At 71.5% G+C, this 53763-nt stretch carries 57 protein-coding genes and 2 pseudogenes (1 of these 59 only partly in view); 31 read left to right on the top strand and 28 right to left on the bottom strand.

What is annotated here, in order from left to right; translation table 11 throughout:
* On the top strand, positions 1-743 hold the 3' portion of the coding sequence (locus tag AB0P24_RS32525; protein WP_365800293.1) for a lysozyme. 73 nt of this gene lie to the left of the window's left edge; only the last 743 of its 816 coding nucleotides appear in the window; its start codon lies beyond the left edge, outside the window; its stop codon occupies positions 741-743.
* Positions 744-941: 198 nt separating this feature from the next.
* Here the strand turns inward: AB0P24_RS32525 and lon are convergent, their stop codons facing one another.
* Positions 942-3362 (bottom strand): endopeptidase La, encoded by a 2421-nt coding sequence (gene lon, locus AB0P24_RS32520; protein ID WP_365800291.1) that lies wholly within the window; start codon positions 3360-3362, stop codon positions 942-944.
* Positions 3363-3597: 235 nt separating this feature from the next.
* Between lon and AB0P24_RS32515 the strand changes: the two genes are divergently transcribed.
* Both AB0P24_RS32515 and AB0P24_RS32510 read left to right on the top strand, forming a co-directional pair.
* On the top strand, positions 3598-4350 hold the full coding sequence (locus tag AB0P24_RS32515; protein WP_365800352.1) for a GNAT family N-acetyltransferase: 753 nt from the start codon (positions 3598-3600) through the stop codon (positions 4348-4350).
* 65 nt (positions 4351-4415) lie between these two features.
* Positions 4416-4712 carry a hypothetical protein gene (locus AB0P24_RS32510; RefSeq protein WP_365800289.1) on the top strand — a complete coding sequence of 99 codons (297 nt, stop codon included), beginning with the start codon at positions 4416-4418 and terminating at the stop codon, positions 4710-4712.
* Positions 4713-4716: 4 nt separating this feature from the next.
* Here AB0P24_RS32510 and AB0P24_RS32505 read toward each other — a convergent pair whose 3' ends face one another.
* Positions 4717-5523 (bottom strand): rhomboid-like protein, encoded by an 807-nt coding sequence (locus AB0P24_RS32505; protein ID WP_365800287.1) that lies wholly within the window; start codon positions 5521-5523, stop codon positions 4717-4719.
* 269 nt (positions 5524-5792) lie between these two features.
* Here AB0P24_RS32505 and AB0P24_RS32500 point away from each other — a divergent pair, with 269 nt between their 5' ends.
* From AB0P24_RS32500 to AB0P24_RS32485, 4 genes are all read left to right on the top strand, one after another.
* A complete protein-coding gene (locus tag AB0P24_RS32500) occupies positions 5793-6518 on the top strand; it encodes a spermidine synthase (RefSeq protein ID WP_365800285.1) in 726 nt (241 codons plus the stop codon).
* Between the two features lie 110 nt (positions 6519-6628).
* On the top strand, positions 6629-7369 hold the full coding sequence (locus tag AB0P24_RS32495) for a response regulator transcription factor (protein WP_181808117.1): 741 nt from the start codon (positions 6629-6631) through the stop codon (positions 7367-7369).
* Complete coding sequence (locus AB0P24_RS32490; protein WP_365800283.1) at positions 7366-8478, top strand: HAMP domain-containing sensor histidine kinase; 1113 nt, start codon at positions 7366-7368, stop codon at positions 8476-8478. Before AB0P24_RS32495 ends, AB0P24_RS32490 begins: the two co-directional genes overlap by 4 nt.
* Before the next feature lie 325 nt (positions 8479-8803).
* On the top strand, positions 8804-12628 hold the full coding sequence (locus AB0P24_RS32485) for a multifunctional oxoglutarate decarboxylase/oxoglutarate dehydrogenase thiamine pyrophosphate-binding subunit/dihydrolipoyllysine-residue succinyltransferase subunit (protein WP_365800281.1): 3825 nt from the start codon (positions 8804-8806) through the stop codon (positions 12626-12628).
* Between the two features lie 299 nt (positions 12629-12927).
* On the opposite strand, the gene AB0P24_RS32480 is transcribed toward AB0P24_RS32485, so the two are convergent.
* The 3 genes from AB0P24_RS32480 to fxsA all read right to left on the bottom strand — a co-directional run bounded on the left by AB0P24_RS32480 (position 12928) and on the right by fxsA (position 15898).
* The gene (locus tag AB0P24_RS32480; protein WP_365800279.1) at positions 12928-14394 is read right to left on the bottom strand and encodes an HEXXH motif-containing putative peptide modification protein; all 1467 of its coding nucleotides are present in this window, start codon (positions 14392-14394) and stop codon (positions 12928-12930) included.
* Positions 14395-14480: 86 nt separating this feature from the next.
* A complete protein-coding gene (locus AB0P24_RS32475) occupies positions 14481-15578 on the bottom strand; it encodes an FxsB family cyclophane-forming radical SAM/SPASM peptide maturase (RefSeq protein WP_365800350.1) in 1098 nt (365 codons plus the stop codon).
* A 125-nt stretch (positions 15579-15703) separates the two neighbouring features.
* The gene (gene fxsA, locus AB0P24_RS32470; RefSeq protein WP_365800277.1) at positions 15704-15898 is read right to left on the bottom strand and encodes an FxSxx-COOH cyclophane-containing RiPP peptide; all 195 of its coding nucleotides are present in this window, start codon (positions 15896-15898) and stop codon (positions 15704-15706) included.
* A 541-nt stretch (positions 15899-16439) separates the two neighbouring features.
* Here fxsA and AB0P24_RS32465 point away from each other — a divergent pair.
* Positions 16440-16619 carry a DUF6104 family protein gene (locus AB0P24_RS32465; protein WP_023586593.1) on the top strand — a complete coding sequence of 60 codons (180 nt, stop codon included), beginning with the start codon at positions 16440-16442 and terminating at the stop codon, positions 16617-16619.
* 46 nt (positions 16620-16665) lie between these two features.
* Here AB0P24_RS32465 and AB0P24_RS32460 read toward each other — a convergent pair whose 3' ends face one another.
* On the bottom strand, positions 16666-16905 hold the full coding sequence (locus AB0P24_RS32460; protein WP_365800275.1) for a hypothetical protein: 240 nt from the start codon (positions 16903-16905) through the stop codon (positions 16666-16668).
* Between the two features lie 226 nt (positions 16906-17131).
* Here AB0P24_RS32460 and AB0P24_RS32455 point away from each other — a divergent pair, with 226 nt between their 5' ends.
* Entirely contained in the window at positions 17132-18103 is a 972-nt protein-coding gene (locus tag AB0P24_RS32455) for a DUF4097 family beta strand repeat-containing protein (protein WP_365800273.1), read from the top strand.
* A gap of 1 nt (position 18104) precedes the next feature.
* Complete coding sequence (locus AB0P24_RS32450; protein ID WP_365800271.1) at positions 18105-19193, top strand: PadR family transcriptional regulator; 1089 nt, start codon at positions 18105-18107, stop codon at positions 19191-19193.
* Between the two features lie 54 nt (positions 19194-19247).
* On the opposite strand, the gene AB0P24_RS32445 is transcribed toward AB0P24_RS32450, so the two are convergent.
* Together AB0P24_RS32445 and AB0P24_RS32440 are read right to left on the bottom strand one after the other, a co-directional pair.
* Positions 19248-20213: a zinc-binding dehydrogenase gene (locus tag AB0P24_RS32445; RefSeq protein WP_365800269.1), complete on the bottom strand. Its 966-nt coding sequence runs from the start codon at positions 20211-20213 to the stop codon at positions 19248-19250.
* A 319-nt stretch (positions 20214-20532) separates the two neighbouring features.
* Positions 20533-21765 carry an NADP-dependent malic enzyme gene (locus AB0P24_RS32440; RefSeq protein WP_365800267.1) on the bottom strand — a complete coding sequence of 411 codons (1233 nt, stop codon included), beginning with the start codon at positions 21763-21765 and terminating at the stop codon, positions 20533-20535.
* A 583-nt stretch (positions 21766-22348) separates the two neighbouring features.
* Between AB0P24_RS32440 and AB0P24_RS32435 the strand changes: the two genes are divergently transcribed.
* The 3 genes from AB0P24_RS32435 to AB0P24_RS32425 are packed head-to-tail and all read left to right on the top strand — an operon-like array spanning position 22349 to position 25065.
* Positions 22349-23308, top strand: a complete 960-nt coding sequence (locus AB0P24_RS32435; protein ID WP_365800265.1) for an ABC transporter substrate-binding protein — start codon at positions 22349-22351, stop codon at positions 23306-23308.
* Positions 23309-23338: 30 nt separating this feature from the next.
* A complete protein-coding gene (locus AB0P24_RS32430; RefSeq protein ID WP_365800263.1) occupies positions 23339-24268 on the top strand; it encodes an amino acid ABC transporter permease in 930 nt (309 codons plus the stop codon).
* A complete protein-coding gene (locus tag AB0P24_RS32425; RefSeq protein ID WP_365800261.1) occupies positions 24265-25065 on the top strand; it encodes an amino acid ABC transporter ATP-binding protein in 801 nt (266 codons plus the stop codon). The genes AB0P24_RS32430 and AB0P24_RS32425 overlap by 4 nt, the downstream gene beginning before the upstream one ends.
* Before the next feature lie 74 nt (positions 25066-25139).
* Here the strand turns inward: AB0P24_RS32425 and AB0P24_RS32420 are convergent, their stop codons facing one another.
* On the bottom strand, positions 25140-25919 hold the full coding sequence (locus AB0P24_RS32420; RefSeq protein ID WP_365800259.1) for a class I SAM-dependent methyltransferase: 780 nt from the start codon (positions 25917-25919) through the stop codon (positions 25140-25142).
* Between the two features lie 100 nt (positions 25920-26019).
* Here AB0P24_RS32420 and AB0P24_RS32415 point away from each other — a divergent pair, with 100 nt between their 5' ends.
* Positions 26020-26667, top strand: a complete 648-nt coding sequence (locus tag AB0P24_RS32415; protein WP_365800257.1) for a CGNR zinc finger domain-containing protein — start codon at positions 26020-26022, stop codon at positions 26665-26667.
* Here the strand turns inward: AB0P24_RS32415 and sodX are convergent.
* Positions 26553-27005 (bottom strand): nickel-type superoxide dismutase maturation protease, encoded by a 453-nt coding sequence (gene sodX, locus AB0P24_RS32410; RefSeq protein WP_365800348.1) that lies wholly within the window; start codon positions 27003-27005, stop codon positions 26553-26555. The two genes, AB0P24_RS32415 and sodX, sit on opposite strands and share 115 nt — an antisense overlap.
* Before the next feature lie 145 nt (positions 27006-27150).
* Here sodX and sodN point away from each other — a divergent pair, with 145 nt between their 5' ends.
* Positions 27151-27546, top strand: coding sequence for a superoxide dismutase, Ni (gene sodN, locus AB0P24_RS32405; RefSeq protein WP_020130742.1), 396 nt, complete (start codon positions 27151-27153; stop codon positions 27544-27546).
* A gap of 143 nt (positions 27547-27689) precedes the next feature.
* Here the strand turns inward: sodN and AB0P24_RS32400 are convergent.
* The 4 genes and pseudogenes from AB0P24_RS32400 to AB0P24_RS32385 form a co-directional block, all read right to left on the bottom strand.
* Positions 27690-27833, bottom strand: a pseudogene (locus AB0P24_RS32400) (site-specific integrase); the annotation flags it as partial.
* A 129-nt stretch (positions 27834-27962) separates the two neighbouring features.
* A complete protein-coding gene (locus AB0P24_RS32395; protein ID WP_365800255.1) occupies positions 27963-28340 on the bottom strand; it encodes a hypothetical protein in 378 nt (125 codons plus the stop codon).
* Positions 28337-29011 carry a hypothetical protein gene (locus AB0P24_RS32390; RefSeq protein WP_365800253.1) on the bottom strand — a complete coding sequence of 225 codons (675 nt, stop codon included), beginning with the start codon at positions 29009-29011 and terminating at the stop codon, positions 28337-28339. Before AB0P24_RS32390 ends, AB0P24_RS32395 begins: the two co-directional genes overlap by 4 nt.
* Positions 29002-29592 carry an RNA polymerase sigma factor gene (locus AB0P24_RS32385; RefSeq protein WP_365800251.1) on the bottom strand — a complete coding sequence of 197 codons (591 nt, stop codon included), beginning with the start codon at positions 29590-29592 and terminating at the stop codon, positions 29002-29004. Before AB0P24_RS32385 ends, AB0P24_RS32390 begins: the two co-directional genes overlap by 10 nt.
* 155 nt (positions 29593-29747) lie before the next feature.
* On the opposite strand from AB0P24_RS32385, the gene AB0P24_RS32380 reads away from it, so the two are divergent.
* From AB0P24_RS32380 to AB0P24_RS32360, 5 genes are all read left to right on the top strand, one after another.
* Entirely contained in the window at positions 29748-30236 is a 489-nt protein-coding gene (locus AB0P24_RS32380) for an Asp23/Gls24 family envelope stress response protein (RefSeq protein WP_365800346.1), read from the top strand.
* Between the two features lie 76 nt (positions 30237-30312).
* Positions 30313-30480 carry a hypothetical protein gene (locus tag AB0P24_RS32375; protein WP_365800249.1) on the top strand — a complete coding sequence of 56 codons (168 nt, stop codon included), beginning with the start codon at positions 30313-30315 and terminating at the stop codon, positions 30478-30480.
* A complete protein-coding gene (locus AB0P24_RS32370) occupies positions 30477-30884 on the top strand; it encodes an Asp23/Gls24 family envelope stress response protein (RefSeq protein ID WP_365800247.1) in 408 nt (135 codons plus the stop codon). Before AB0P24_RS32375 ends, AB0P24_RS32370 begins: the two co-directional genes overlap by 4 nt.
* Before the next feature lie 112 nt (positions 30885-30996).
* Positions 30997-31623, top strand: a complete 627-nt coding sequence (locus tag AB0P24_RS32365; RefSeq protein WP_365800245.1) for a DUF6286 domain-containing protein — start codon at positions 30997-30999, stop codon at positions 31621-31623.
* 30 nt (positions 31624-31653) lie between these two features.
* Positions 31654-32259 (top strand): alkaline shock response membrane anchor protein AmaP, encoded by a 606-nt coding sequence (locus AB0P24_RS32360; RefSeq protein ID WP_365800243.1) that lies wholly within the window; start codon positions 31654-31656, stop codon positions 32257-32259.
* Between the two features lie 119 nt (positions 32260-32378).
* Here the strand turns inward: AB0P24_RS32360 and AB0P24_RS32355 are convergent, their stop codons facing one another.
* From AB0P24_RS32355 to AB0P24_RS32325, 7 genes are all read right to left on the bottom strand, one after another.
* Positions 32379-32651, bottom strand: coding sequence for a hypothetical protein (locus AB0P24_RS32355; RefSeq protein ID WP_365800344.1), 273 nt, complete (start codon positions 32649-32651; stop codon positions 32379-32381).
* 262 nt (positions 32652-32913) lie between these two features.
* A complete protein-coding gene (locus AB0P24_RS32350) occupies positions 32914-33453 on the bottom strand; it encodes a DUF5994 family protein (RefSeq protein ID WP_365800242.1) in 540 nt (179 codons plus the stop codon).
* Positions 33454-33647: 194 nt separating this feature from the next.
* A complete protein-coding gene (locus AB0P24_RS32345) occupies positions 33648-34625 on the bottom strand; it encodes a magnesium transporter CorA family protein (protein ID WP_365800240.1) in 978 nt (325 codons plus the stop codon).
* A gap of 156 nt (positions 34626-34781) precedes the next feature.
* A complete protein-coding gene (locus tag AB0P24_RS32340; protein ID WP_365800238.1) occupies positions 34782-35261 on the bottom strand; it encodes a GNAT family N-acetyltransferase in 480 nt (159 codons plus the stop codon).
* A 15-nt stretch (positions 35262-35276) separates the two neighbouring features.
* On the bottom strand, positions 35277-36647 hold the full coding sequence (locus AB0P24_RS32335; RefSeq protein WP_365800236.1) for an MATE family efflux transporter: 1371 nt from the start codon (positions 36645-36647) through the stop codon (positions 35277-35279).
* A gap of 313 nt (positions 36648-36960) precedes the next feature.
* Entirely contained in the window at positions 36961-37191 is a 231-nt protein-coding gene (locus AB0P24_RS32330; protein WP_365800234.1) for a hypothetical protein, read from the bottom strand.
* 14 nt (positions 37192-37205) lie between these two features.
* Entirely contained in the window at positions 37206-38360 is a 1155-nt protein-coding gene (locus AB0P24_RS32325) for an inorganic phosphate transporter (RefSeq protein ID WP_365800232.1), read from the bottom strand.
* A 153-nt stretch (positions 38361-38513) separates the two neighbouring features.
* Between AB0P24_RS32325 and AB0P24_RS32320 the strand changes: the two genes are divergently transcribed.
* The 3 genes from AB0P24_RS32320 to AB0P24_RS32310 all read left to right on the top strand — a co-directional run bounded on the left by AB0P24_RS32320 (position 38514) and on the right by AB0P24_RS32310 (position 40112).
* Positions 38514-38867, top strand: coding sequence for a helix-turn-helix transcriptional regulator (locus AB0P24_RS32320; RefSeq protein WP_181808045.1), 354 nt, complete (start codon positions 38514-38516; stop codon positions 38865-38867).
* Positions 38868-38930: 63 nt separating this feature from the next.
* Positions 38931-39350: a VOC family protein gene (locus AB0P24_RS32315; RefSeq protein ID WP_234543496.1), complete on the top strand. Its 420-nt coding sequence runs from the start codon at positions 38931-38933 to the stop codon at positions 39348-39350.
* A gap of 18 nt (positions 39351-39368) precedes the next feature.
* Positions 39369-40112: a VOC family protein gene (locus AB0P24_RS32310; RefSeq protein WP_365800230.1), complete on the top strand. Its 744-nt coding sequence runs from the start codon at positions 39369-39371 to the stop codon at positions 40110-40112.
* 26 nt (positions 40113-40138) lie between these two features.
* Here AB0P24_RS32310 and AB0P24_RS32305 read toward each other — a convergent pair whose 3' ends face one another.
* The 4 genes from AB0P24_RS32305 to AB0P24_RS32290 all read right to left on the bottom strand — a co-directional run bounded on the left by AB0P24_RS32305 (position 40139) and on the right by AB0P24_RS32290 (position 43511).
* Positions 40139-40486 carry a DUF952 domain-containing protein gene (locus AB0P24_RS32305; protein ID WP_365800228.1) on the bottom strand — a complete coding sequence of 116 codons (348 nt, stop codon included), beginning with the start codon at positions 40484-40486 and terminating at the stop codon, positions 40139-40141.
* Between the two features lie 9 nt (positions 40487-40495).
* Positions 40496-40711, bottom strand: coding sequence for a hypothetical protein (locus AB0P24_RS32300; protein WP_365800226.1), 216 nt, complete (start codon positions 40709-40711; stop codon positions 40496-40498).
* A gap of 179 nt (positions 40712-40890) precedes the next feature.
* Entirely contained in the window at positions 40891-41991 is a 1101-nt protein-coding gene (locus AB0P24_RS32295) for a family 2 encapsulin nanocompartment cargo protein polyprenyl transferase (protein WP_365800224.1), read from the bottom strand.
* Positions 41992-42104: 113 nt separating this feature from the next.
* Entirely contained in the window at positions 42105-43511 is a 1407-nt protein-coding gene (locus tag AB0P24_RS32290; protein ID WP_365800222.1) for a family 2B encapsulin nanocompartment shell protein, read from the bottom strand.
* Positions 43512-43845: 334 nt separating this feature from the next.
* On the opposite strand from AB0P24_RS32290, the gene AB0P24_RS32285 reads away from it, so the two are divergent.
* Both AB0P24_RS32285 and AB0P24_RS32280 read left to right on the top strand, forming a co-directional pair.
* Complete coding sequence (locus AB0P24_RS32285; RefSeq protein WP_365800220.1) at positions 43846-44436, top strand: peptidoglycan recognition family protein; 591 nt, start codon at positions 43846-43848, stop codon at positions 44434-44436.
* Positions 44437-44467: 31 nt separating this feature from the next.
* A complete protein-coding gene (locus AB0P24_RS32280; protein ID WP_365800218.1) occupies positions 44468-45349 on the top strand; it encodes a pyridoxal-phosphate dependent enzyme in 882 nt (293 codons plus the stop codon).
* A gap of 123 nt (positions 45350-45472) precedes the next feature.
* Here the strand turns inward: AB0P24_RS32280 and AB0P24_RS32275 are convergent, their stop codons facing one another.
* A complete protein-coding gene (locus AB0P24_RS32275; protein WP_365800216.1) occupies positions 45473-47065 on the bottom strand; it encodes a Na+/H+ antiporter in 1593 nt (530 codons plus the stop codon).
* 61 nt (positions 47066-47126) lie between these two features.
* Between AB0P24_RS32275 and AB0P24_RS32270 the strand changes: the two genes are divergently transcribed.
* From AB0P24_RS32270 to AB0P24_RS32260, 3 genes are all read left to right on the top strand, one after another.
* Positions 47127-47387, top strand: a complete 261-nt coding sequence (locus AB0P24_RS32270) for a UBP-type zinc finger domain-containing protein (RefSeq protein WP_181805639.1) — start codon at positions 47127-47129, stop codon at positions 47385-47387.
* Positions 47388-47660: 273 nt separating this feature from the next.
* The gene (locus AB0P24_RS32265; protein ID WP_004925829.1) at positions 47661-48074 is read left to right on the top strand and encodes an anti-sigma regulatory factor; all 414 of its coding nucleotides are present in this window, start codon (positions 47661-47663) and stop codon (positions 48072-48074) included.
* Entirely contained in the window at positions 48071-49165 is a 1095-nt protein-coding gene (locus AB0P24_RS32260) for an RNA polymerase sigma factor SigF (protein ID WP_365800214.1), read from the top strand. Before AB0P24_RS32265 ends, AB0P24_RS32260 begins: the two co-directional genes overlap by 4 nt.
* Positions 49166-49199: 34 nt before the next feature.
* Here the strand turns inward: AB0P24_RS32260 and AB0P24_RS32255 are convergent, their stop codons facing one another.
* On the bottom strand, positions 49200-49640 hold the full coding sequence (locus AB0P24_RS32255; protein ID WP_365800212.1) for a hypothetical protein: 441 nt from the start codon (positions 49638-49640) through the stop codon (positions 49200-49202).
* A 116-nt stretch (positions 49641-49756) separates the two neighbouring features.
* Between AB0P24_RS32255 and AB0P24_RS32250 the strand changes: the two genes are divergently transcribed.
* Together AB0P24_RS32250 and AB0P24_RS32245 are read left to right on the top strand one after the other, a co-directional pair.
* Positions 49757-50725 carry a diacylglycerol kinase family protein gene (locus AB0P24_RS32250; RefSeq protein WP_365800210.1) on the top strand — a complete coding sequence of 323 codons (969 nt, stop codon included), beginning with the start codon at positions 49757-49759 and terminating at the stop codon, positions 50723-50725.
* A 320-nt stretch (positions 50726-51045) separates the two neighbouring features.
* Positions 51046-51303 (top strand): WhiB family transcriptional regulator, encoded by a 258-nt coding sequence (locus tag AB0P24_RS32245; RefSeq protein ID WP_010353616.1) that lies wholly within the window; start codon positions 51046-51048, stop codon positions 51301-51303.
* A 177-nt stretch (positions 51304-51480) separates the two neighbouring features.
* On the opposite strand, the gene AB0P24_RS32240 is transcribed toward AB0P24_RS32245, so the two are convergent.
* Positions 51481-52947, bottom strand: coding sequence for a PAS domain-containing sensor histidine kinase (locus AB0P24_RS32240; RefSeq protein WP_365800341.1), 1467 nt, complete (start codon positions 52945-52947; stop codon positions 51481-51483).
* A gap of 654 nt (positions 52948-53601) precedes the next feature.
* On the opposite strand from AB0P24_RS32240, the pseudogene AB0P24_RS32235 reads away from it, so the two are divergent.
* Positions 53602-53763 (top strand): annotated as a pseudogene (locus tag AB0P24_RS32235) (glucosamine-6-phosphate deaminase); the annotation flags it as partial.

The following is a 53763-nucleotide window of genomic DNA, read 5'->3' as shown; positions in this document are numbered from 1 at the left end:
TCCCGGCCCACGCCGACCCGGTCGGCCCCACCGTCCCGGCCCGCGGCTCGGCCTACATGGGCATGGGCGTACCGGCCCACGACGGCCAGAGCGGCACACCCAGAACCGGCCTCGCCACCCAGACGGAGGGCGTCGACGTCGCCAGCTACCAGGGCGACGTCCCCTGGTCGACCCTGCTGGGCAGCGGGGTCAGATGGGCGTATGCCAAGGCGACGGAAGGCACGTACTACACGAACCCCTACTTCGCCCAGCAGTACAACGGCTCCTACGACGTCGGCATGATCCGCGGCGCCTACCATTTCGCGACCCCGGACACCACCGGCGGCGCCGCCCAGGCCGACTACTTCGTCGACCACGGCGGCGGCTGGTCCCAGGACGGCCGGACCCTCCCCGGCGTCCTCGACATCGAATGGAACCCGTACGGCGCAGCGTGCTACGGCAAATCCGCGAGCGGGATGGTCACCTGGATCACCGACTTCCTGAACAGGTACAAGGCCCGGACCGGCCGCGCCGCCGTCATCTACACGGCGACCAGCTGGTGGACCGACTGCACCGGCGACTACGGCGGCTTCGCCGCCACCAACCCGCTGTGGATCGCCCGCTACGCCTCGGACGTGGGCACCCTGCCGGCCGGCTGGCCGACCTACACGATGTGGCAGTACACGTCGACCGGCCCGACGGTCGGCGACCACGACAAGTTCAACGGCGCACTGGACCGCGTCGTCGCACTCGCCAACGGCTAGCACGACACCCTCACGGCCGGGGGCCCGGGGGTCGCCCCCGGACAGACACAGCAACAGGGCCCTGGACCGGGTCGCCGCACTCGCGGTCGGCTGACCGCTCCGCGGGTTGTGCGGTTCGTCCGCCGCGGGCCGGCCGGCACAGGGCGAAGGCCCGGGCTCCTCGCGGGACCCGGGCCTTCTGGCATCCGGCAGCGTCCGTCACGCCGCTACCGGAACCTCCGGCGCCGCGCTGCTCGTGGCGGGCGCGAGCGCCAGCTCCAGGACCTGGCGGACGTCGGTCACGGCGTGGACGTCGAGCTTGTCCAGCACCTCGGCCGGGACGTCGTCCAGGTCGGCCTCGTTGCGCTTGGGGATGATGACGGTCGTCACCCCGGCGCGCTGGGCGGCGAGCAGCTTCTGCTTCACGCCGCCGATCGGCAGCACCCGGCCGGTCAGCGAGACCTCGCCGGTCATCGCCACGTCCGTGCGGACCAGTCGCCCGGAGAGCAGCGACGCGAGGGCCGTCGTCATCGTGACGCCGGCGCTCGGGCCGTCCTTCGGGACCGCGCCCGCCGGGAAGTGGATGTGCACACCCCGGTCCTTCAGGTCGCCGACCGGGAGCTCCAGTTCGGCGCCGTGGGAGCGCAGGAAGGACAGGGCGATCTGCGCCGACTCCTTCATCACGTCACCCAGCTGACCGGTGAGGGTCAGCCCCGCCGCGCCCGTCTCCGGGTCGGCCAGGGACGCCTCGACGAACAGCACGTCGCCGCCCGCGCCGGTGACCGCGAGGCCCGTCGCCACACCCGGGACGGCCGTGCGGCGCTCCGCCGGGTCCTGGGCGGACTCGGGCACGTGGTGCGGCCGGCCGATCAGGGCGCGCAGGTCCTCGTCCCTGATGGTGAACGGCAGCTCGCGTTCGCCGAGTTCGTGCTGCGCGGCCACCTTGCGGAGCAGCCGTGCGATCGAGCGCTCCAGGGTGCGGACGCCCGCCTCGCGGGTGTACTCGCCGGCGAGCTTGCGCAGCGCGCTCTCGTCGAGGGTCACCTCGTCCTTGCCCAGGCCCGCCCGGTCCAGCTGGCGCGGGAGCAGGTGGTCACGGGCGATGACGACCTTCTCGTCCTCGGTGTAGCCGTCCAGGCGGACCAGCTCCATCCGGTCGAGCAGGGCCTCCGGGATCGCCTCCAGGACGTTGGCGGTGGCGAGGAAGACCACGTCGGACAGGTCGAGTTCGACTTCCAGGTAGTGGTCGCGGAAGGTGTGGTTCTGCGCCGGGTCCAGGACCTCCAGGAGGGCGGCCGCGGGGTCGCCGCGGAAGTCGGAGCCCACCTTGTCGATCTCGTCGAGCAGGACGACCGGGTTCATCGAACCGGCCTCCTTGATCGCGCGCACGATCCGGCCGGGCAGCGCGCCGACGTAGGTGCGGCGGTGACCGCGGATCTCGGCCTCGTCGCGGACGCCGCCGAGGGCGACCCGGACGAACTTGCGGCCCATGGCGTGCGCGACGGACTCACCGAGCGAGGTCTTGCCGACACCGGGCGGCCCGACGAGGGCGAGGACGGCACCGCCACGGCGGCCGCCGATGACCCCGAGCCCCCGGTCGTTGCGGCGCTTGCGCACCGCCAGGTACTCGGTGATCCGCTCCTTCACGTCCGCCAGGCCGGCGTGCTCGGCGTCCAGGATCGCCTTGGCGCCCTGGATGTCGTACACGTCCTCGGTCCGCTCGTTCCACGGCAGTTCCAGCACCGTGTCCAGCCAGGTGCGGATCCACGAGCCCTCGGGCGACTGGTCGCTGGACCGCTCCAGCTTGTCGACCTCCTTGAGGGCGGCCTCACGGACCTTCTCCGGCAGGTCGGCGGCCTCCACGCGGGCGCGGTAGTCGTCGGACTCCTCGCCGTCCTTCGCGGCGTCGCCGTTCAGCTCGCGCAGCTCCTTGCGGACCGCCTCCAGCTGACGGCGGAGCAGGAACTCGCGCTGCTGCTTGTCGACGCCCTCCTGGACGTCCTTGGCGATGGTCTCCGCCACGTCCTGCTCGGCGAGGTGGTCGCGCAGCTGCTGGGTGGCCAGCTTCAGCCGGGCGACCGCGTCGACGGTCTCCAGGAGTTCAATCTTCTGCTCGGTGGTCAGGAAGGGCGAGTAACCGGAGTTGTCGGCGAGCTGGGAGACGTCGTCGATGGCCTGCACCCGGTCCACGACCTGCCAGGCGCCGCGCTTGCGCAGCCAGGCGGTGGCGAGGGCCTTGTACTCCTTGACCAGTTCGGTGACATGACCGGGCACCGGGTCCGGGACGTTCTCGTCGATGCGGGTGCCCTCCACCCACAGGGCGGCACCCGGGCCGGTGGTACCGGCGCCGATGCGCACCCGGTAGCGGCCGCGGATCAGCGCGCCCGGGTCGCCGTCGGCCAGGCGGCCGACCTGCTCCACCGTGCCGAGCACACCCGTGCTCGGGTAGCTCCCGTCGACCCGCGGCACCAGCAGCACCTTGGGCTTGCCGGGCTCGGTTCGGGCGGCGGCCTGCGCAGCCTCCACGGCGGCGCGTACATCAGGGTCCTTCAAGTCCAGCGGGACCACCATCCCGGGCAGCACGACCTCGCCGTCGAGAGGCAGCACAGGGAGGGTGAGTGATGCGGACGTCGAAGCCATGATCTCCCCTTCGGCAGTCAACTTGAGTTATGCCGACTCAATGCATGTGAGCCGCCGAATGTTCCCAGGGCCGCGTTCGCTGTCAGCGATCAGCTGCTGACCTGGAGGTACCGGGCGTACGGCCGATGCCTCTGCCCGCAAAAACAGTTGATCGGTCCGGGCTCATTCCCCGTACGGTCGGCCGGTGACCGACACCGACCGCACCGCGGCCCTGCTGGCCGCCTACGACGCCCAGATGCGCGCCGTCCAGCCCGTCCCCGCGCCCGGGGTCACCTACGAGCGCGACGGTCCCGTCCTCAGGGTCGTGGGCCAGCACCGCGGTTTCGTGACCGGGCCGCGCGACTGGGGCGGTGTGCGCGGCCCCGAACTGGACGCGCTGATCGCCCGGCAGCGGGACTTCTTCGCGGCGCGCGGGGAGGCCGTGGAGTGGAAGACGCGCGGGCACGACACCCCGGCGGACCTCCCCGACCGGCTGCGGGCGGCGGGCTTCGTGCCCGAGGACCGGGAGACGGTGGTGATCGCCGAGGTCGGCGACCTGGCCGCGGCTCCACCCGGCCTCCCGCCCGGCGTGACCCTCCGCCGGGTCACCGCCGACGCGGACCTGGACCGCGTCGCCGCGCTGGAGACGGCGGTGTGGGGCACGGACATGGCGTGGATCGCCGGCTACCTGAGGGGCCGGCTCGCGGTCGCCCCCGACGACAACGAGGTCTATGTGGCCGAGGCCGGCGGACAGGTCGTCTCGGCGGCCTGGGTGGCCTTCCGGGCCGGCACGGACTTCGCCATGCTGCTGGGCGGCTCCACGCTGGCCGAGTGGCGCGGCAAGGGCGTCTACCGCGCCCTGGTGGCCCTGCGGGCGAGACGAGCGGCGGCCCGGAACGCGCCCTACCTCCTCGTGGAGGCCTCGGACGACAGCGCCCCGATCCTGAAGCGACTGGGCTTCACAGCGGTCACGACGACCACGCCGTATGTCTGGACCCCGGCCCACTGACGCGGCACACGGGGTACTCCCCCGCGTCGTTCCTGCGGGAGTCGGCCGGCGTCGGCCGGCTTCCTGTGCACCGGGCCGGTTCCACGCCCGCGCAACGCCCGGACAAGCAGCCCCTGTTCACCCCGTCGAGCGACGCCCCGGCCCACCACCGCCGACCACCGGATCAGCGGGCGGCGACCCGCCCCGACGGGCAGGGCCGGACCGCGCAGGGCGACGGCGCGGTCCTCTTCCGGGAGTGCCACGGCCTGGCCGCCGGCCCGTGCCGGTCGGCCGCCCGCCCGCACGGCGCGACGGCCGAGCGGGAAGCGGTCCCCGGCGTGCCGGAGTTGGCGAAGGGGGCGGCGGTGGCGCGGGGCGCCTGAGTGCTCAGGAGGCGAGCGCGCAGGCGTCGGCCGGGGCCTGGGCCCGCTCCCGGTACCAGCGCCGCACCACCGGCCACAGGCCGGTGCCGATGGCCAGCGAGATCAGGTGGCCCCAGTTGGTCATCGGGTCCTGGAAGGCGACGAGGTCGGTGACGAGGCTGTAGCCGGCCAGGGCGAGCAGCGGCCAGCGCAGCCAGGGCGCGAGGAGGCCGGAGAGCGCGCCGACGCTGGCGGCCACGCCGAAGCTGATGCCGTAGTCGAGGCGGTGCAGCGAGGTCTCGGGGAGGCGGCCGGCCAGCACCGCGAGGCCGACCGGGACCTCGGTCGCGAGGGTGGCGAGGACGTGGCCCGCCAGGAAGACGAGGATCGCGCGGGCACCGCCTATCCGCCGCTCCAGCGCGGTCACGACGAGCACGAAGGCCAGGGCGTACGGCGAGAGCAGCCCGCCCGCGACCCACAGCGCGCTGGCCAGCAGGACGAAGACCGGGGTGCGCAGCAGGTGGGCGACGTCGGTACTGGAGTCCTGGTAGACGGTGCGCAGCAGGCCGGGGCTGGCGTGGCTCGCGAAGAGCGAGGTGAGGGCCAGGAGCGCCGTGTAGGCGAAGGTGACCGGGGTACCGGTGGGGCTGGGCAGCAGACGCCAGGGGCGCGGACGCCACAGGTACGGGCGGAGGGCCGCGCGCGGTGTCCGCGAGACGGGCGCCGCGACCTGGCCGCGCTGGCGGGGCACGCCGTCGAGCAGCGCGGCGACGTCCCCGGCGGGAAGGGGCTCGGGCGTGGGCGTCGATGTGGCCCTCGCGGTCCGTTCCACGGTGAGGCGCTCCTTCCGTTTCACCCCACCCTTCGCCGTCCGACGAGACGCTGTCTGTGACCGAGGCCACCCGGCGGACGATTCACAGGATTTTCCGAAGAACCGAGGAACCGAGAGGGGAGAGGGGACAGGAGGAACCATAGGAGCCACATCCGGTCCCCCCTGGGCGCGAAGCGCCGGACGGCCCCTCGAACGGGTGACACCCGTGCGGCTGCCCGGCACCCGTAATTCGCGTGGCGGCAAAGCGCTGTTGGGGAAGGATGGCGGTCATGACGAACCCGGCCCCCGTGCCCCCTCCGGCCGCCACCGCCGACAGCGCCGGCAGCGCCGGCAGCGCCCCCGTGGTCCTGGACCGGCGCGACGGACCGTACGGCGAGGTGGTGCTGCGCAGGCACGGTGAGCTTCTGCAGATCATCGCCAACGGCTGCTTCCTGATGGACACCTCCGACGGGCGTTCGGAACGGCTGCTCGTGGACGCCGCGTTCGAGGCGCTGGACGGGCGGAGCGAGCCCGCGGTGCTGATCGGCGGGCTGGGCGTGGGGTTCTCACTCGCCCATGCCGCGCGGGACCCCCGCTGGGGGCGGATCACGGTCGTGGAGCGGGAGCCGGCGGTCATCGACTGGCACCGGGGCGGCCCGCTCTCCACGCTTTCCGCACACGCCTTCACCGATCCGCGCACGACGATCGTCGAGAGCGATCTCGTCGTATACGTCAATGAGACATCCGACACGTTCGACGCGCTGTGCCTGGATATCGACAACGGCCCTGGCTGGACCGTCGACAAGGGCAACGAGGGGCTCTACTCACAGGCCGGACTCGCGGGCTGCGCAAGGGTGTTGAGGCCGGGCGGGGTACTGGCCGTCTGGTCGGCACAGCCCTCTGCGGAATTCGAGGGATCCTTGTGGAATGCCGGGTTCCAGCGGGTGCGTACCGAAGAGATCCCGGTTGCCCGGGGCGTTCCGGACGTTGTCCACCTTGCCGTCCGCCCTGGATAGCGAGTGCGCCTCCTGTCCCCGTAATGTGCATCCCTGACGCGGGTCATTCAAGCGTCAATCGCAGTCATGGGATCACCCCACTGGTTCCGGAAAGCACACAGGGGCGGGCGATGGAGCAGACACACACCTCCCACAACGGCACGGCGACGGCCACTCCGGGCGCCCAGCGCCGGGTTCTGGTCGTCGAGGACGATCCCACGATCGTCGACGCCATCGCGGTCCGCCTGCGCGCCGAGGGGTTCCTCGTGCAAACAGCGGGCGACGGCCCGGCCGCCGTCGACACCGCCGAGGCCTGGCAGCCCGACCTGCTGATCCTCGACATCATGCTGCCCGGCTTCGACGGTCTGGAGGTCTGCCGGCGCGTGCAGGCTGCCCGGCCGGTGCCGGTGCTGATGCTCACCGCGCGGGACGACGAGACCGACATGCTGGTCGGCCTCGGGGTCGGCGCCGACGACTACATGACCAAGCCGTTCTCCATGCGGGAGCTGGCGGCGCGCGTGCACGTGCTGCTGCGGCGGGTGGAGCGGGCGGCCGTCGCGGCCTCCACGCCCCGCTCCGGCATCCTGCGCCTGGGCGAACTGGAGATCGACCACGCGCAGCGCCGGGTCCGGGTGCGCAGCGAGGACGTCCACCTCACCCCCACCGAGTTCGACCTCCTGGTGTGCCTGGCGAACACCCCGCGCGCGGTGCTCTCCCGTGAGCAGCTGCTCGCCGAGGTGTGGGACTGGGCGGACGCCTCCGGCACCCGCACGGTCGACAGCCACATCAAGGCACTGCGCCGGAAGATCGGCGCCGAGCGGATCCGCACGGTGCACGGTGTGGGCTACGCGCTGGAGACCCCGACGCCATGAGCGGCGGGCCGGCCGGACCGACAGGATCTCCCGGGGAGGACCCCTGGGGCGCCGTACGCCCGTTCTCGATCAAGACCAAGCTCGGCGCGCTGGTCGTCGTCTCGGTCCTGATCACCACCGGTCTGTCGATCGTGGCGGTGCACACCAAGACGGAGCTGCGCTTCATCACGGTCTTCTCGATGATCGCCACCCTGCTCATCACGCAGTTCGTGGCGCATTCGCTCACCGCGCCGCTGGACGACATGAACGCGGTGGCCCGGTCGATATCGCAGGGCGACTACACGCGCCGGGTGCGCGAGAACCGCCGGGACGAGCTGGGCGACCTGGCCGAGACGATCAATGTCATGGCCGACGAGCTGGAGGCCCAGGACCGCCAGCGCAAGGAGCTGGTGGCGAACGTCTCGCACGAGCTGCGCACGCCCATCGCGGGGCTGCGGGCCGTCCTGGAGAACGTCGTCGACGGGTTCGCCGAGCCGGACACCGAGACGATGCGCACGGCGCTGAAGCAGACCGAGCGCCTCGGACGCCTGGTCGAGACCCTCCTCGACCTGTCCCGGCTCGACAACGGCGTCGTCCCCCTCAGGCAGCGCCGCTTCGAGGTGTGGCCGTACCTCTCGGGTGTGCTGAAGGAGGCCAACATGGTCGCCGGGGCGCGCGCGAGCATGGCCTCGGGCTCCGGGAACCACACCCGTTCCGACGTCCATCTGCACCTGGACGTCTCCCCGCCGGAGCTGACCGCGCACGCCGACCCGGAGCGCATCCACCAGGTGGTGGCGAACCTCATCGACAACGCGGTCAAGCACAGCCCGGCGCACGGCCGGGTGACCGTGAAGGCCCGGCGCGGGCCGCGGCCGGAGTCGCTGGAGCTGGAGGTCCTGGACGAGGGGCCCGGCATTCCGCGCTCGGAGTGGCATCGCGTCTTCGAGCGCTTCAACCGCGGGGCCGTACGGCGGCCGCACGGTCCGGGCAGCGACGGCGGCACGGGCCTGGGGCTGGCGATCGCCCGGTGGGCGGTGGATCTGCACGGCGGCCGGATCGGTGTGGCCGAATCCGAACGGGGCTGCAGGATTATCGTCACTCTCCCGGGGCTTTCATCCTCGCCAAGTTGACGTAAAGTTCGACCGGAGCCTCAAGATCCATCTGTGGTCGGCACGGCCGTCCGCGCAGCCGGACACGTGTGATCAGGTGCGGCCCCCGCGCAGGTCGCGCCGGGCGCCGAAGCGAGGTGATCTCCGGCACGGCGGAGCCATGCCTGGTGCAGTCCATTCGCAGCGCAACCACGCTTGTTTCCCGCCATATCAAGCCCTGAAACCCGGTTTTTGATGTGACTTACACGACGATGGACCTGCCCGACCTGACCTTCGCGGTCTTGGAGGCGTAGCCTTTATTCCCGCTGTCCATCACCTTGTGAAGCGGAAGAGGGCGGTTGCCGCCGTGTCGCCACAGTCCCCCAGTAATTCGAGTATCTCGACCGACGCAGACCAAGCGGGCAAGAACCCCGCGGCCGCGTTCGGACCGAACGAGTGGCTCGTCGACGAGATCTATCAGCAGTACCTCCAGGACCCGAACTCGGTAGACCGTGCCTGGTGGGACTTCTTCGCCGACTACAAGCCGGGAGCGCCCGCCGCCTCGGCTCCGGCGGGTACCGCGGCCGCGGGGGCCGCGGGCACCACCTCCACGGCACCCTCGCCGGCCCAGCCGGCGGCTCCGGCGCCCGCCGCGGCCGCGCCCGCCGCCCAGGCGCCCGCCGCGCCGGCTCCGGCCGCCCCGGCCGCGCCCGCCGCTCCCAAGGCCGCAGCACCCGCGCCCGCGCCCGCCGCCGCTCCGGCCCCGGCCGCCGCGAAGCCGGCCGCCGCCCCCGCGAAGGCCGCGCCCGCCGCCGCGGCCCCGGAGGGTCCTGAGCTGATCACGCTGCGTGGTCCCGCCGCGGCCGTCGCGAAGAACATGAACGCCTCGCTGGAGCTGCCGACGGCCACCTCGGTCCGCGCGGTCCCGGTGAAGCTGCTCTTCGACAACCGGATCGTCATCAACAACCACCTGAAGCGCGCCCGGGGCGGGAAGATCTCCTTCACGCACCTGATCGGCTTCGCGATGGTCCAGGCCATCAAGGCCATGCCGTCGATGAACTGGTCGTTCGGCCAGAAGGACGGCAAGCCGACCCTGGTCAAGCCGGCCCACGTCAACCTGGGCCTCGCCATCGACCTGGTCAAGCCCAACGGCGACCGCCAGCTCGTCGTCGCGGCCATCAAGAAGGCCGAGACGCTGAACTTCTTCGAGTTCTGGCAGGCCTACGAGGACATCGTCCGCCGCGCCCGCGACAACAAGCTGACGATGGACGACTTCACCGGCGTCACGGTCTCCCTGACCAACCCCGGCGGCCTCGGCACCGTCCACTCCGTCCCGCGCCTGATGCCCGGCCAGTCGGTCATCATGGGCGTCGGCTCCATGGACTACCCGGCGGAGTTCCAGGGCACCAGCCAGGACACCCTGAACAAGCTCGGCATCTCGAAGGTCATGACGCTCACGTCGACCTACGACCACCGGGTGATCCAGGGCGCCGCCTCCGGCGAGTTCCTGCGCTCCGTCGCGAACCTGCTCCTCGGCGAGAACGGCTTCTACGACGACATCTTCGAGGCCCTGCGCATCCCCTACGAGCCGGTCCGCTGGCTGCGGGACATCGACGCCTCGCACGACGACGACGTCACCAAGGCCGCCCGGGTCTTCGAGCTGATCCACTCCTACCGGGTCCGCGGCCACGTCATGGCCGACACCGACCCGCTGGAGTACAAGCAGCGCAAGCACCCCGACCTGGACATCACCGAGCACGGCCTCACCCTGTGGGACCTGGAGCGCGACTTCGCCGTCGGCGGCTTCGCCGGCAAGTCGATGATGAAGCTGCGCGACATCCTCGGCGTGCTGCGCGACTCGTACTGCCGCACCACCGGCATCGAGTTCATGCACATCCAGGACCCGAAGCAGCGCAAGTGGATCCAGGACCGCGTGGAGCGCCCGCACTCCAAGATGGAGCGCGAGGAGCAGCTGCGGATCCTGCGCCGCCTGAACGCGGCGGAGGCCTTCGAGACCTTCCTGCAGACGAAGTACGTCGGCCAGAAGCGCTTCTCCCTGGAGGGCGGCGAGTCCGTCATCCCGCTGCTCGACGCGGTCCTGGACTCGGCCGCCGAGTCCCGCCTCGACGAGGTCGTCATCGGCATGGCCCACCGCGGCCGCCTCAACGTCCTCGCGAACATCGTCGGCAAGTCGTACGCGCAGATCTTCCGCGAGTTCGAGGGCAACCTCGACCCGAAGTCGATGCACGGCTCCGGCGACGTGAAGTACCACCTGGGCGCCGAGGGCACCTTCACCGGCCTGGACGGCGAGCAGATCAAGGTCTCGCTGGCCGCGAACCCGTCCCACCTGGAGACGGTCGACCCGGTCATCGAGGGCATCGCACGCGCCAAGCAGGACATCATCAACAAGGGCGGCACGGACTTCACGGTCCTGCCGGTCGCGCTGCACGGTGACGCGGCCTTCGCGGGCCAGGGCGTGGTGGCCGAGACCCTGAACATGTCGCAGCTGCGCGGCTACCGCACCGGCGGCACGGTCCACATCGTCATCAACAACCAGGTCGGCTTCACCGCGGCCCCCGAGTCCTCGCGCTCCTCGATGTACGCGACCGACGTGGCCCGCATGATCGAGGCCCCGATCTTCCACGTGAACGGCGACGACCCCGAGGCGGTCGTGCGGGTCGCACGCCTGGCCTTCGAGTTCCGCCAGGCGTTCAACAAGGACGTGGTGATCGACCTCATCTGCTACCGCCGCCGCGGTCACAACGAGTCGGACAACCCGGCCTTCACCCAGCCGCTGATGTACGACCTGATCGACAAGAAGCGCTCGGTGCGCAAGCTCTACACCGAGTCCCTGATCGGTCGCGGCGACATCACCCTGGAAGAGGCCGAGCAGGCCCTACAGGACTACCAGGGCCAGCTGGAGAAGGTCTTCACCGAGGTCCGCGAGGCCACCGCGCAGCCGGCCGCCGCACCCGCCCACGAGCCGCAGGACGGCTTCCCGGTGGCGGTCCCGACGGCCATCTCCACGGAGGCCGTCAAGCGCATCGCCGAGTCCCAGGTCAACATCCCGGACCACTTCACCGTCCACCCGCGTCTGCTGCCGCAGTTGCAGCGCCGGGCGGCGATGATCGAGGACGGCACGATCGACTGGGGCATGGGCGAGACCCTGGCCATCGGCTCGCTGCTGATGGAGGGCACCCCGGTGCGGCTGTCCGGCCAGGACTCCCAGCGCGGCACCTTCGGCCAGCGCCACGCGGTCCTGATCGACCGGGAGACGGGCGCGGACTACACCCCGCTCCTCTACCTGTCCGAGGACCAGGCCCGCTACAACGTCTACAACTCGCTGCTCTCCGAATACGCGGTGATGGGCTTCGAGTACGGCTACTCGCTGGCCCGTCCGGACGCGCTGGTGATGTGGGAGGCGCAGTTCGGTGACTTCACCAACGGCGCCCAGTCGGTCATCGACGAGTACATCTCGGCGGCCGAGCAGAAGTGGGGCCAGACCTCCGGCGTCACCCTGCTCCTCCCGCACGGCTACGAGGGCCAGGGCCCGGACCACTCCTCGGCCCGCATCGAGCGCTTCCTCCAGCTGTGCGCCCAGAACAACATGACGGTCGCGATGCCGACCAGCCCCTCGAACTACTTCCACCTCCTGCGGTGGCAGGTGCACAACCCGCACCACAAGCCGCTGGTCGTCTTCACCCCGAAGTCGATGCTGCGTCTGAAGGCGGCGGCCTCGAAGGCGGAGGAGTTCACGAGCGGGCAGTTCCGCCCCGTCATCGGCGACGCGTCGGTCGACCCGGCCGCGGTCCGCAAGGTCGTCTTCTGCACCGGCAAGGTCTACTACGACCTGGAGGCCGAGCGGCAGAAGCGCGGCGTCACGGACACCGCGATCATCCGCCTTGAGCGCCTGTACCCGCTGCCGGGCACGGAGCTCCAGGCCGAGGTCAACAAGTACCCGAACGCCGAGAAGTACCTGTGGGCCCAGGAGGAGCCGGCGAACCAGGGTGCCTGGCCGTTCATCGCCCTCAACCTGATCGACCACCTGGACCTGGCGGTCGGCGCGGACATCCCGGCCGGCGAACGCCTGCGCCGTATCTCCCGCCCGCACTCCTCGTCCCCGGCGGTGGGTTCGGCCAAGCGCCACCAGGCCGAGCAGGAGCAGCTGGTGCGCGAGGTGTTCGACGCGTAGTCCTCGACCAGTACGGCGAAGGGCCCGGTCCCCGTTGCGGGGGCCGGGCCCTTCGCCGTCCGCTCCGCTGTGGCCGACGCCTGCGGACCGGATGAGGAGCGGCCCGTCGGCGAGCGTGCCCGCACGCACCGCCCGTCGGCGAGCATGCCCGCGCGCCCCGCGCACCGCGCCACGCCGCCCAGGCATTGTCGGCTCCGGCGTGGCTGATGGTGTCGGCCTGTCGCGCCGCACCGCGCGCCGTCGGCCCGACCGGCGTACGGGCCGCGGACATACGGTGCCGGCCGGCGGGCGCCGTCTCGTCACACTCGCGGGTGCCCGGCCGCGGGCCCGTGCCGTCGCGTCCACAGGTCCCGCACCCCTGTCACGTACGCCTGTGCCCGCACCGTGTGTCCCCGCGGCGCGGGGTACTCGGCCATGCGCTCGTGGGTGGCGACGAGTTGGTCCACGAACCGGCGCCCCCGCTCGGTGAGATCGGGAGAATCCACCAGCCCGGGCAGCGCCGCCGCCACCTGGGCGCGGTAGCGCGCGTGCCGCGACCAGGCCGCCTCACGGTGCGCCGGGCGCTCGGCGCGCAGCGCGCACCGCTGGAAGAAGTCGGCCAGCGCCAGATGCGAGTACACGCCCTGCAGCAGGCCGTCGTACGGCCGTGGGTCCGGGCGCCAGGGCGCGAAGTGGCGTTGCTGCGGCCCGGCGTGGTGCAGCTCCAGCAGGTCGCCGAGTGCGGAGAGTTTCGTGTGCTGGAGCTCGTGCACGAGGGTCGCGGCGAACGTGGCCGGAGTGGGTGGCCTGCTGCTGAGCAGCGCTCCGAAGGCCTCACGACGCGTCCCGCTGCAACTGCCGGTCTCCCGGGCGTCCGGGCCGGACCGGGGCGGGTCGGCGAGCGGGACCAGGCAGCGCAGCAGCGCGACGGCTTCGGCCAGGCGGTGCTCGCCGCCCAGGCGCAGCACGTCGGCGGTCCCCGCCCAGGCCTGCGCCCACCGTTTCCGGTCCGTCTCGTCGAGCACGGTCGGGCCGCTCAGTTCGTGATACCGGGGGCCGCCGTGCGCGGCGCCGCGGTAGGGATCCAGGTCGTCCAGCGGCATGAGCGGGACCCCGGGCAGCAGGCCGGGCAGGGCGTGTGCGGGCCGCCAGGCGGGCGCCGCGGACCAGGCGCCGATGCCGTCCTCCACCTGGACCGTGACGTCCACCGCGTGCTTCTGGCGCAGCGTCATCCGGCCGTCCGCGCAGACGACGTCGACGGGGACGTCGCCCGGCTCTGCCGTGCGCAGCGCCCCGAGCGAAGGCAGCGTGAGCACGCCGTCCCAGGCGGTCAGCCGTACGGCGAAGGGGATGCCGGCGCGGGCGGCGGCCGCGGCGGCGAGCGCGCCGAGGTGGGCGAGGTCGCGTCCGAGTTCGCGGACGCGCCGCTCGGTCGGCCCTCCGGCTTCCGGCCGCAGTCCCCGCAGGCACTGGCGGACCCAGGGGCCGACGAGGGGGTGGAGGAGACGGGCCCGCGCGGGGGTCGTCGCGTAGGGCGGCGACGGGGTACCGCCGTCCCCGGCCGGGACGGCCCGGTCGGCCTCCTCCAGCAGGTGCCAGTCCTCCCGCATCCGCTCGCGAGCACCGGCCGGAAGCAGCGCGCCGTCCTCGACCGCGTCGAGCAGGGCGCGCAGCATGAGCAGCCGCCGGGTGTCCTGGTCGCGTACCAGGAGTGCCAGGGTGTCCGGGTCGCCTTCGGTACGGCCCAGCGCGGCCAGCGACCGGTCCGAAAGCACGGGAGACACCATGGGCAGGGCCCTTTCCTCTTCTTTCTCGGATTCTTCCTCGGCTTCTTTCGCGGACGCGGACGCGGAGGCGGACGCGGCCTGGACGGTCACGGGGCCGCCTTCATCGCCCCGGTGAGCCGATCGCGCACATGCCGGATAAAGCGCTGTAGGTCGGCGCAGTACACGGAGGGATTCGCGAAGCCGTGCCCGGCTCGGTAGCGGTGGGCGTAGTGGCCGCCGCCGCAGACGTCGAGCAGCGCGCACTCCCGGCACTGCGCCGAGAGCGCCGCCGCGCCGGCCTGCCGGGCCGCCACCCCGGGATGCCGCAACGCGTCGTCGAAACCGTGCCGGAAGACGTCCAGGCCGGTCGCGGCGGCGCCTTCGTACGCGGACTTCAGCGAGTCGACCTGCTCGATGGAGCCGTCCGTCTCCACGACGACCGCGTCGAACGGGGCGAGCCCCAGCGACTCGGTGGCGGCCGGCAGGCCCAGCAGCAGCGCGATGCACTCCTCGAACAGCCGGACCCGCACCTGCCGCCGGCCGGACCGCCACCAGCGGTCGAAGACCGAGCAGAGCCAGTCGCCGTACCGGGTGGCTTCCAGGCGGGGCGGCGGGGCGGACCAGTTGCCGTGCGGCAGCAGCAGGTCGAGGGCCGGCGGGCGCAGCGCGAGCAGGGATTCGTACGTCTCCACCGGATCGAGGGCCGGGTCGACGACCGTGAGGACTCCCGCGTACGCGGCCGGGAACCGGTCGGCGACCAGCCGCGCTCCGCGCGCGGCGGCGGGCCAGGAGGGGCGCCCCGCGTGGTCGACGCGGCGGGCGTTGTGCGCGGCCAGTCCGCCGTCCAGGCTGATGCCGACCCGTATGCCGTGCCGGGCCAGGGCGGTCATCCGGTCCTCGGTGAGGAGCGTGGCGTTGGTCTGGACGGTGGTGTGGACCGTGCATCCGACGGGAACGCGGTCGCGTACGAGACCGGTGAAACGGACCAGCGTGTCGACCCCCGCCAGCAGGGGTTCACCGCCGTGCAGGACGAGCGAGACCGCCGTCAGCGCGTGGCCGCGTGCGTGCTCGGCGATCCGGTCCGCCGTGCGGTCGAGCACCGCGGCCGGGGCCGCCGCGGGGCGCCCGCGCCAGGTGTGGTCGGGGCCCTCGTACAGATAGCAGTAGCGACAGGCCAGATTGCAGCGGCCGTGCACCTTGACGATGAACTGCCGGAACGGCGAGGGCCCGGTGCCGCCCTGCCCGCTCCCGGCACCAGGACCGGCCGCGGTCTGTGCGGACACGTCGGTCACCCCCCACGGCGTCAACGCTTGTACGGTCGTCGCGCCCTCTAGAAAGCGTTGTTGAACCCCCACAGCATCTCGGTCGGCCGTACCGCCCGTTCCCGGAGCTCCGCGAGCACCTCACGCAGCACGGGATGGTCCACCTCTTTCAGCTCCGCCAGGTCCAGCTCCAGCAGGTCCGGCAGCGGCTCCACCGCCCCGGCCGGCTCGGCCTCCGGCAAGGACTGCTCCCGTGCATCCACCCCAGGCTCCCCTCGAATCGTGGTGCTGCTCAGTTGCTCAGTCCCGCTCCGGCCCCGCCCGGCGCCGCGCCGTCTGCCGCGCGGGCGGCCGCCTCGTAGGACATACCCCGCCAGTGGCATCCCTGCGCACCAGTTCCACGGCTTCCTGGCACGGGAGGGCCGCCCCGGTGGCCCGCCCGGGGCTCCGGTACGCCTCGGACCTCCGGAGTCCGACCCGACCGCCCCGGGCCCGGCGGCGGAGCAGCAGCGCCGTCGTACCGCTGGTCAGCGGCACCATGCTCGGGGCCTTCGGCTCACCGGCCGCGAGCGGTCCGGCCGCCGTCCCGGCGTCCTGTGCCATCCCCGTTCCCCCACTCCCCGCTCACCCGGGCCCGTGTGCTCCCCGCGCCGTGCCGTTCGTGGTTCGCCGTCCGCGGAGAAGGAGTCCTTCCCACGCGGGGCGCGGCCTACCCTTCACCGGCGGCGCACCTTTGTCATCCGCCTAGTCTGGTAGACGCCCGGCACCGGGCACCCACACCGGCAGGCAGCAGGAGAGCGACCCATGTATTTCACCGACCGAGGCATCGAGGAACTGGAGAAGCGGCGCGGCGAGGAAGAGGTCACCTTCGAGTGGCTCGCGGAGCAGCTCCGCACGTTCGTCGACCTGAACCCCGACTTCGAGGTCCCGGTGGAGCGCCTGGCGACCTGGCTGGCCCGGCTGGACGACGAGGACGAGGAGTAGGAAGCCCCTGCCAGGTCGGGGGCCGGTGCCCGCGGCCGCTTGCCGGTTAGTCCCGGGGAAGCACCGTCTCGTACGACAGCTCCAGCGCCCCGTGCACCATGAGCACCGCCCCCACCACGGCCCATCCCACGCTGCGCCGCCGCACCCCCCACGCGGCGGCCGGCACCCCCACCGCCACCTCGGCCAGGGCCAGCCGGCGGGCCCTCGGCATGGCCTCATCGCCCAGCTGCGTACGCTCACCGGTCCCCGCGGGCCGGGAGACGGCCCTGTGTGCATCCGTCGACATGGACACACGGTAAGCAATTCATCCACTCGCCGCCCGATATACGGCTTTCCTGACCCCGCCTCGGGGTCAACTCACACCCGATCGGCCACCCCGAAGGGTGTCTTGACTTCCGACGCCCACGATATATCGTGTTTTACGGGAGACGCGATATGGCGCGAGCCATGCGATCGCGTTCCGTTCGTCCGCCGCGCCCAGCCGTCGCGTCCGGCCCGAGGAGGTCCGCACCATGTCCAAGTCCGAGTGGTCCGTCGCCGAGCCCAGGAAGCTCGACGTCGACACCCCCGTGAGCGACCTGCACGTCCGCATCGTCAACGGAACAGTCAACGTCGTGGGCACCGACGAGGGTTCCACCCGCCTGGAGGTCTCCGAGATCGAGGGCCCGCCCCTGATCGTCACGCACGAGGGCGGCACCCTCACGGTGGCCTACGAGGACCTGCCCTGGAAGGGCTTCCTCAAGTGGCTCGACCGCAAGGGCTGGCGGCGCAGCGCGGTGGTCTCGCTCGCCGTCCCGGCGGACACCCGCGTGGAGGTGGGCGTGGTCGGCGCGGCGGCCGTCGTCTCCGGGATCAGCGGCACGTCGGTGGTCAAGGGCGTCACCGGCGACACCACCCTGGTGGGCCTCTCCGGCGAGGTCCGCGCGGACACGGTGTCCGGAAACCTGGAGGCCCAGGCCGTCACCGGCAACCTGCGGTTCAACTCCGTCTCCGGCGACCTGACCGTCGTCGAGGGCTCGGGCCCCGCCGTGCGCGCCGACTCGGTCAGCGGCTCCATGATCATCGACCTGGATCCGGACGGCCCGACCGACGTCCGGCTGACCAGCGTCTCCGGTGAGATCGCCATCCGTCTGCCGCACCCGGCCGACGCCGAGGTCGAGGCCAACACCGCGAGCGGCACGATCTCCAACGCCTTCGACGGACTGCGGGTGCACGGCCAGTGGGGCGCCCACAAGATCACCGGCCGTCTCGGCGCGGGCACCGGCAAGCTCCGTGCCACCACGGTCTCCGGCTCCATCGCCCTGCTGCGCCGCCCGCCCACGGAGGACGACGACGAGCGCACGGCCTGGACGGCTGAGCCGCCCACGGGACCGGCACAGCCGGCCGCTCCCCCGGCGGCCACCACCGACTCCGGTCCCACGACCCCGGCCGACAGCACGGCCGACGGCACAACCGGCGGCACGACCGACAAGAAGGTGCTCTGACATGCCTCCCGTCTTCGCCCACGGCCGCCTCCGCCTCTACCTCCTCAAGCTGCTGGACGAGGCCCCGCGCCACGGATACGAGGTGATCCGCCTGCTGGAAGAGCGCTTCCAGGGCCTGTACGCCCCGTCGGCGGGCACCGTCTACCCCCGCCTCGCCAAGCTGGAGGCCGAGGGCCTGGTCACGCACACCACCGAGGGCGGCCGCAAGGTCTACGCCATCACGGACGCCGGCCGGGCTGAACTCGCCGACCGGAGCGGCGAGTTGGTGGACCTGGAGCTGGAGATCCGCGAGTCGGTCGCCGAACTGGCCGCCGAGATAAGGGCCGACGTGCGCGGTGCGGCCGGTGATCTGCGCCGCGAGGTGCGCGCGGCCGCCTCCGAGGCCCGGCACGGCGCCGGGAAGGGGACCGGGGAGAACGGCGACCTCGGCGACCTCGGCGACAAGGAGTCGTGGCGGGCCGCCAAGGAGGAGATGCGCCGGGTCAAGCAGGAGTGGAAGGAGCAGGCCCGCCGCGCCAAGGACGAGAGCCGCCGGGCCCGTGACGAGGCCCAGCGGGCCCGCCGGCAGGCCCAGGAGGCCCAGGCCCGGGCACGTGCCCAGGCCCAGGAGGAGATGCAGCGCATCGCCCGCCGGGTGCAGGAGCACGTCCAGGACCACTTCTCGCGCGGCGACTGGCCGACGGGCGTCCGCGAGGGCCTCGCCGAACTCGCCAAGGAATTCGGCGAGTTCGGAAAGGACTACGGAAAGGAGTTCGGCAGGGACTTCGGCTCCGGCGCCCGCCCCGAGCCGGATTCCCGAACCGGCCCGGACCTGCGCAAGCCGACACCCGCACCGACACCGGCACCGGAGTACTCGCAGACCCCGGAGGACTTCCCGGCGCAGTACGTCCCCGCGTGGGCGCACGGCGAGGAGACCGGCACCGGCGACCCGGCCCGCGACCTCGACCGGCTCCTGGACCGTTTCCGCGACGACCTCCGCGACGCGGCCCGCGACCACGGAGTCACCGCGGACCAGCTCCGCGAGGCCCGCCACCACCTGTCGACGGCGGCGGCCCGCATCGGAGCGCTGCTGCGCACCCCCACACCCTGAGGAACGGCCGTACGGGTACGGGCCCCGCCCCACCCGGCCGGCCGCTCAGGCCGCTCAGGAGCTGGTCAGCACGATCTTCCCGAACTGATCGCCGGACTCCAGCCGCTCGAAGCCCTCGCGGGCGCGGTCGAGCGGAAGCAACTCGTCGATGACGGGACGTACGCCGGTGGCGGCGCAGAAGGCGAGCAGGTCCTCCAGTTCGTCCTTGGTGCCCATGGTCGAGCCCACGACCTTCAGCTCGAGGAAGAAGATCCGGGTCAGCTCGGCGTGCGGGGGACGGTCGCCGCTGGTGGCGCCGGAGATCACGACGGTGCCCCCGGGCCGCAGCGATTTCACCGAGTGGGACCAGGTGGCGGCGCCGACGGTCTCGATGACCGCGTCCACGCGCTGCGGCAGCCGGGCCCCCGGCTCCACGGCTTCGACGGCGCCCAGTTCCAGGGCCCGCTTCCGCCTCGCCTCGTCGCGGCTGGTGGCGAAGACCCGCAGCCCGGCGGCCTTGCCGAGGACGATCGCGGCCGTGGCGACACCGCCGCCCGCGCCCTGCACGAGGACCGAGTCGCCGGGGCGGACGCCGGCGTTGGTGAAGAGCATCCGGTAAGCCGTCAGCCAGGCGGTCGGCAGGCAGGCGGCCTCGGCGAACGACAGTTCCCTGGGCTTGGGCAGGATGTTCCAGGTGGGCACGGCGACCTGCTCGGCGAAGGTGCCCTGGTAGCGCTCGGTGAGGATGGACCGGGGCTCGTCCGGACCGACCCCGTGGCCGCTCTGGCCGATCACGGAGTGCAGGACGACCTCGTTGCCGTCCTCGTCGACACCGGCGGCGTCACAGCCGAGGATCATCGGCAGCCGGTCCTCGGGGAGACCGACGCCGCGCAGGGACCAGAGGTCATGATGGTTGAGGGAGGCGGCCCGCACATCGACGGTACTCCAGCCGGGCCGGGCCAAGGGCGCGGGGCGCTCCCCCGACTCAAGGCCGGAGAGCGGCTGGTCGCGGTCGATTCGGGCGGCGTAGACGGCGAACATAGGGCCGACGATAGGTTCCCGGAGCCGGGCACGAAACCGGGGACCGTTGTGACACATCCCCTCTTGCGCACAGCCACCTCGCACGGGACGCCCGCACAAACGCCCCGTAAGGGGCGCGAGGCCGTGACATGTGCGGCTCCGCCGCGTGGGCGCGCTCAGCCCCCACCGACCGGCCACCCGCAGACGTCCGGCTGCACCCCGATCGCGGGGGTCCGGGGGGCAGCAGCCCCCGGCACAACGGCCACCTTTGCAGCCACCCGAACGGGTGGGCCGGCGGGAAAAGAAATGGCCCCGCCCAAGAAGAGCGAGGCCATTCGAGTCACCGCCGGGCAACCCCTTCGGCCCGTGCGGCAGCAGCCACCGCCGCGGTCACCGCAGGCGCCACCCGCTCATCGAACGGAGACGGAATGACATAGTCGGCGGCAAGATCATCGCCGACGACCGCGGCCAGCGCCTCCGCCGCCGCGATCTTCATCCCCTCGGTGATCCGGGAGGCCCGCACCTGGAGCGCGCCCGCGAAGATCCCCGGGAACGCCAGCACGTTGTTGATCTGGTTCGGGAAGTCCGACCGCCCGGTCGCCACGACCGCCGCGTACTTGTGGGCGACGTCGGGGTGCACCTCCGGGTTCGGGTTGGCCATGGCGAACACGAACGCGCCCTCGGCCATCGAGGCGACGGCCTCCTCCGGGACCGTACCGCCGGAGACGCCGATGAAGACGTCGGCGCCGGCCAGCGCGTCCTCCAGGGAGCCCTTGATCCCGGCCTTGTTGGTGAACCCGGCGACCTCGCGCTTGACCGCGGTGAGGTCGTCGCGGTCGGCCGAGATGACGCCCTTGCGGTCGGCGAGGGCGACGTCCCCGATGCCCGCCTCGACCAGCATCTTGGCGATGGCGACCCCGGCCGCGCCGGCGCCCGAGATCACCGCCCGCAGCTGCCCGATCTCCCGTCGGCTGAGCCGCGCCGCGTTCCGCAGCGCCGCCAGCGTCACGACGGCCGTACCGTGCTGGTCGTCGTGGAAGACCGGGATGTCGACCCGCTCCTGGAGCCTGCGCTCGATCTCGAAGCACCGCGGTGCCGAGATGTCCTCCAGGTTGATCCCGCCGAAGGACGGGGCGAGCCGGACGACGGTCTCCACGATCTCGTCGACGTCGGTGCAGGCGAGGGCGAGGGGGACCGCGTCCACGCCGCCGAACTGCTTGAAGAGGATCGCCTTGCCCTCCATCACGGGGAGGGAGGCCTCGGGACCGATGTCCCCGAGGCCGAGCACGGCCGTACCGTCGGTGACGACGGCCACGACGGACGACTTCCATGTGTAGTCGTTGACCAGCTCGGGCTGTTCCGCGATCGCGGTGCACACGCGCGCGACTCCGGGCGTGTACGCGAGGGAAAGGTCGTCCTTGTCACGGAGCGGCACGGTGGCCTGCACGGCCATCTTGCCGCCGCGGTGCAGCGCGAACACCGGATCGAAGGAATCGAGGGGCTCGGCCCCGCCGTCCTGGTCCGTAGTGCCCGACGCGCTGTCGCTGCGAGGATTGACGATCTCCGCTGCCACTTGTCTTACCCCTTAGGTATGCATGGTTTGAGGGTCGGCCACTCCCGGTGAGGGAGTGGGCGGGCACCGCGCAGGGCCCGATCACTGATACGTACGAGTGGCACGTACGAGCGCCTGCGCGACGGGCGCGCCGCACACGCGCCCTGAGCCCCGGATGAGGGGTGTAAAGAACCTTCTTACCGGACAGACAGCGCTCCCGACGAGTCGAATAGGCGCAAGGTCACATCACGGATGTCGTAGGTAACCGACAGATGAGCGGCCGGGTGACCGGCGGACGGCCACCAGACAGGGCCTGGGATGAACCGGCGGTGAACCGAAGATCTTACGGCCAGAAGGTCGGATTCCCGCAGATGTGCGGGGCGGCGGGTCGAGGAAGGACCGGCCTGACGCGTCTCGGGGGTCACCCGTTATCCGATTTTGACATGGTCGCAGGTCTGTTTGGACCAATCCCAATGGCAGGATGCCGTAAACCCACGAGGTCGCGACACCCGAAGGTGTGTGTTTCCGTCGACCCATCGGCATATCGGCATATCAGACACATCGGTATATCGGCTTGTCCTACCCACCGCCGGAGGAACCCACCATGACCGCAAGCTCCACCCGTCGTACCACCGTCGCGCGCAACAGGACCGCCGCGTTCGGTGCGATCGCGGTCGCAGGCGCTTTGATCCTCACCGGCTGCGGCGACCAGACGGACAAGGGCGGCGACAGCGGCTCGTCCTCGTCGTCCTCGGCTCCGCTGGCGGGCAAGCTGCCCGCCGACATCCGCAAGGCCGGTGTGATCAAGGTGGGCTCGGACATCGCCTACCCGCCGGTCGAGTACATGCAGAGCGGCAAGGCCGTGGGTGTCGACCCGGACATCGCGGACGCGCTCGGCAAGCAGCTGGGCGTCCGGTTCGACTTCCAGAACGGCAAGTTCGACCAGCTCATCGTGGGCCTGCAGGCCAACCGCTTCAACGTGATCATGTCGGCAATGAACGACACCAAGGACCGCCAGAACGGCATCGACTCCGACACCGGCAAGAAGGTCGGCAACGGCGTCGACTTCGTCGACTACTTCACCGCCGGCACCTCGATCCTCGTCCAGAAGGGCAACCCGAAGGGCATCAAGTCCCTGGACGACCTGTGCGGCAAGGTCGTGGCCCTCCAGAAGGGCACCACGTCCGAGGGCATCGCCAAGGCGCAGAGCCAGAAGTGCACCAAGGACGGCAACAAGGCCATCGACCTCCAGACCTTCGACACCGACCCCGAGGCGCTGCTCCGTCTGAAGCAGGGCGCCTCCGTGGCCGACCTGAACGACTTCCCGGTGGCCGCCTACAACGCCAAGACCTCCGGCGGCGGCAAGGACTTCGAGGTCGTCGGCGAGCAGATCGAGGCCGGCCCGTACGGCATCGCGGTCAGCAAGGAGAACACCCAGCTGCGCGACGCGATCCAGGCCGCCATGGCCGCCATCGTCAAGAGCGGCGAGTACCAGAAGATCCTGGAGAAGTGGAACGTCACGCAGGGCGCGGTGACCGAGGCGAAGATCAACGGCGGCTCCTGATCACACGGGCACGACTGAAGGGCCGTCACTGTGACTGACACGGTCGACAGAACTCCGGCGCCGTCCGTGCCGCCGGAGCAGATCAAGGCCATCCCGGTGCGCCACTACGGGCGCTGGGTGTCCGGCGTCGTGGTCCTCGCCCTGGTGGTGCTGGTCGGGATCGCCTTCTCCAACGCGAAGATCAACTACAGCGTCATCCCCGACTACCTCTTCGACCAGGGCATCGTCTCCGGCGCCTGGACCACGCTCTACATCTCGGTGCTGGCCATGGTGCTCGGCGTCGCCCTCGGCGTGGTCCTGGCCGTGATGAGGCTGTCGTCGAACCCGGTCACCAGCACGGTGTCCTGGTTCTACATCTGGTTCTTCCGCGGCACCCCGGTCCTGGTCCAGCTGCTGCTCTGGTACAACATCGCGCTCGTCTTCCCCATCCTGAACCTGGGGTTCTACAAGGACGAGATGAACCAGGTGATGACGCCGGTCCTCACGGCCCTGCTGGGGCTCGGCCTGAACGAGGCCGCGTACATGTCGGAGATCGTCCGGGCCGGCATCCAGTCGGTCGACGAGGGCCAGACGGAGGCCTCGCACGCGCTGGGCATGACCCAGGGCCAGACGCTGCGCCGGGTGATCCTCCCGCAGGCCATGCGGGTCATCATCCCGCCGACCGGCAACGAGTTCATCAACATGCTGAAGACCTCGTCGCTGGCCTACGCGGTCCAGCTCCCCGAGCTGATCAAGAAGGCCACGGACATCTCCAGCACCTCGCTGGCGGTCGTCGAGATGTACTTCGTCGCCTGCATCTGGTACCTGTTCCTGACCACGATCTTCAGCATCGTCCAGTACTACATCGAGCGCCGTTACGCCCGCGGCTCCTCGCGCAACCTCCCGCCCACCCCGCTGCAGCGGCTGCGGAAGAACCTGGGCCAGTGGGGTTCGTTCCGTCGCCCGGAGGTGGCCCGATGAGCGGTCTCGCGAAGGACATCACCCCGCCGAGCAGCGGCGCCCCGATGGTCAAGGCCGAGGGCGTGCACAAGTCGTTCGGTCTCGCGCACATCCTCAAGGGCATCGACCTGGAGGTGCTGCCGCGCGAGGTGTTCTGCCTGATCGGCCCGTCCGGTTCCGGCAAGTCCACGTTCCTGCGGTGCATCAACCATCTGGAGAAGATCAGCGCCGGCCGGCTGTACGTCGACGGCCACCTGGTCGGCTACCGCCAGCAGGGCGACAAGCTCTACGAGCTGAAGGAGAAGGAGGTCGCGGCGCAGCGGCGGGACATCGGCATGGTGTTCCAGCGCTTCAACCTCTTCCCGCACATGACGGCCCTGGAGAACGTCATGGAGGCGCCGGTCCAGGTCAAGCGCGAGTCCAAGGCGGTGGCCCGGGAGCGGGCGCAGCGCCTGCTGGACCGGGTCGGCCTCGGCGACCGCACCGGCCACTACCCGGCGCAGCTCTCCGGCGGCCAGCAACAGCGCGTCGCGATCGCCCGTGCGCTGGCCATGCAGCCGAAGCTGATGCTCTTCGACGAGCCGACCTCCGCGCTCGACCCGGAGCTGGTCGGCGAGGTCCTGGACGTGATGCGGGACCTGGCCGAGGACGGCATGACGATGGTCGTCGTCACGCACGAGATGGGCTTCGCCCGCGAGGTCGGCGACAGCCTGGTCTTCATGGACGACGGCGTGGTCGTCGAGTCCGGCCACCCGCGCGACGTCCTGACCAACCCCCAGCACGACCGGACGAAGTCGTTCCTGTCGAAGGTGCTGTAGCCGTACGGCGCGAAAGGGGCGGTACGAGGCTGCTCGTACCGCCCCTTCGGCGTCCGCCGCCGCCCCCGCGGGGTCTACTTGACGGCCAGCAGCAGGGTGTCCGACGGCGAGCACCACACCGGCCGCGCCTCCCCGAACCCCTGCTCGCGCAGCACGCGCGCGTGCCAGGCGGGCGAGGGCATGTCTCCTTCGGCGTGCTCGCCGTAGATCTCGAAGCGGCGGGCCGTCGGCCCGGCGAGCACCGGGTCCTGGGCCGCCAGCTGCCACCACTCGGCCCAGTCCCGCGCCCCCGCCGCCTTGGCCTGATCCATGCGGCGATGCCGCTGCGCCCGTTCCGCGGCGTTGATCCGGGGCGTGCTGTCGTCGATCATGTGGTCCGCGTTCATGAAGACACCGCCGTCGCGGACGAGCCCCGCGACCTGACCGTAGAGGGCCGCGAGAGGTTCGCTGTGCAGCCAGTGCAGGGCCGTCGCGGTCAGGACCGCGTCGTACGAGTCGTACGGCAGCCGCGCCGCCCACTGCGGGTCCTTGAGGTCGGCGTTGACAAGCGTGACCCGCTCGTCGCCCGCGAAGGTGCCCTCGGCGATGGCGAGGAGGGCCGGGTCGAGGTCGACCCCGGTGCTCACCGCGTCCGGGAAGCGGGCGAGCAGCCGGGCGGTGACGGTGCCGGTGCCGCACGCGAGGTCGAGGACGCGGGGGGCGGTGCCGACCAGCGCCTCCACCATGTCGAGCATGATCCGGAACCGTTCCTCGCGGTCCGGCATGTACCACTCCTGCTGGCGGTCCCAGCTCTCCTGCCAGGCACCCCAGTCGGCCCCGTTCGCGGCCGTCGTGGTCATCGGCGTGTCCGTCATGGCAACCCTCCGCCGCGCACATCCCGTAATACCCTGTAAGCACGACCGGCTGTTACCCGACCGCACGACCGACCATAGAGCGCCCGCGTAAGGACTACAAGTGGAACTGGCCTATTACTCGGATTACGCCGTCCGGCTCGTCAACAGCGAGGAACCGGGCCGGGGCAAGGACTCCCTGACCTCGGTGGAGGCCGTCCGCGATCTCTTCGGCGGCAACCAGCAGGCCGCCCGGCGCGCCACCGAAGCCGACCTCACGCGCTTCCGCTCGGTCCGGGCCCGGCTGCGCGCGGTCTTCGAGGCGGCCGACAGGGGCGAGGAGACCCTCGCGGTGGACCTGCTGAACTCGCTCCTTCTGGAGTTCCCGGTCAGCCCGCAGATCTCCGGGCACGACTTCCGGGACGAGGACGGCCGCCCGCTGTGGCACATGCACCTGGCCGACCACCCGTCCAACGCCACCGCCGGCTACACGGCGATCGCGGCGATGGGCCTGGCCTTCCATCTCACCGAGTACGGCGTCGACCGCCTCGGCCTGTGCGAGGCCGCGCCGTGCCGCAACGCCTACCTCGACACCTCCACCAACCGCTCCCGGCGCTACTGCTCGGACCGCTGCGCGACCCGCGCCAACGTGGCCGCCTACCGGGCCCGCAAACGCCTGGAGGCGGAACGCCCCGACCGGCCCGACCGGTCGGCCGGCACCGGCCTGGCGGCCGCGAGTGCCCAGCGCACCAGCGCCAGCGGCGAACGCTGATCCGCCCGGCGCGGCCGCCAGCGGAACAGGGCCCGGCCGAGGATGAGGTCCTCCGGCACGGTCCCGTAGTCCGTGCTGTCCCCGCCCGCGTACGCGTTGTCCCCGAGCACCCACCAGCCGCCCTCGCGCAGCTCCACGGCCCGCTTGACGACCAGCAGGTCCTGCTGGAAGGGGTGACGCAGGACGACGACGTCACCGGCCCGTACCCGGGCCCCGTACCGCACCAGGAGCTGGTCCCCCTGATACAGCGTGGGCACCATGGACGGGCCGGTCACCTCGGCCAGTCCGAAGAGCACGGCGCCCCTCCCCCGCTCGGTCTCCTGCGACAGCTCCGGCATCGCCGGCACCTCCCCGGTCCGTTCCTCCACCAGTCTCAGTCTGACCCTGGACTTTTGTCCTAAGCCCATGGGGGCACTCGCGAAATCAGGCTTCCCAGGGAGTAATGTCCCACCTGAGAAGACGATCACGAGGGAGGAATGCTCCATGCTTTCCCGCCTGTTTGCCCCCAAGGTCAAGGTCAGCGCGCACTGCGACCTGCCCTGCGGCGTGTACGACCCGGCCCAGGCCCGCATCGAGGCGGAGTCGGTGAAGGCCGTGCAGGAGAAGATGGCCGCCAACGACGACCCGCACTTCCAGGCGCGCGCCACCGTCATCAAGGAGCAGCGTGCCGAGCTTGCCAAGCACCACGTCTCGGTGCTCTGGAGCGACTACTTCAAGCCCCCGCACTTCGAGAAGTACCCGCAGCTGCACCAGTTGGTCAACGACACCCTGAAGGCCCTGTCCGCCGCCAAGGCGTCCACGGACCCGAAGACCGGCGAGAAGGCCCTGGAGCTCATCGCCGAGATCGACAAGATCTTCTGGGAGACCAAGAAGGCCTGATCTTTCTTCATGCCTTCTGACCTGCGATTACTTTGGTTGCAGTGTCTCCGGGTCCGCACCCGGTCCGCAGGCCGCCGAGCACGGCGTCCATGACGGACCGGGTGCGGTCTTCTTCGCCCGGCCTCAGGTGCGCGTAGACCCGCCCCGGTGACGATGCTCGTCCTGACCTCGTCGAGCCAGCGCTGGGCGTCGGGTCTGCGGTCGACGTGGCGGGCGTGCTCCGTGCCGTCGAGATCGCCGTAGCGGGCCCGCCACTTGCCGTTGGGGCGCTTCTGAGTGTTGGCCAAGTGGCTTCTGCCCTGGGCTGGTTGTCGGTGGCAGCCGCCGCACTCGATGCAGTCGGTGAGGGTGCGGGCGGTCCCCGCCACAGCGTGCCGGATCTCCTAGGAGCCGTGGCTGGAAAGGCGCAACCGGACTCACGCCATGTCGTGCCGGGTGGCGATGCCGGTCACGATGACCTCGACGGTGACCCGCTCCACGGCGTCGGGGGCGGCGAGGTGGGAGATGACGGCGGCCCCCACCCGGTCGTGGACGTTCTGGGCGACGTCCAGCGCCCGCCGGCCCTCGGACAGGACGCAGCGCACCTCGATGTGCCATCCCGAACCGTCCGGCGCCCGGTCGGCGCGGATGCCCGCCTCGGGCGTGCGGTGCGGCACGGCGTCCGCCCGGGTGGGCGCGGCGGCTGCCGCCAGCCGGTGGGAGAGACGGGGTTGCAGGCCCGCCACGCCGGGAACCGCGAGGGCCGCCTCGGCCGCCGCGGCGCCAAGAAGTGTGGGCGTGCGGATGACGGTCATCTCGTACCGCCCCCGGTCGGGAGGCCGGGACGGAGGAACGGCTCCGTCTCCAGGACGTCGACCACGGCGATGTCGACGGCCGTCACGGCCAGACCCAGGTCCTGTCCGGCCGAGTGGAGGACCGATCGGCGCACCTGGTGGACCCGGTCGGGCAGGGGACGGTCGAGAGCCGCGGCCAGGGTCATGGTCACCCGCAGGTCGGTGCCTTCGCCCACGGATACAAGCCGGCAGGACTCGGCCCTGGCACCGGGCACCGCGTCCGCGGCCTGCCGGAGTACCTTCGCCGCGGCGCTCTCGGCGATTCGCAGTTCCCGGTCCGGGTCGGGCAGGGGCAGCATCCGTCCGAGCCGTACCTCTGCCCTGACGATGTTCATGACGCGGGCGGCGAGTTCGTGGAGGCCTGGTGTGCCCTCGGCACGCAGCGCTCGGGTGGCCGCGTTCACCGCGGCCAGTCCCTCGGCGGCCTCGCGGCAGTGAGGACAGGAGAGGGTGTGCGGGTCCGCGGCCGGCGCGGCGTCCAGGGCCTGTTCCCAGACCCGGCTGAGCAGCCGGCCGCAGGGCAGGACCTCGTCACCTGCGAACGGGGGGACGTCGGTGGCATCCGGCTCGGGACCGGTCCCGTCGCTCCCGAGTGGTTCGGAAGGCCGGGCGTGCGGGTCGTCTAGCGCCATGGGCCCATCGCCTCCTGCAGGGATCTGCGCGCCCTGAACAGCCTGCCGCGCACCGTCTGTTCGCTGGTCCGCGTCACGTGGGAGATCTCCTCGTAGGACAGGCCCTGCACCTCCCGCAGGATCCAGCAGAGTCGCTGCCCGGCGTCGAGTTCGCCGAGCGCGCGGGACAGGGCGGCGGTGGCCGCGTCCTGCTCGGCGGACCGGGCGGGCTGGGTCCAGGCGTCTGTCGCCGCGGGCTCGGCGACCGCGTCCAGCGGGAGGGGCCGCGACCGGCGGCGGCGCATGGTCAGGCAGCGGTTGACGGTGATCCGGTACATCCAGGTACGGAACTCCGCCCTGTGGTGGTATTCCGGCAACCGGCGCCAGGCGCTGACGAAGGCGTCCTGAACGGCGTCCTCGGCGTCCTGGGGGTTGTTGAGCATGCAGCGGGCCAGGGCGAGGAGGGGCCGGCCGTGCCGCTGGACGAGAACGGCGAAGGAGTCCTCGTCCCCCTCGGCCGCCCGTACAGTCAGCACGCCGTCCGGCAGATCCCGTCCCATCAGGCCGGGGCCCGGTGATGGGGAAACAGCGCTTTCGGTCATGGCGCCCTCACACGACGTTCGGACCCAACGCGTACCCGACCGGCCGGATGTGACACACATCACGCACGATGCGCGTGAGGAACATGGCGCCCGATATGTCCAATCTCTCGAAGGGCGCCACACCGGTGTCCGAGCGACCGATCGAGGCGACCGTCATGACGGACAACATCACCAGCGTCGGCGGGGGCAGCCGGCCCGAGGCGGGCGTGAGCGCGCTCAAGGGCCGCACCGGGGCCGGGACTCCGGCCGAGACACGGGGGAACACCACCATCGCCGACGGTGTGGTGGCCAAGATCGCGGGCATGGCGGCCCGCGAGGTACCGGGCATCTACAACCTGGGAGCGGGGATGGCGCGCGCCTTCGGCGCCATGCGGGAACGCGTCCCCGGCGCAGGCGCAGGCGGGGGCGTCACGCGAGGGGTGAAGGTCGAGGTCGGCGAGCGGCAGGCCGCCGTGGACCTGGACGTCGTCGTCGAGTACGGCGTCTCCATCGTCGACGTCGCCGGCGGCGTGCGCACCAATGTCATCAGCGCCGTTGAGCGGATGACGGGCCTGGAGGTCGTCGAGGTGAACGTCGCCGTCGACGACGTCCACCTGCCCGACGAGGAGGAAGAGGCCGGACCGGACGAGGCCCGCGTGAGGTGAGCCGCCGCCGCGCCCTGAGCGGGCGTGGGTGATCGCGCGCACGGTCACGTACGTGCGCGAGACGGGTGAGTGCAAGATGAACACAGCGACGACGGGCCTAGCAGCCGGTATGGCCCTGGGCTTCGCCGGTTACTTCGGCGGCTTCTGGGCCTTTCTGCTGGTGCTGGTCCTGGGTGCGGCGGGGCTGATCGTCGGCCTCGCCGTACAGGGCGACCTCGACCTCCGGACCCGGAGGCACCGGTGAGGACCCGGCCCGTTCCCCCGGGCGAGCGGCCGAGCCCGCCGGCGCCGGCCGCCGGGCTGCCGCCCCCGGCCGAGCGGGGCGCCACCGTCATCCCGGACAGGGTGGCCGCCCGTATCGCCGCCCAGGCCGCACGCACGGCCCAGTCCCGGCGCGCCGCCGTGCCCCCCGACCGCGGCGGGCCGACGACGCCGAGTGCCTCCGCCGCCGTCCGCAGGGGTTCGGTGCGCCTGCATCTGACCATGGACCTGCCCTACCCCACCGACATCCCCCGCGTCTGCGGGCGGATCCAGCAGGACGTCGCCGAACGGGTCGCCCAGCTGACCGGCTTGCGGGTGGGAGAGGTCCTCCTCACCGTCCGGCGGCTGGTGACCGCCGCCGACGCGAGCCGGGGGCGGGTCCAGTGAGCGGCCACGCGGCCCGGGTCGCACAGCACGCCGTGGAGGAAGGCCGATCGCGATGACACCCGATCCCGGTGCTCCTGGCCGCGGCGGCGCGCCGTCCGCACACCGTGGCGCCGTGCCGCTGACGAAGGAGCCCGACCCGCCCCGACGGGACGTGTCCGCCTCGGACCTGCCACCCGCTGAGCGGGACAGAGGGCACCGAACCCACCGCAAGTGGTCCGGGCGTCGTATCCCGGCGGCGCTGGTCGCCACCGTGATCCTCGTGGCCGCGGCCGCGGCGCTGGTCGACGTCATGGCGGTACGGGCGGGACGTCCGGCGGCGGCCTGGCGACGGCATCTGGCCGACGAACTGGCCACCCGCCCGGTGGACGACGTGTGGATGCTGACGGGAGCCGCTGTGGCCGCCGCCCTCGGCGTCTGGCTGATCGTCCTCGCCCTCACCCCCGGTCAACGCCACTGGCTGCCCCTGCGCTCCCCCGCCGGGTGCCCCCGGCTGCGCGCCTTCCTGGACCGCGACGGCGCCGCCGGTCTGCTGCGCGACGCCGCGATGCGGGTCCCCGGAGTAGGCGCCGCGCATGTCCGGATAGGCCGCCACCGCATCCACGCCCGCGCGGAGGTCCGCTTCCGCGACCCCCAGCGAGTGAAGGACGACCTCGCCGCCGTCCTCGGCGAGGAACGCGACCAGCTGGCCCTCGCTCGCCCTCCCCGCATCGCCGTACGGGTGCGGCAACGCACCGGCTGACCGACAACCGCACCACCGGGAGCCCGCACCATGTCACCGCGATCCGCACTCAACCGCAGTCTGCTGGCCCTCGCCGGACTGGTTCTGCTCGGCGGCGGACTGCTGGTCCTCTTCGCCGGGCTCGACCTCTACCGGCGGCGCGGTCTGGTGCCGCCCGCCGACTGGCCCCTGACCAACCCGTCCGACGTCCTGCTCGGCTCCGCCGACCGGGCACGCTGGAGCAGCCAGGGCTGGTGGTGGCCCGCGGTCATCGCCGCCCTCGCCCTCACCGCCCTGCTCGCCCTGTGGTGGCTGCTCGCGCAGCTGAGCCGACGCCGCCCCGGTTTCCTGCCCCTCGGCGGCACACCACCGCCGGAAGGCGTCGAACTGCGCGACCGCGCACTCAGCGAGGCGATCGCGAACGAAGCAGGTGTGCTGCCAGGGATCGAACACGCGGCCGTACGCATCACCGGCCGACCAGCCCGCCACCGCACCCTCATCAGGCTCACCCTCACCCCCGAGGGTGCGCCCGGTACCACTCTCGGTGCCCTGTGCGAAGGCCCGCTCAGCACCGCTCGCCGGTCCACCGGCCTCCCTGACCCGCCCACCGAGGTCCGCCTGCAGGTCGCACGCCACGGACCACACCGCGTGGAGTGATCAGGAGACCGGCCGTCCCCGCCCCAGCTCCCTTGCGGCTCCCCGCAGTCCCGGGGTCCCCTCGCGTGCGCGACATCCTTGCGAAGGTTCACTTCGGTCCGAGAAGCCGACGCCGCGGCTCAGCCGCGCTCTTCCTCTTCTGTCTCCATCTGCCGGATCCCCTGGTGCGTCAGCGTGATCATCGCGGGCGTGTTGCCCCTCCCCCAGTCCACGACGATCCAGCCTTCGCCCGCCAGGTACATACAGGCAGCGGCCATGTCCTGCTCAGGGATACCGAGGTCGGTACGGAGCTTCGTCCCATCGACGCCCAGGAGGCGATTGCCTTCGGCGGCCTGGTACAGGGCCTGCATGATCCTCTCGCGGTACGTCTTCCGGTCTCGCAATATCGCCATGACGCGCCTTTCTCTACTGCCCGCGGTCGGGCCGAAGCCGATGTCATCCGCGGTCGCCTTCGTGGTGGGGCGCGTCGGAACGGTCGCGTCCACCGCCGACCGACGGTGCCTCCCGGGCCGACGCCCGATCCCCGGCAGAACATCGCTGTAGTGGAAGGCGGCGATCCGTTCGTCGTGCTGACCGTTGAGCTGGTGGATCAGAACGACTCCGACGGCGATCAGAAGGAGCAGCACGGCCACGGCGATGACAGTCATGGTTCGCTCACCTCCGCCGACCAGCGGGCGAAGGCCCTGTCGAGCCGATGGGCCGGGACAGGAACGACGGCCGGCCCGCTCCGCCGTCGCTCTCCCACGCCTCTTCCCTGATCCGGGCATCGAACCCGTCTGTCGCTTCCTCCCGGGCCGGGTCATCGCCGCCGTCGTCGGCCATCAGCTGCGCGGCTGCCTCCGCACCGGTTTCCGGCGGAATCACCAGGACGTCTCGGTGCTGACCATCGGGCAGGCAGAGAGTCAGTCTGTGCGGATCCTGGGCCTGGATGGACCAGCCCACCCGCACGGTACGCCCGGCGACGGACACGCGATGCGGTACGACGGGCCAGTAGGCCGGGTGCACGGTGACACCTGTGATGCAGCCCCAATGGTCGACCAGTGCGGCCATCAGAGTGGGCAGCTCACGGGTGAGGGCACGGGAGCGAGGCCACCACATGCCGTCCAGCCCGCCCGGCGCGGGCGTCAGGGACAGCCGAACCGGCTGGGGCGGCGCGTGCCTGCCCGATGTCGTGCGGTCAATGGTCACGGGCATGGCGCGGACCTGTCCCCGGGCTCTCGGTGCGGCCCGGCGTTGTAGACCACCGGAAACGGCACCCGCAGCGGAGCCGGTACGCGAAGAACTCCCGGTGTCTCCACCCTACTCCGCTCACCAGCCCGGAAAGCCGGGGGTGACCAGGTGTTTTCCTGCCTTCGGAACCTGGTCGCCGGTGCCCGGCACCGGGCCGGTCAGAGCCAGTCCTTGCGCTTGAACGTCAGATACAGCAGGGCGGACAGGGCCACGATGACGGCTGCCGAGGTGATGAACCCGGACTCGCGGCCGAAGCCGGGGTAGGGGAGATTCTGGCCGTAGTAGCCGGTGATCGCGGTGGGTACGGCGATGATCGCGGCCCAGCTCGTCACCTTCTTCATGATCAGGTTCATGCTGTTGGCCTGGACCGAGAGGTTCGTCTCCATGACCGAGGACACCAGGTCCCGCAGCGATTCCGTCCATTCGGTGGCACGCAGCACGTGGTCGTAGACGTCCTGGTAATACGGGACGAGAGCGTCGTTGATCACGTGCAGGCCGGGGCGCATGAGGGTGTTGACCACCTCCCGCATCGGGAGCACGACGCGGCGCAACCGGACGAGCGATTTGCGCAGCGCGAAGGCCCGGCGTTGCACGGCTTCGATCTCACGGCGCCCGGCCACGAAGAGCAGCCCCTCCAACTCCTCAATGCCGTCGTCCAGTTGCTGGACCGCGGCGAAGTGGCCGTCCACGAGATGGTCGAGGAGGCCGTGCAGCAGGAATCCGACACCGTGGCCGGCCAGGTCCGGGCTCTCGTCCCAGCGGGCGACGACCTCCTCGATGTCGAGACCGTCGTCCTTGCGGACGGTGATCATGGCCTGGCCGGTGAGGAATACGGCGATCTCGCTGTACGTCAGTTCCGCACCGTCCGGGCTGACGGTCACGGCGTAGGCACTGAGGAACTCGTGGGTGCGATAGCGGTCGAGTTTCGGCCGCTGCCCACGCTGTGCGGCGTCCTCCAGAGCCAGTTCGTGGATGCCGAACTCCTGGCCGAGCATGGTGAACTCGGCGGTCCCGGGCCGGTACAGGTCCAGCCACACGACCGACTCCGGATCGGCGAGATGCGCGGAGACGTCACCGGCGGGAAAGTCCTCCAGGACCAGAGTGCCGTCGTGATACAGCCGGGTGCGCGTCACCATGGCCCGAGGCTAGTCTCTCGCGCCTCGATCATTCCGCTTACCGACGGCACCTTCGAGAACCGCCTCAGGCAGGCGTGGGACGACAGCCCGGTCCCCGAGCGCTACGTGTTCGACCTCGCCTGCGTCCGGGAGCCCGGACCCGTCGGCGACGACGACCTATGAGGCGGCGGCCAGTTCCTTGAGCGGGGCGCCGGTCAGGCGGCAGATGCGCCACTCGTCGAGGAACTCCGCACCGAGCGACCGGTAGAAGCCGACCGCCGGCTCGTTCCAGGCCAGCACCCACCACTCGAAGCGCTCGAAGCCGCTGCGCAGGCAGAGCGCGGCGAGGGCGGCGAGCAGGGCCCGGCCGTGGCCGCCGCCGCGGGCGTGCGGGCGTACGTAGAGGTCCTCCAGGTGCATGCCCCGGGTTCCGGTCCAGGTCGAGAAGCGGGGGAACCAGAGGGCGTAGCCCACGAGTCCGCCGGTGGTCTCGTCCTCGGCGACCAGCGCGTAGGCCGCGGGGTGGGGGCCGAACAGCGCCTCGCGGAGTTGTTCCCCGGTGGCCCGGGCCTGCTCCTCGGCCCGTTCGTACGCGGCGAGTTCGCGGATCATGGCGCGGATCTCGGGGACGTCGTGCTCGGTGGCGGCGCGGATCATGCAACGGATGATGGGTCACCGGTCCGGTCCGTGTCCATGCGCGTCCGGCCACACCCGCTTCCCCGGCGCCGCGGCGGCCGCGCCGAGGCGGCCGGTGCGGCGCCGGAAGGAGACCGTCTTGGTGACGGCCTGGAGCAGGTTGGCGGCGGCCAGCGCGGCCCACAGACCGGGCAGTCCGGCCTCGTCGGCGACCGGTACGGACACCGCGGCCAGGATCCCGAACCACACCGCCGTCGACACCAGGCTCGGCCCGGCCCGCTTGAGCCCGACGAGCCCGAAGCCCGCGACCGCCTGCAAGGCGTCGGTGACCACCACGGCCAGGACCAGCGGCAGCAGCCGGATCACCTGGTCCGCCACGGCCGGGGTCCCGGTGAACAGGTGCAGCACCCGGTCCCGGAACAGGAGCAGCGCGGCCCCGAGCACGCCCACCGCGCACAGCGCCACCCGCATACCGGCCCACACGCTGCCACGGATCCGCGCCGCGTCCCGGGCCCCGGCGTACCCGGCGACCAGCGGAACCGTGGCCTGCCCGACCGCCACCGCCGCGGTGAAGACCACGTTCACCAGCGCCTCGCAGACACCGTGCACGGCGGCGCTGTCCGTGCCGAGCCGCGCGGCGGCGAAGGTCAGCACCCCGAGCACCGAGAACTTCACCAGCACGGTCGCGCCGAGCGGGATCCCCACCCGGGCCAGCCGCAGGATCAGCCGCGGATCCGGCCGCCCGGGGCGGATGCGCCGGCCGACCAGGACGGTACGGCGGCGCAGCGCCCGCTGGTTGAGCACGGCACCGACCAGGGCGGCGGCGAGCACCGCCAGGCCGGCGCCGGTCAGGCCACGGCTCGGCAGCGGCCCCGGACCGCCGACGAGCAGCACCGACAGCGTCACGGAGACCGCGGTGCCCACCAGTCCGGACCGCATCACCTGGGCGGAGTGGCCGAGGGCGACCAGCACGGACGTCGCCGACGAGCCGACCGCGATCAGCAGCACCGCGCCTGCCAGCAGCCACGGGAACCCACCGAGGGCGGCGAGGACCTCGGGCCGGACCCCGAACGCACCGCCGAGCAGCGGCACCGCCGCGACCGCCGCCGCGCACCCCCCGCCCACCGCGAACGCCAGCCACATGCCGCCGCGCACCAGCGGCAGCAGCTCCTCGGGGTCGTCCCGGTGCGGTGCGACGAACGGCATCACCCCGCGCAGCGCACCCGCCACCGTGGCCGCGGCCGGGCTGAAGACGGCCACCGTGACGGCGAACGCGGCCAGGGAGACGGTGGCGTGACGGCCCAGGAGCGCCGTGTCGACGAGTGAGGCCGCCGCCGCGGCGAGGGTGGACACGTACAGCGGCAGCGCCGCCCTGGCGATGGCCGTGGACGCGCCGCGACCGCTCACGCCCGCGTCGCCCGCGTCGCGACCCGGTTGTCTCCACGGCCGTTCACGGGCGCAATCTCGATCATGAAGTCCATCATTGGTGAGCCGGTCGGCCGTGTCGGGTCGATTTTCCGCCAAGCCGGCGGGGCCCACGGGGGTTGCGGGAGGAAACGAGGAAGGGCCGACCGGATGTCCGGCCGGCCCTTCGCCAGGCGACCGGCTCTACCGCTCGCCGTGGTCGTCCGGGCGGATGAGCACGGGGTCGTCGGGGTCGCTGTGGTCGACCTTCAGACGGGCCAGGCCCGCCAGGTCGGCCAGCAGGTCCGGCTGCGGGTCAGTGGAACTGCGGCACGATCAGGTAGATGCCGTACGCCACCACCGCCACGCAGGCGAGGAAGCACAGCCCTGCCTGGGCGACCCCGGCGGCGCGGGTGCCGCCCTGCTCCTTGGCACCCTCGTAGCGGGCGAGCCCGAGGACGCCGAGGGCGAAGACGACCACCACCGCGAACGTGACGCCGATGCTCACCGCGGTGACCTGGCCGAGTGCGGTCCAGTCGATGCTCATGGGAACTCCCTCACTCAGGCGGCGGTGCCGGCGCGGGACGGGGACGTGCTGCGGACGGCGACCTCGTGGCCGGCGTTGACGTTCTTCGCGTGGATCGGGTTACGGCGCGACAGCATGACGATGCCCGCCGCGAGCGCGGCGCCGACCAGGGCGACCACGACCGTGCCGAAGTTGCCGCCGTGCTTGACCGCGTACGCGGAGACGCCGCCGACCAGCGCGGCGCAGGGCAGTGTGATCACCCAGGCGGCCACCATGCGGCCGGCGACGCCCCAGCGGACCTCCGCGAGCCGCCGGCCGACGCCCGCGCCGAGGATGGAACCGGAGGCGACCTGCGTGGTGGACAGCGCGAAGCCCATGTGGGCGGAGGTCAGGATGACGGCCGTGGAGGCGGTCTCCGCCGCGAAGCCCTGCGGGGACCGGATGTCGGTCAGGCCCTTGCCCATGGTGCGGATGATCCGCCAGCCGCCGATGTAGGTGCCGAGGGCGATGGCGAGACCGGCGGTGAAGATCACCCAGACCGGCGGACCGGCGTCACCCGGGAGCGCGCCGACGGAGATCAGGGTCAGGGTGATGATGCCCATGGTCTTCTGGGCGTCGTTGGTGCCGTGCGCGAGCGAGACCAGCGAGGCCGACCCGATCTGGCCGAGCCGGAAGCCCCTGTTCACGGAGTCCGCGCGGCCGCGGGCGGTGAGCTTGTAGGCGCTGTACGTGGCGACCAGCGCGGCGACGCCCGCCACCACCGGGGAGGCGAACGCCGGGATGATGATCTTCTCGACGACCTTGTCGAAGTTGACCGCGCCGGAGCCCGCGCCGACCCACACGGCTCCGATCAGCCCGCCGAACAGGGCGTGCGAGGAACTGGAGGGCAGCCCGACCAGCCAGGTCATCAGATTCCACAGGATCGCGCCGACGAGGCCCGCGAAGATCATCGCCGGGGTCACCTCGGCGTCGTTCACGATGCCGCCGGAGACCGTCTTGGCGACCTCCGTGGAGAGGAAGGCTCCGACCAGGTTCAGTACGCCACTGATCAGGACCGCTGTCTTCGGTTTGAGCGCGCCGGTCGCGATGGACGTGGCCATCGCGTTCGCCGTGTCGTGAAACCCGTTGGTGAAGTCAAACGCGAGTGCGGTGACGATCACGACCGCCACGAGGAACGTGATGTGGTCCATTCCTTAATGCAAACAAGCGCGGGCCAATTGCGCGAGAACCGGAAGCGAACTCACGTCCAAGAACAATCCCCTCCGTGTGTGCGATGTGCATGCCATGCTGGACGGGTGACCCCCCTGGAGGACCTGAGGCGGCTGCGCCGGGCGCGCGACCGGATGGACCGCGAGTACGCCGAGCCGCTCGACATGGCCGAGCTCGCCCGTACCGCCCTCATGTCCCCGGGCCACTTCCAGCGCAGCTTCCGCAAGGCCTTCGGGGAGACGCCGTACAGCTACCTCATGACCCGGCGGGTCGAGCGGGCCAAGGCGCTGCTGCGGCGCGGCGACCTCACGGTGACGGAGGTGTGCATGTCGGTCGGCTGTACCTCGCTGGGGTCCTTCAGTTCACGGTTCACCGAGCTGGTCGGGGAGACGCCGAGCGCGTACCGGGCGCGGGACCACGAGGAGAGCACGGTGATCCCGTCCTGCGTGGCCCGCACCTTCACCCGCCCACGCCGCAGGCCGTACTGACCGGCGGCACGGGCGTGAAGCCTCCTCCGGGCGCGGCAGGGCGTTTCCTCCTAGCCTGACCCCATGGACGTAAAACTCGCGCAGTGTTTCATAGCCGTCGACGACCACGACAAGGCGCTGGCCTTCTACCGTGACGTTCTCGGCCTGGAGGTCCACAACGACGTGGAGTTCGAGGGGATGCGATGGGTGACCGTCGGGTCGCCGCAGCAGCCGGGCGTGGAGATCGTGCTGGAACCGCCGGGCGCCAACCCGGACGCCTCCCCCGCCGACCGGCAGGCCATGGCCGAGCTGCTCGCCAAGGGCATGCTGCGCGGGGTGATCTTCTCCACCACCGACTGCGACGCGCTGTACGAGCGGGTGCGGGAGTACGGGGGTGACGTGATCCAGGAACCGATGGACCAGCACTGGGGGGTGCGGGACTGCGCGTTCCGGGACCCGGCGGGGAACCTGTTGCGTTTCACCGAGCGCCGGCCGGCCGAGTAGCGCACTTACGATCACCGCATGACCATCCGCTGGACGTACGCCTTCGCCGACCGCCCCGCCGCGCACCTCGCCGTCGCCCAGGCGTTCTGGACGGCCGTCACCGGCGCCTTCCTCTCCGCGCCCCGCGGCGAGCACGACGAGTTCGTGACGCTGGTGCCGGCCTCCGGCGTCGACGCCTGCGTCAAGCTCCAGGGCGTCTGGTCCGGCCCCGGCGGAGCCCACCTGGACCTCTGCGTCGAGGACGTGTGGGGCCTGGTGAAGCGGGCCCGGGAACTCGGTGCCGAGACGGTCGCCGAGCACGACGGCTGGGCCGTCCTGCGCTCGCCCGCCGGGCAGGTGTGGTGCGCGGCGCCCTGGCACGGCGAGTCGGTACAGCCGCCGGTCGTGGCGGGCAGCAGGCTCGACCAGGTCAGCCTCGACATCCCGCCGTCCGCGTACGAGACGGAGACCGCGTTCTGGGCGGAGCTGACCGGCTGGGAGCTGCTGACCGGCTCACTGCCGGAGTTCCGGGTGCTCCGGCCGCCGGCCGGCCAGCCGGTGCGGATCCTGCTCCAGCGGCTGGACGACGAACAGCCGGCCGCCGCCCACCTCGACCTGGCCTGCGCGGACATCCCGGCGACCCGCGCCCGGCACGAGGAACTCGGCGCCGCGCACGTGGCCGACGGCCGCCACTGGACGGTGATGCGCGACCCGGCGGGCGGCACCTACTGCCTCACCGGCCGCGACCCGGAGACCGGCGGCCTCCCGGGCCGGGGCCGGTAGCCGGGCCCGTGGCGGGGGCGCGGGCCCTAGCCGGCCGGGTGCTGGATCCAGGGCTCCACGTCCACCACGGCCGTGACCGGTATCGGTCCGTACACGTGCGGGAACTCCTCACCGCCCGGCGCCGGCGCCTCCCACTTCACGGGGGCGCCGACCCGGGCCGGGTCCACGACCAGGACCACCAGTTCGTCCGGGCCGTCGTAGGAGCCGTACAGGAAGGCCGCGACGCGCGGGAGTTGGTCGCGGGTGGAGCAGTGGATGAAGCCCTCCTCCTGGAGGGTGCGGCCACGGGTGGACATCTCGTAGCCGCCCCGCGCGCGGGCCTCTTCCCACAGGGAGCGTTCGGTGATGTGCAGGATGTTCGGGAGCGCCGTCATGCGGACACGCTACGGCGTGGGACGGCTCCCGGCGGATTCGGGCGGCGGAGAGCTGGGCGGTGCCGCCTCCTGCGGGCCCTGCGGGCCGGGGTACGCGGCGCAGTCGGGGTTGCGGCAGGGACCGGGTCCCCAGACCGGAACCCAGGCGCCCAGCGTCTTGTGCCGTCCCACCACGCGCTCGACGGTCCGTCCGCAGACCGGACAGACCTGGTCCTGGCCGTCCATGCCTCCAGCGTAGGCCGGGTCCGGCAGCCGCGCCCGCCGCCGGCCACCCGCCAGGAGGCCGCCCCGGCGGGAATCGGCGGGCCCCGCGCACCGTGGGGATGCGCGGGACCCGTCGGACCGGAGCCCCCGGTGCACCGTGCGGGGTCAGGAGCCGCACGATCCCGGGGGCTCCGGGGTCTTCACCTGCTGCGCCGGGTCACGAACTCGGCGAGCGCGAGAAGGCCGCCGGCCGCCTCCGGGTCGGGCACGGCGCGGGCGAGCTCCTGCATCGCCCGTGCCATCCGGTCGGCCGCCTCGGCCTGCGCCCAGTCCCGGCCGCCCGCCCGCTCCACGGCCAGTGCGGTCCGCGCGATCTCGTCGGCGTCGGCCCGCACATGCGGCTTGGCGTACAGCTCGGCGAGGTCGGCGGCGGCCGGGGTACCGGAGGTGAGGGCCGCGACGACCGGCAGCGACTTCTTGCGGGCCGCCAGGTCCGCGCCGGCCGGCTTGCCGGTGCGCCGGGGATCGCCCCATATCCCGATGACGTCGTCGATCAGCTGGAAGGCCAGCCCCGCCTGGCGGCCGAAGCCGTCGAGCGCCGCCACCTCCGCCGCTCCCGCCCCCGCGTACAGCGCGCCCAGGGCGCAGGCACAGCCCAGCAGCGCCCCGGTCTTGGCCTCGGCCATGGCGAGCACCTCGTCGAGGGCGACCTCGTCGGGCGCCCGGTCCTCCAGGGCCGTGTCCGCGTGTTGTCCCGCGCACAGTTCGAGGACGCAGTCCGCGAGCCGGGCGGCGGCCGCCGCGGACGCCGGGTGCGGGTCCTCGGCGAGCAGCCGGAGGGCCAGCGCCTGGAGGGCGTCCCCGGCGAGGATCGCGTCGGCGTCGCCGAACACGGTCCATGCGGTGGGCCGGTGTCTGCGGGAGGTGTCCCGGTCCATGACGTCGTCGTGCAGCAGCGTGAAGTTGTGCACCAGTTCCACGGCGGCCGCGGCCCGTACGGCGGCCGCGCGGGCGGCCGGACCGCCGAGCGCGTCGGCGGCGGCGAGGACCAGCGCCGGCCTGATGGCCTTGCCGGCGTTGCCGTCCGCCGGGGTGCCGTCCGCGTGCTCCCAGCCGAAGTGGTAGCGCGCTATCCGCCGCATCGATCCGGGCAACGACGCCACGGCGGTGCGCAGTTCGGGGTCGACGGACGCCCGGACCCGCTCCAGTATCACCGCCGCCTCGGACCCGTCGAGCGGCTCCGACCTCCCCGGCGGCAGCTGCGTGGCGCGCTGTTCCCGCTCCGTCACGAACTCAGCCATGGCCTCCCCCTCGCGGAGTGCGCGTACGGTGGCGTCCCCGCCACGGCTCGGCACGTACCCCGAGGGTGTACCCGCCTCGGAGGCCGGGGACACGGCCGCCAAGTGCGGAAACGTCACCTCCATCGGCCGATCTCGACGTTCTCCAGCACTCCGAGAGCGTCCGGGACCAGAACGGCGGCCGAGTAGTAGGCCGTGACCAGGTAACTGATGATGGCCTGTTCGTTGATTCCCATGAAGCGGACCGAGAGGCTCGGTTCGATCTCGTCGGGGATTCCGGACTGCCGCAGTCCGATGACGCCCTGGTCGTCCTCACCGGTACGCATCGCGATGATCGAGGTGGTCCGGGCCTCGGTGACCGGGATCTTGTTGCAGGGGTAGATCGGGACTCCGCGCCAGGTCGGGATGCGGTTGCCGCCGATCTCGACGGTCTCCGGGACCAGTCCGCGCTTGTTGAGCTCACGCCCGAAGGCGGCGATCGCGCGCGGGTGGGCGAGGAAGAGCCTGGTGCCGCGCCGGCGGCTGAGCAGCTCGTCCATGTCGTCCGGGCCGGGCACGCCGTCGTGCGGCTGCAGCCGCTGGTCGTACTGGCAGTTGCTGAGCAGGCCGAACTCCCGGTTGTTGATGAGCTCGTGCTCCTGGCGCTCCTTCAACGCCTCGACGGTGAGCCGCAACTGGTGCTCGGTCTGGTTCATCGGCTGGTTGTAGAGGTCGGCCACGCGGGTGTGGATGCGCAGCACGGTCTGGGCGATGCTCAGCTCGTACTCGCGCGGGCGGGCCTCGTAGTCGACGAAGGTGTGCGGGATGTCGGGCTCGCCGCTGTGGCCGGCCGCGAGGGCGACCTCCTTCTCGCCGTACTTGTTGGTGCGCTGCTCGGGGATCGCGCGCAGCTGCCGAAGGTGCTCGCGCAGTGAGTCGGCGCGCTCGGCGACCTGCTCGAAGTCCCGCCGGGACAGGGTCAGCACGGTGCAGGCCGTGTCGGCGCGGGCGGTGTACTCCCAGATGGCGTCGGGGTCGATCAGGCCCTGCTCGCCGAAGTAGGCGCCGTCGGCGAGGACGCCGAGCACCGCGTCGTCGCCGTAGGGACCGGTGCCGACCTTCTCGACGCGGCCGTGGGCCAGCAGGTGGACCTCGTCCGCGCCGTTGCCGAACCGGGCGATGACGTCGCCCGGGGCGAAGTCGCGCTGCCGGCAGCGCTGGGCCAGCTCGGCCAGCACCTCCTCGTCCTCGTAGGACCGCAGGATGGGCAGTTCGCCCAGCTCCGCGGGGATGACCTCGACGCGGTCGCCGGTCTTCAGGAAGGTGATACGGCCGTCGCCGACCGTGTAGGTGAGCCGCCGGTTCACCCGGTACGTGCCGCCCTGGACGTCGACCCAGGGCAGTGTCCGCAGCAGCCAGCGGGAGCTGATCTCCTGCATCTGTGGCGCGGACTTGGTCGTGGTGGCCAGGTTCCGCGCTGCCGCCGTGTCCAGAGACTGCTGCGGCTTGCCCTGATCCGTGCGGACCTCTTCGCCTACCGACATAAGGAAATGCCCTCCCATACCTGCGCGGACGCCGAACTGCCCGCGCATCGGTCTCGCGGACCACTTTGTCATCACGGAGAGTGTCCAGACCATTACCCGAAAGAGCGGGAATAGATCATCGCACCGCTGGGCATGCCGACAAATCACCTCATCCATCATCCTGCGACACACCGGCCCGTCCGGATCACCGGCCTGTCCGGATCGACTCGCACGGGATCCGAACGGGTTCGAAGCGGTATGGCCCGATACACGCGACTTCTGTAGAAAATCCAGAAGATCTGGAAGATCCAGGCACTGAGACAGTTCAGGCAGTTCGGATGCGAAGGAGGCGGCCATGGCCCCACCCATGTCCGCGGGTGCTTTCCTCGACGCGTTGCGGGCCGAGGGCGCCACGGTCGTCGAGGTCGGCGACTGGCGAGAGCACAACCGGAACCACAAGGGGCCCTGGGGGCCCGTCCACGGCGTGGTGATCCACCACACGGCGACCCACGGCGCCGAAGCCACGGTCCGGATCTGCCGCGACGGCCATCCGGACCTGCCCGGACCGCTGTGCCACGGCGTCGTCACCAAGGACGGCACGGTCCACCTCGTCGGCTACGGCCGCGCCAACCACGCGGGCCCGGGCGACGACGACGTGCTGCGCGCGGTGATCGCCGAGAAGGCCCTGCCCCCGGACAACGAGGCGAACACCGACGGCAACCGGCACTTCTACGGCTTCGAGTGCGAGAACCTGGGCGACGGCCAGGACCCCTGGCCCGACGCCCAGCTGGAGGCGATCGAGAAGGTGGCCGCGGCGGTGTGCCGGCAGCACGGCTGGTCGGAGCGGTCGGTGATCGGGCACCTGGAATGGCAGCCGGGAAAGGTGGACCCGCGCGGCTTCTCGATGGCCTGGCTGCGCGAACGCGTCAGGGACCGGCTGAAGTGAGCCCGCGGCCGCCCCGGGCGACAATGACGACGTGACCAGCGCCGACATACTCACCCCCCGGCTCCCCTCGCCGCTGCAGGAGGTGACCGACGACCGTTTCGCCCGCCACGGCGTCCGTCTCCTCCTCAAGCGGGACGACCTGATCCACCCGGAGCTGATCGGCAACAAGTGGCGCAAGCTGGTCCCGAACATCGAGGCGGCGGCCGGCCGTCCGGTCCTCACCTTCGGCGGCGCGTACTCCAACCACCTGCGCGCCACGGCCGCCGCGGGCCGTCTCCTCGGCTTCCCGACGATCGGGGTGGTGCGGGGCGAGGAACTGGGCGGCCGGCCCCTGAATCCCTCGCTCACACGGTGCGCGGCCGACGGGATGCGGCTGCACTTCATCGACAGGTCGACATATCGGCGCAAGGCCGAGCCTGATGTGCTGACCGGGCTGCTGCGGGCGGCGGGGGCCGAGGGCGCGTACGTGGTGCCGGAGGGCGGCACCAACGCGGCCGCGGTGCGCGGCTGCCGGGCCCTCGGTGCGGAGCTGCGCGGGCGGGCCGACGTGGTGGCGATCGCCTGCGGGACCGGGGGCACACTGGCCGGCCTGGCGGCCGGACTGGGCGCGGAGCAGCGGGCGTTGGGGGTGCCGGTGCTGAGGGGCGGGTTCCTGGCGGGGGAGATCCTGCGGTTGCAGGAGGAGGCGTTCGGGGGGCGGCGCGGGCGGTGGTCGCTCGACGAGCGGTTCCATTTCGGCGGGTACGGGCGTACGACACCGGAACTCGACGCCTTCGCCGAGGACTTCGGGGAACGGCACGGGGTGCGGGTGGAGCGGCTGTATGTCGCCAAGTTGCTGTACGGACTCGTCGAGCTGGCACGGGAGGGCGGCCTGGGCCGGGACGTGACCGTGGCGGCGGTACTGACGGCCTGATCGGCGTGCGGGAGTCCCGCGCGGATCAGGCCCGGATCCCGGGCTGGTCGGCCCCGCGGCGCAGCCGACGCTTCAGGGGTGCTGCGGGCGGCCGCGGGACAGCCGCACCGGCCGTGCGCCGGCTCACCCGGCCTCCCGGTACGCGGCCGCCTCTTCCAGGTCCAGCCGGCGCAGCAGGGTCCGCAGCATCTCGTCGTCGATGTAGCGGTGGTCGCGGAGCCGGACGAAGACCGTGCGTTCGGCGCTGATCATCTCGCGGGAGAGGCGGCGGTAGGTGTCGTCGACGGACTCGCCGGTGATCGGGTTGGTCTGGCCGAGGCGTTCCCAGACGGCGTTGCGGCGGCGCTCCAGGACCGTGCGGAGGCGGTCGGCGAGCGGGGGCGGGAGTTCGTTGCGGTCGTCCGAGAGGAGCTCGTCGAGGCGGGCCTCGGCCGCGCGCGAGGCCTGGGCCTGCGCGTTCGCCTCGGCGAGGGTCTCCGCCTGCGGGTCGCGGCCGGGGAATCTCAGCCGGCGGATCAGCGGGGGCAGGGTCAGACCCTGCACGACCAGTGTGCCGATGACGGTGGTGAAGGTCAGGAACAGGATCAGGTTGCGGTGCGGGAAGGGGGCGCCGTGCACGGTGACCGGGATCGAGAAGGCGATGGCCAGGGAGACCACCCCGCGCATCCCGGCCCAGGAGGTCACCATCGCGCCTCTCCACGTGGGGTTCGCCTCGCGTCCGCGGATCCGCGCGGAGAGTATCCGGGGCAGGAAGGCCGCCGGGTAGACCCAGGCGAAGCGGGCCGCGACGACCACCAGGAAGACGGCGACGGCGTACCAGGCGGCCGCCACGCCCTCGTACTGGCCGAGCCCCCTGAGGACGATCGGCAGTTGCAGGCCGATCAGGGCGAAGACCGCCGACTCCAGGACGAAGGCGACCATCTTCCACACCGCTTCCTCCTGGAGCCGGGTGGCGAAGTCGACCTCCCACGCGCGGTGGCCGAGGTAGAGGGCGACGACCACGACGGCGAGGACGCCGGAGGCGTGGAACTGCTCGGCGACGCCGTAGGCGACGAAGGGGATCAGCAGGGACAGGGTGTTCTGGAGCAGCGGTTCCTTCAGGTGGGTGCGCAGCCAGTGCAGCGGCGCCATCAGGATCAGGCCGACGCCCACCCCGCCCACCGCCGCGAGCAGGAACTCCTCGATGCCGCCGGCCCAGGTGGCGCCCTCGCCGACGGCCGCCGCGAGGGCGACCTTGTAGGCGGTGATCGCGGTGGCGTCGTTCAGCAGCGACTCGCCCTGGAGGATCGTCGTGATCCGGGACGGCAGCCCGACCCGGCGCGCGACCGCCGTCGCCGCCACCGCGTCCGGCGGGGCCACCACCGCGCCCAGCACGACGGCGGCCGTCAGCGGCATGCCCGGGACCAGCAGGTAGACCGCCCAGCCGACCACGAAGGTCGCGAAGAGCACGTAGCCGACCGAGAGCAGCGCGACCGGCCGCAGCTGGGCCCGCAGGTCCAGGTAGGAGCTGTCGGACGCCGAGGTGTAGAGGAGCGGGGGCAGCAGCAGCGGCAGGACCACCTCGGGGTCGAGGGTGTAGTCCGGGATGCCGGGCACGTAGGACACCACCAGGCCGACCGCGACCAGCAGCAGGGGCGCCGGCACCGGAGTGCGCCGGGCCGCACCGGCGATCGCGGCGCTCCCCGCCACCAGCAACAGCAGTGGCATCACGTCCATGGTCCTCGCCCGCCCTCTTTTTTCGCGCGGCCACCCGCACACCCGTCGTAATCTGGCAATCATGAAACAGTGCACGCACCGCGACGCGCTGCCGCTCCCGGAACCCGAGCCATTGAACGAGACCTGCCCGGAATGTCTCGCCAAGGGCTGGCACCCGGTACAGCTGCGGCTCTGTCTGACCTGTGGCCACGTCGCCTGCTGCGATTCGTCCCCGGGAAGACATGCGACAGGCCACCATGAGACGTCTGGTCACCCGGTGATGCGGACGTTCGAACCCGGCGAGGACTGGCGCTGGTGCTTCGTCGACCACGTCCTCGTGTGACACTGCACTACGGCTGCTGAAGACGACGGCACCGACGGTTCGACGGTTCGACGCCGGGGTACGTCAACCCGGCGCGCGCTCTTCCCAATTGGGCAAGGCAGACCTCTAGACACGGAGCGTATCCACAGGTTTACTGTGAGTGACGCCAGGGGGTTGGGGTCCCGGGGACAGAAAAGTTCGGAGCGCGGTAGCGTCACCGCTGAACCACGTTGTGCGTTACCCCCGGGGGGCGACCCTCGGCCCCGAGAAGCTTGTACCACCATGGAGGTGAGGGTGTCCCAGATCGCAGGCGAGCCCGCGACCCAGGACTTCGTGGAAGTCCGGCTGCCGGCTGCGGGTGCCTACCTGTCGGTGCTGCGCACGGCCACGGCCGGTCTCGCCGCCCGCTTGGACTTCACCCTGGACGAGATCGAGGATCTGCGCATCGCGGTCGACGAGGCCTGCGCGATCCTGCTCCAGCAGGCCGTTCCCGGCTCGGTGCTCAGCTGTGTCTTCCGCCTCGTCGACGACTCATTGGAGGTCACGGTCTCCGCCCCGACCACGGACGGGCACGCCCCGTCGCGCGACACTTTCGCCTGGACCGTGCTCTCGGCCCTGGCCGGCAAGGTCTCGTCGGCCGTCGACGAGGACAAGACCGTGTCGATCAGCCTCTACAAACAGCGCGGCGCGGGACCCGGGCCGGCGTGAGGAACGGGGACGGGCCGGTGCGGGACGAAGAGCGCGGCACACGGGAGCTGTCGGCCGGGGGCGAAGGCCCCGGGGCCGGCCCCTGCCGCATGGCTGACGGCATCGACGGCATCCCGGAACAGGCCAGGCCGCACCCGGAGGACCCCTCCGCGCCGGCCGGTCTGGAGGGTGCCGCGCAGAGCGCGCCCCCGGAAGGGCGGAACGGGGTCACGGCCCCGCACCGAGCCGGGGCGAAGGCTCGCGGAAGGGCGACGGGCGGGACGATGAGCGAGCACGAGCGATACGCCGAGGACGAGGCGCTGGCCGCGGAGGTGGTGCAGGCGACCCGGCACGACCCTCAGGACCGCAGCGGCGCACGCGCCCTGTTCATCGAGCTGCGCGGGCTGAAGGAGGGCAGCGCCGAGTACGCGGAGCTGCGCAACCGGCTGGTCCGGATGCATCTGCCGCTCGTGGAGCACCTCGCACGCCGGTTCCGCAACCGCGGCGAACCGCTGGACGACCTCACCCAGGTCGCCACCATCGGCCTGATCAAGTCGGTCGACCGGTTCGACCCCGACCGGGGCGTGGAGTTCTCCACGTACGCCACCCCGACCGTGGTCGGCGAGATCAAGCGGCACTTCCGCGACAAGGGCTGGGCGGTCCGGGTCCCGCGCCGTCTGCAGGAGCTGCGCCTCGCGCTCACCACCGCCACCGCGGAGCTCTCCCAGCAGCACGGCCGCTCCCCCACGGTCCACGAGCTGGCCGAGAAGCTCGCCATCTCGGAGGAGGAGGTCCTGGAGGGCCTGGAGTCGGCCAACGCGTACTCCACGCTGTCCCTGGACGTCCCCGACACCGACGACGAGTCCCCGGCGGTCGCCGACACCCTCGGCGCGGAGGACGAGGCCCTGGAGGGCGTGGAATACCGCGAGTCCCTCAAGCCCCTCCTCGAAGACCTCCCGCCCCGAGAGAAGCGGATCCTTCTCCTCCGCTTCTTCGGCAACATGACGCAGTCCCAGATCGCCCAGGAAGTCGGCATCAGTCAGATGCACGTCTCCAGGCTGCTGGCCCGAACCCTGGCTCAGCTCCGGGAGAAGCTGCTGGTGGAGGAGTAGATCCCGCCGCCCTCGGCGGCCGCCCACCCGCAGGTCAGCTACTCCGCCCGGGCCCCTTGATCCCAAGGGCCTGGGTGGTGGCGGAGTTCACCAGCAGCACCAGCGAAGCCACGGCGACCACCGCCAGCACGATCCCCACCGGAATCGCCACGCTGTCTGCCTTCAGCAGGTTGTACGCCACCGGCAACGCCATGATCTGCGTGATCACCGCCGGCCCCCGGCTCCAGCTCCTCCGCAGCAGCAGCCCTCGCGCGGCCAGCAGCGGCAGCAGCGCCAGCACGATCACGGTGACACCCCCCGTGACCGCCTGCCCCCGGTCGTCCGGGTCCCCGGTCAGCCCGAGCACGAGCATCCACACCCCGCCGGCCACCAGCGCGAGCCCTTCCAGCCCGGCCAGCGCAGCGGCGTACGTCAGCCGCCGCGGACGGGGGCCTTCGGTTCCGTCGGCCTTCACAGCCGTAGACGCATCGCTCACCCCAGCAGGGTAGCCCTCGGCCGGCACCCGTAAGTGTTCAGGCTCACGCCCCCGTCTCTTACCGGATCCCTAACTCGGTCTGGGCCCGGTACTTTCCAGTAGGTACGCTGCAATCCATGCGTGCACTTCTCGTGGTCAACCCGGCGGCAACCACCACAAGCGCACGTAGGCGCGACGTCCTCATCCACGCGCTCGCGAGCGAAGTGAAACTGGAGGCGGTCACCACCGAGTACCGCGGCCACGCCCGCGACCTGGCGCGGCACGCGGCGGAGAGCGACGACATCGACCTGGTCGTGGCGCTCGGCGGCGACGGCACGGTCAACGAGGTGGTCAACGGCCTCCTCCACAACGGCCCCGACCCGGACCGGCTGCCCGGCCTCGCCGTGGTCCCCGGCGGTTCCACCAACGTCTTCGCCCGCGCCCTCGGCCTGCCCAACGACCCGGTCGAGGCCACCGGTGAACTGCTGGACGCACTGCGCGAGAAACGCGAGCGCCTCGTCGGCCTCGGTCTGACCGCCGGGACGCCCGGCACCGAGGACGAGGCGGTCCCGGCCCGCTGGTTCACCTTCAACGCGGGGCTCGGCTTCGACGCCGGCGTGGTGGGCCGGGTCGAGCAGCAGCGCGAGCGCGGTAAGAAATCCACACATGCGCTGTATGTTCGCCAGGTGGTCCGGCAGTTCCTCGGCGAACAGCACCGCCGGCACGGCCCGATCACGCTTGAGCGGCCCGGTGCCGACCCGATCGGCGATCTCGTCGTGGCGATAGTCTCGAACACCTCACCGTGGACGTATCTCGGCAATCGCCCGATGTACACGTCGCCTAAGGCCTCGTTCGATAAAGGCATCGATGTGCTCGGTCTCAGCCGCCTGTCGACCGCCGCGGTTGCCCGGTATGGCACGCAGTTGCTCACTTCGTCCCCCGAGCGCGGACCCCATGGCAAGCATGCGGTGGCACTGCACGACCTGGACCAGTTCACCTTGCATTCGAAGGTCCCCCTCCCTCTCCAGATGGACGGCGACCACCTAGGACTGCGTACGAGCGTGACGTTCACAGGCGTACGCAGTGCACTGCGTGTGATTGTGTGAGCGGAACGGCCTAAAGTCCTTTCACTCGAACGTTTAGGCCAGGATCCACCCCATGGAAGTACGGCTGTGACCCAGTCGACACCGAGGAATCAAAAAAAACTTTCCGGAAGGGGTTGTATCCGTCGCTGAGGTTTGCGAGGCTCTACGTGGCGATCGGGACGGCCCGCAAGACCGGCCTCCACTGATCACCGGAATCCCCCTTCAACTCACAGGACCCCTGCCAGGGAACCTGGCGGTCGGCCCTTCACTTGTTGAGGGATTCGTGAAAGCGTTCACATTCACAAGCAACGTGCATGTAATACCAAGGAGAGGTAGCAGCCATGGACTGGCGTCACAACGCCGTTTGCCGCGAGGAAGACCCCGAGCTCTTCTTCCCCATCGGCAACACCGGTCCTGCGCTGCTGCAGATCGAGGAAGCCAAGGCCGTCTGCCGTCGCTGCCCCGTTATGGATCAGTGTCTGCAGTGGGCGCTTGAGTCCGGTCAGGACTCCGGCGTCTGGGGTGGTCTCAGCGAGGACGAGCGTCGCGCTATGAAGCGCCGTGCCGCCCGCAACCGGGCCCGTCAGGCCACCGCCTGACAGTCCCACCCCTGGTGACAGCCTGAGCTTGGCGGCGCGTACAGCGAGTACGCATCTCCCGCCCCCGAGCCGCAGCGCGCAGTACCCCCGATGCGCTTAGAAACAGCAGCAACGAGCGAGCAGCCCCGGACCCACCAGGTCCGGGGCTCTTTGCTGTCTCCAGCGCCCCGACGCGTGTCACTTCTGCGGCCGCACCGGCACGTCGAGGATCACCCGGGTCCCCCGCTCGGGCGCCGGCACCATGTCGAACGTGCCGCCCAACTCGCCCTCCACCAGGGTCCGTACGATCTGCAGGCCGAGGTTGCCGGAGCGCTGCGGATCGAAGCCCTCGGGCAGGCCGACACCGTCGTCCTGGACGGTGACGAGCAGCCGGGCCTCCTTGGTGGTGCCGCCGCGGACCGCCGTGACCTCGACGGTGCCGGTGTCGCCCTCGCGGAAGCCGTGTTCGAGGGCGTTCTGCAGGATCTCGGTGAGAACCATGGACAGCGGGGTGGCGACCTCGGCGTCCAGTATTCCGAAGCGGCCGGTGCGCCGGCCGGTGACCTTGCCGGGCGAGATCTCGGCGACCATGGCGAGCACCCGGTCCGCGATCTCGTCGAACTCCACGCGCTCGTCCAGGTTCTGGGAGAGCGTCTCATGCACGATGGCGATGGAGCCGACCCGCCGTACCGCCTCCTCCAGGGCCTCCCGGCCGCGCTCGGACTCGATGCGCCGGGCCTGGAGACGCAGCAGCGCGGCGACCGTCTGGAGATTGTTCTTCACCCGATGGTGGATCTCCCGGATGGTCGCGTCCTTGGTGATCAACTCACGCTCGCGGCGCCGCAGTTCGGTGACGTCCCGGAGCAGCACCAGAGAACCGATGCGGGTTCCCTTGGGCTTGAGCGGGATGGCCCGGAACTGGATGACGCCGTCGTCCGACTCGATCTCGAACTCGCGCGGCGCCCAGCCGCTGGCGAGTTTGGCGAGCGCCTCGTCCACCGGCCCCTTGGTCGGGGCGAGTTCGGCGGTGGTCTGGCCGAGGTGGTGGCCGAGGAGGTCGGTGGCGAGGCCGAGGCGGTGGTAGGCGGAGAGGGCGTTCGGGGAGGCGTACTGGACGATGCCGTCGCCGTCCACCCGGATCAGGCCGTCGCCGACCCGCGGCGAGGCGTCCATGTCGACCTGCTGGTTCGGGAAGGGAAACGATCCGGCAGCGATCATCTGCGCGAGGTCGGAGGCGCTCTGCAGGTAGGTGAGCTCAAGGCGGCTCGGGGTGCGCACGGTCAGCAGGTTGGTGTTGCGGGCGATGACTCCGAGGACCCGGCCCTCGCGCCGCACCGGGATGGACTCGACCCGTACGGGGACCTCTTCGCGCCACTCCGGGTCGCCCTCGCGGACGATGCGGCCCTCGTCCAGGGCGATGTCCAGCATGGGCCGGCGGCCGCGCGGCACCAGGTGGCCGACCATGTCGTCCTGGTAGGAGGTGGGGCCGGTGTTGGGGCGCATCTGCGCCACCGAGACGTACCGGGTGCCGTCCCGGGTGGGGACCCACAGGACCAGGTCGGCGAAGGAGAGGTCGGAGAGCAGCTGCCACTCCGAGACCAGCAGATGGAGCCACTCCAGGTCGGAGTCGTCGAGGGCGGTGTGCTGGCGGACCAGTTCGTTCATGGAGGGCACATCTGTGAGCGTACCTGGCGGTATGTGGATGGCCGAAAAACAGCGGCCGGGAAGGGGTCCAGGGAAGGACGGCGGGCCCGGAAACACCCGCGGGCCGCGGCGCCTGAGAGGGACCCTCAACCCTCCCGGCACCGCAGCCCGGAGCAGCAACGGCCGTGGGGTGTGCGGTCCCGGTCGGCCGAAGGTGAGGAGCCGGGGCAGTCAGGGCAGAGAGCTCCGGTTCCTCGGTCCGCCTTCCTGTGCGGGGAAAGCGGAAGAGTGTGACTGTGCGGTACGACTGGTGCCGTACTCATTCAGCACTCGTACGCAATTGTGGACTAGACCACGGTGTGTGTCTATGCGTTGGAGACTGTTCACAGTTGATCCGACCGCAGCGTAGCCCGCCGGAGGCGGCCGTGGGGCCGGATGTCCGGGGCAATCTTCCGCGACCCGGCGAGGGGGCCGCGAGGGGGCGGGAGAGTTTCTTGCAATTCACCCCATCTGACGCATTCACGTAACCTCGCAGTTGTCCCCGTTTTTCTCTGCTTTCTCTGCGTCCGACCTGCGGGGACAGGGGTCGGTTCTGTTAGATTGACCTCATCAGATTGGTCTAAACCACATAGACCTTCCAGATCCTCCAGCCCTCTTGAGAACGGCAGGCCCAGCGTGGAAGTTGTCATCGTTCCGGACGCCGCGGCGGGTGGCGAGCTGATCGCCGAGGCCATGGCGCAGCTGCTCAGGCGCAAGCCGGAGGCGCTGCTGGGGGTGGCCACGGGTTCGACCCCGCTGCCCGTCTACCAGGCGCTCACCGCCAGGGTCCGTGCCGGT

This window comes from Streptomyces sp. NPDC086519 (assembly GCF_040686075.1).
GTDB classification, from domain to species: Bacteria; Actinomycetota; Actinomycetes; order Streptomycetales; family Streptomycetaceae; genus Streptomyces; species Streptomyces shenzhenensis.
The sequence above is the reverse complement of the archived record's forward strand: the minus strand, read 5'-3'. Positions and strand labels throughout refer to the sequence as shown.

Excerpts from the sequence above, each read along its gene's own strand:
- lon (WP_365800291.1), bottom strand. The coding sequence starts at position 3,362 with ATGGCTTCGACGTCCGCATCACTCACCCTCCCTGTGCTGCCTCTCGAC.
- AB0P24_RS32515 (WP_365800352.1), top strand. The coding sequence starts at position 3,598 with ATGCGCGCCGTCCAGCCCGTCCCCGCGCCCGGGGTCACCTACGAGCGC.
- AB0P24_RS32500 (WP_365800285.1), top strand. The coding sequence starts at position 5,793 with ATGACGAACCCGGCCCCCGTGCCCCCTCCGGCCGCCACCGCCGACAGC.
- AB0P24_RS32495 (WP_181808117.1), top strand. The coding sequence starts at position 6,629 with ATGGAGCAGACACACACCTCCCACAACGGCACGGCGACGGCCACTCCG.
- AB0P24_RS32490 (WP_365800283.1), top strand. The coding sequence starts at position 7,366 with ATGAGCGGCGGGCCGGCCGGACCGACAGGATCTCCCGGGGAGGACCCC.
- AB0P24_RS32480 (WP_365800279.1), bottom strand. The coding sequence starts at position 14,394 with ATGGTGTCTCCCGTGCTTTCGGACCGGTCGCTGGCCGCGCTGGGCCGT.
- AB0P24_RS32465 (WP_023586593.1), top strand. The coding sequence starts at position 16,440 with ATGTATTTCACCGACCGAGGCATCGAGGAACTGGAGAAGCGGCGCGGC.
- AB0P24_RS32460 (WP_365800275.1), bottom strand. The coding sequence starts at position 16,905 with ATGTCGACGGATGCACACAGGGCCGTCTCCCGGCCCGCGGGGACCGGT.
- AB0P24_RS32455 (WP_365800273.1), top strand. The coding sequence starts at position 17,132 with ATGTCCAAGTCCGAGTGGTCCGTCGCCGAGCCCAGGAAGCTCGACGTC.
- AB0P24_RS32450 (WP_365800271.1), top strand. The coding sequence starts at position 18,105 with ATGCCTCCCGTCTTCGCCCACGGCCGCCTCCGCCTCTACCTCCTCAAG.
- AB0P24_RS32445 (WP_365800269.1), bottom strand. The coding sequence starts at position 20,213 with ATGTTCGCCGTCTACGCCGCCCGAATCGACCGCGACCAGCCGCTCTCC.
- AB0P24_RS32435 (WP_365800265.1), top strand. The coding sequence starts at position 22,349 with ATGACCGCAAGCTCCACCCGTCGTACCACCGTCGCGCGCAACAGGACC.
- AB0P24_RS32425 (WP_365800261.1), top strand. The coding sequence starts at position 24,265 with ATGAGCGGTCTCGCGAAGGACATCACCCCGCCGAGCAGCGGCGCCCCG.
- AB0P24_RS32420 (WP_365800259.1), bottom strand. The coding sequence starts at position 25,919 with ATGACGGACACGCCGATGACCACGACGGCCGCGAACGGGGCCGACTGG.
- sodX (WP_365800348.1), bottom strand. The coding sequence starts at position 27,005 with ATGCCGGAGCTGTCGCAGGAGACCGAGCGGGGGAGGGGCGCCGTGCTC.
- sodN (WP_020130742.1), top strand. The coding sequence starts at position 27,151 with ATGCTTTCCCGCCTGTTTGCCCCCAAGGTCAAGGTCAGCGCGCACTGC.
- AB0P24_RS32395 (WP_365800255.1), bottom strand. The coding sequence starts at position 28,340 with ATGACCGTCATCCGCACGCCCACACTTCTTGGCGCCGCGGCGGCCGAG.
- AB0P24_RS32390 (WP_365800253.1), bottom strand. The coding sequence starts at position 29,011 with ATGGCGCTAGACGACCCGCACGCCCGGCCTTCCGAACCACTCGGGAGC.
- AB0P24_RS32385 (WP_365800251.1), bottom strand. The coding sequence starts at position 29,592 with ATGACCGAAAGCGCTGTTTCCCCATCACCGGGCCCCGGCCTGATGGGA.
- AB0P24_RS32380 (WP_365800346.1), top strand. The coding sequence starts at position 29,748 with ATGACGGACAACATCACCAGCGTCGGCGGGGGCAGCCGGCCCGAGGCG.
- AB0P24_RS32375 (WP_365800249.1), top strand. The coding sequence starts at position 30,313 with ATGAACACAGCGACGACGGGCCTAGCAGCCGGTATGGCCCTGGGCTTC.
- AB0P24_RS32360 (WP_365800243.1), top strand. The coding sequence starts at position 31,654 with ATGTCACCGCGATCCGCACTCAACCGCAGTCTGCTGGCCCTCGCCGGA.
- AB0P24_RS32355 (WP_365800344.1), bottom strand. The coding sequence starts at position 32,651 with ATGGCGATATTGCGAGACCGGAAGACGTACCGCGAGAGGATCATGCAG.
- AB0P24_RS32350 (WP_365800242.1), bottom strand. The coding sequence starts at position 33,453 with ATGCCCGTGACCATTGACCGCACGACATCGGGCAGGCACGCGCCGCCC.
- AB0P24_RS32345 (WP_365800240.1), bottom strand. The coding sequence starts at position 34,625 with ATGGTGACGCGCACCCGGCTGTATCACGACGGCACTCTGGTCCTGGAG.
- AB0P24_RS32340 (WP_365800238.1), bottom strand. The coding sequence starts at position 35,261 with ATGATCCGCGCCGCCACCGAGCACGACGTCCCCGAGATCCGCGCCATG.
- AB0P24_RS32330 (WP_365800234.1), bottom strand. The coding sequence starts at position 37,191 with ATGAGCATCGACTGGACCGCACTCGGCCAGGTCACCGCGGTGAGCATC.
- AB0P24_RS32325 (WP_365800232.1), bottom strand. The coding sequence starts at position 38,360 with ATGGACCACATCACGTTCCTCGTGGCGGTCGTGATCGTCACCGCACTC.
- AB0P24_RS32320 (WP_181808045.1), top strand. The coding sequence starts at position 38,514 with ATGGACCGCGAGTACGCCGAGCCGCTCGACATGGCCGAGCTCGCCCGT.
- AB0P24_RS32315 (WP_234543496.1), top strand. The coding sequence starts at position 38,931 with ATGGACGTAAAACTCGCGCAGTGTTTCATAGCCGTCGACGACCACGAC.
- AB0P24_RS32310 (WP_365800230.1), top strand. The coding sequence starts at position 39,369 with ATGACCATCCGCTGGACGTACGCCTTCGCCGACCGCCCCGCCGCGCAC.
- AB0P24_RS32305 (WP_365800228.1), bottom strand. The coding sequence starts at position 40,486 with ATGACGGCGCTCCCGAACATCCTGCACATCACCGAACGCTCCCTGTGG.
- AB0P24_RS32300 (WP_365800226.1), bottom strand. The coding sequence starts at position 40,711 with ATGGACGGCCAGGACCAGGTCTGTCCGGTCTGCGGACGGACCGTCGAG.
- AB0P24_RS32295 (WP_365800224.1), bottom strand. The coding sequence starts at position 41,991 with ATGGCTGAGTTCGTGACGGAGCGGGAACAGCGCGCCACGCAGCTGCCG.
- AB0P24_RS32290 (WP_365800222.1), bottom strand. The coding sequence starts at position 43,511 with ATGTCGGTAGGCGAAGAGGTCCGCACGGATCAGGGCAAGCCGCAGCAG.
- AB0P24_RS32285 (WP_365800220.1), top strand. The coding sequence starts at position 43,846 with ATGGCCCCACCCATGTCCGCGGGTGCTTTCCTCGACGCGTTGCGGGCC.
- AB0P24_RS32275 (WP_365800216.1), bottom strand. The coding sequence starts at position 47,065 with ATGGACGTGATGCCACTGCTGTTGCTGGTGGCGGGGAGCGCCGCGATC.
- AB0P24_RS32270 (WP_181805639.1), top strand. The coding sequence starts at position 47,127 with ATGAAACAGTGCACGCACCGCGACGCGCTGCCGCTCCCGGAACCCGAG.
- AB0P24_RS32250 (WP_365800210.1), top strand. The coding sequence starts at position 49,757 with ATGCGTGCACTTCTCGTGGTCAACCCGGCGGCAACCACCACAAGCGCA.
- AB0P24_RS32245 (WP_010353616.1), top strand. The coding sequence starts at position 51,046 with ATGGACTGGCGTCACAACGCCGTTTGCCGCGAGGAAGACCCCGAGCTC.
- AB0P24_RS32240 (WP_365800341.1), bottom strand. The coding sequence starts at position 52,947 with ATGAACGAACTGGTCCGCCAGCACACCGCCCTCGACGACTCCGACCTG.